The organism is Streptomyces sp., assembly GCF_035644915.1.
In the GTDB taxonomy this organism is placed as follows: domain Bacteria; phylum Actinomycetota; class Actinomycetes; order Streptomycetales; family Streptomycetaceae; genus Streptomyces.
The window spans coordinates 1-46,377 of sequence record NZ_DASQNP010000043.1 but is presented as its reverse complement, the minus strand read 5'-3'; the positions used below and the strand labels follow the sequence as shown (position 1 = coordinate 46,377).

Annotated in this window: 38 protein-coding genes and 1 pseudogene; 15 read left to right on the top strand and 24 right to left on the bottom strand. The window is 75.6% G+C overall.

Translation table 11 applies throughout. From position 1 onward, the window contains the following. The 5 genes from VE546_RS04815 to VE546_RS04795 form a co-directional block, all read right to left on the bottom strand. Positions 1 to 263 (bottom strand): helix-turn-helix transcriptional regulator (locus VE546_RS04815; protein WP_324918796.1); only part of this gene is annotated, 263 nt, incomplete at its 3' end. Between the two features lie 286 nt (positions 264 to 549). Next, positions 550 to 1,056, bottom strand: a complete 507-nt coding sequence (locus tag VE546_RS04810; RefSeq protein ID WP_324918793.1) for a DinB family protein — start codon at positions 1,054 to 1,056, stop codon at positions 550 to 552. Between the two features lie 380 nt (positions 1,057 to 1,436). Further along, entirely contained in the window at positions 1,437 to 2,327 is an 891-nt protein-coding gene (locus VE546_RS04805; protein ID WP_324918790.1) for a hypothetical protein, read from the bottom strand. A 117-nt stretch (positions 2,328 to 2,444) separates the two neighbouring features. Next, entirely contained in the window at positions 2,445 to 3,098 is a 654-nt protein-coding gene (locus tag VE546_RS04800) for a helix-turn-helix domain-containing protein (RefSeq protein ID WP_414720403.1), read from the bottom strand. A gap of 304 nt (positions 3,099 to 3,402) precedes the next feature. Continuing rightward, positions 3,403 to 4,560, bottom strand: coding sequence for an alkaline phosphatase PhoX (locus VE546_RS04795; protein ID WP_324918784.1), 1,158 nt, complete (start codon positions 4,558 to 4,560; stop codon positions 3,403 to 3,405). A 205-nt stretch (positions 4,561 to 4,765) separates the two neighbouring features. On the opposite strand from VE546_RS04795, the gene VE546_RS04790 reads away from it, so the two are divergent. Both VE546_RS04790 and VE546_RS04785 read left to right on the top strand, forming a co-directional pair. Then, entirely contained in the window at positions 4,766 to 5,401 is a 636-nt protein-coding gene (locus VE546_RS04790) for a disulfide bond formation protein DsbA (protein WP_324918781.1), read from the top strand. A 95-nt stretch (positions 5,402 to 5,496) separates the two neighbouring features. Next, positions 5,497 to 6,600: a MerR family transcriptional regulator gene (locus tag VE546_RS04785; protein WP_324918778.1), complete on the top strand. Its 1,104-nt coding sequence runs from the start codon at positions 5,497 to 5,499 to the stop codon at positions 6,598 to 6,600. Between the two features lie 220 nt (positions 6,601 to 6,820). On the opposite strand, the gene VE546_RS04780 is transcribed toward VE546_RS04785, so the two are convergent. From VE546_RS04780 to VE546_RS04760, 5 genes are all read right to left on the bottom strand, one after another. After that, positions 6,821 to 9,079, bottom strand: a complete 2,259-nt coding sequence (locus VE546_RS04780; protein ID WP_324918775.1) for a beta-glucosidase family protein — start codon at positions 9,077 to 9,079, stop codon at positions 6,821 to 6,823. A gap of 47 nt (positions 9,080 to 9,126) precedes the next feature. Next, positions 9,127 to 10,047 carry a carbohydrate ABC transporter permease gene (locus VE546_RS04775; protein WP_414720402.1) on the bottom strand — a complete coding sequence of 307 codons (921 nt, stop codon included), beginning with the start codon at positions 10,045 to 10,047 and terminating at the stop codon, positions 9,127 to 9,129. Continuing rightward, entirely contained in the window at positions 10,044 to 10,949 is a 906-nt protein-coding gene (locus tag VE546_RS04770; RefSeq protein WP_324918771.1) for a sugar ABC transporter permease, read from the bottom strand. The genes VE546_RS04775 and VE546_RS04770 overlap by 4 nt, the downstream gene beginning before the upstream one ends. Beyond that, positions 10,946 to 12,280, bottom strand: coding sequence for an ABC transporter substrate-binding protein (locus VE546_RS04765; protein WP_324918768.1), 1,335 nt, complete (start codon positions 12,278 to 12,280; stop codon positions 10,946 to 10,948). The genes VE546_RS04770 and VE546_RS04765 overlap by 4 nt, the downstream gene beginning before the upstream one ends. 157 nt (positions 12,281 to 12,437) lie before the next feature. Continuing rightward, complete coding sequence (locus VE546_RS04760) at positions 12,438 to 13,505, bottom strand: LacI family DNA-binding transcriptional regulator (RefSeq protein WP_324918765.1); 1,068 nt, start codon at positions 13,503 to 13,505, stop codon at positions 12,438 to 12,440. Positions 13,506 to 13,644: 139 nt separating this feature from the next. Between VE546_RS04760 and VE546_RS04755 the strand changes: the two genes are divergently transcribed. After that, the gene (locus VE546_RS04755) at positions 13,645 to 15,063 is read left to right on the top strand and encodes an endo-1,4-beta-xylanase (protein ID WP_324918761.1); all 1,419 of its coding nucleotides are present in this window, start codon (positions 13,645 to 13,647) and stop codon (positions 15,061 to 15,063) included. A gap of 156 nt (positions 15,064 to 15,219) precedes the next feature. Here VE546_RS04755 and nirD read toward each other — a convergent pair whose 3' ends face one another. The 5 genes from nirD to VE546_RS04730 form a co-directional block, all read right to left on the bottom strand. After that, positions 15,220 to 15,651 (bottom strand): nitrite reductase small subunit NirD, encoded by a 432-nt coding sequence (nirD, locus tag VE546_RS04750; protein WP_324918758.1) that lies wholly within the window; start codon positions 15,649 to 15,651, stop codon positions 15,220 to 15,222. Continuing rightward, positions 15,648 to 18,263 (bottom strand): nitrite reductase large subunit NirB, encoded by a 2,616-nt coding sequence (gene nirB, locus VE546_RS04745; protein WP_324918755.1) that lies wholly within the window; start codon positions 18,261 to 18,263, stop codon positions 15,648 to 15,650. Before nirB ends, nirD begins: the two co-directional genes overlap by 4 nt. A 2-nt stretch (positions 18,264 to 18,265) precedes the next feature. After that, complete coding sequence (locus tag VE546_RS04740; RefSeq protein WP_324918752.1) at positions 18,266 to 19,585, bottom strand: NAD(P)/FAD-dependent oxidoreductase; 1,320 nt, start codon at positions 19,583 to 19,585, stop codon at positions 18,266 to 18,268. A gap of 120 nt (positions 19,586 to 19,705) precedes the next feature. Further along, positions 19,706 to 21,040 carry a cytochrome P450 gene (locus tag VE546_RS04735; protein ID WP_324918749.1) on the bottom strand — a complete coding sequence of 445 codons (1,335 nt, stop codon included), beginning with the start codon at positions 21,038 to 21,040 and terminating at the stop codon, positions 19,706 to 19,708. A gap of 134 nt (positions 21,041 to 21,174) precedes the next feature. After that, complete coding sequence (locus VE546_RS04730) at positions 21,175 to 21,852, bottom strand: SanA/YdcF family protein (protein ID WP_324918746.1); 678 nt, start codon at positions 21,850 to 21,852, stop codon at positions 21,175 to 21,177. A 91-nt stretch (positions 21,853 to 21,943) separates the two neighbouring features. Here VE546_RS04730 and cutA point away from each other — a divergent pair. Beyond that, positions 21,944 to 22,264, top strand: a pseudogene (gene cutA, locus VE546_RS04725) (divalent-cation tolerance protein CutA); the annotation flags it as partial. A 24-nt stretch (positions 22,265 to 22,288) separates the two neighbouring features. Here cutA and VE546_RS04720 read toward each other — a convergent pair. From VE546_RS04720 to VE546_RS04710, 3 genes are read right to left on the bottom strand one after another with little or no spacing between them, the layout of a single operon-like run. Continuing rightward, positions 22,289 to 22,636, bottom strand: coding sequence for a type II toxin-antitoxin system PemK/MazF family toxin (locus VE546_RS04720; RefSeq protein WP_324918743.1), 348 nt, complete (start codon positions 22,634 to 22,636; stop codon positions 22,289 to 22,291). Beyond that, positions 22,623 to 22,853: a ribbon-helix-helix domain-containing protein gene (locus tag VE546_RS04715; RefSeq protein WP_324918740.1), complete on the bottom strand. Its 231-nt coding sequence runs from the start codon at positions 22,851 to 22,853 to the stop codon at positions 22,623 to 22,625. The genes VE546_RS04720 and VE546_RS04715 overlap by 14 nt, the downstream gene beginning before the upstream one ends. Positions 22,854 to 22,863: 10 nt before the next feature. Further along, positions 22,864 to 25,083 carry a molybdopterin oxidoreductase family protein gene (locus tag VE546_RS04710; RefSeq protein WP_324918737.1) on the bottom strand — a complete coding sequence of 740 codons (2,220 nt, stop codon included), beginning with the start codon at positions 25,081 to 25,083 and terminating at the stop codon, positions 22,864 to 22,866. A 159-nt stretch (positions 25,084 to 25,242) separates the two neighbouring features. Between VE546_RS04710 and VE546_RS04705 the strand changes: the two genes are divergently transcribed. The 3 genes from VE546_RS04705 (at position 25,243) to VE546_RS04695 (ending at position 28,125) form a co-directional block, all read left to right on the top strand. Next, complete coding sequence (locus tag VE546_RS04705; protein WP_324918735.1) at positions 25,243 to 26,040, top strand: sirohydrochlorin chelatase; 798 nt, start codon at positions 25,243 to 25,245, stop codon at positions 26,038 to 26,040. Positions 26,041 to 26,141: 101 nt separating this feature from the next. Further along, positions 26,142 to 27,467, top strand: coding sequence for a deoxyguanosinetriphosphate triphosphohydrolase (locus tag VE546_RS04700; protein ID WP_414720404.1), 1,326 nt, complete (start codon positions 26,142 to 26,144; stop codon positions 27,465 to 27,467). A 175-nt stretch (positions 27,468 to 27,642) separates the two neighbouring features. After that, the gene (locus VE546_RS04695) at positions 27,643 to 28,125 is read left to right on the top strand and encodes a hypothetical protein (protein WP_324918732.1); all 483 of its coding nucleotides are present in this window, start codon (positions 27,643 to 27,645) and stop codon (positions 28,123 to 28,125) included. A gap of 78 nt (positions 28,126 to 28,203) precedes the next feature. Here the strand turns inward: VE546_RS04695 and VE546_RS04690 are convergent, their stop codons facing one another. Beyond that, on the bottom strand, positions 28,204 to 28,611 hold the full coding sequence (locus tag VE546_RS04690) for a cupin domain-containing protein (protein WP_324918729.1): 408 nt from the start codon (positions 28,609 to 28,611) through the stop codon (positions 28,204 to 28,206). Between the two features lie 50 nt (positions 28,612 to 28,661). On the opposite strand from VE546_RS04690, the gene VE546_RS04685 reads away from it, so the two are divergent. Beyond that, positions 28,662 to 29,492 carry an AraC family transcriptional regulator gene (locus VE546_RS04685; protein ID WP_324918726.1) on the top strand — a complete coding sequence of 277 codons (831 nt, stop codon included), beginning with the start codon at positions 28,662 to 28,664 and terminating at the stop codon, positions 29,490 to 29,492. Here VE546_RS04685 and VE546_RS04680 read toward each other — a convergent pair. Beyond that, entirely contained in the window at positions 29,489 to 30,313 is an 825-nt protein-coding gene (locus tag VE546_RS04680; RefSeq protein ID WP_324918723.1) for an endonuclease/exonuclease/phosphatase family protein, read from the bottom strand. The genes VE546_RS04685 and VE546_RS04680 overlap by 4 nt on opposite strands. Before the next feature lie 319 nt (positions 30,314 to 30,632). On the opposite strand from VE546_RS04680, the gene VE546_RS04675 reads away from it, so the two are divergent. The 4 genes from VE546_RS04675 to VE546_RS04660 all read left to right on the top strand — a co-directional run bounded on the left by VE546_RS04675 (position 30,633) and on the right by VE546_RS04660 (position 36,960). Continuing rightward, positions 30,633 to 33,497, top strand: a complete 2,865-nt coding sequence (locus VE546_RS04675) for a helix-turn-helix transcriptional regulator (RefSeq protein WP_324918720.1) — start codon at positions 30,633 to 30,635, stop codon at positions 33,495 to 33,497. A gap of 199 nt (positions 33,498 to 33,696) precedes the next feature. Further along, entirely contained in the window at positions 33,697 to 34,995 is a 1,299-nt protein-coding gene (locus VE546_RS04670) for a helix-turn-helix domain-containing protein (protein ID WP_324918717.1), read from the top strand. Between the two features lie 147 nt (positions 34,996 to 35,142). Next, entirely contained in the window at positions 35,143 to 36,405 is a 1,263-nt protein-coding gene (locus VE546_RS04665; protein WP_324918714.1) for an NAD(P)/FAD-dependent oxidoreductase, read from the top strand. A 57-nt stretch (positions 36,406 to 36,462) separates the two neighbouring features. Further along, positions 36,463 to 36,960 carry a GNAT family N-acetyltransferase gene (locus VE546_RS04660; protein WP_324918712.1) on the top strand — a complete coding sequence of 166 codons (498 nt, stop codon included), beginning with the start codon at positions 36,463 to 36,465 and terminating at the stop codon, positions 36,958 to 36,960. Positions 36,961 to 37,020: 60 nt separating this feature from the next. Here the strand turns inward: VE546_RS04660 and VE546_RS04655 are convergent, their stop codons facing one another. The 4 genes from VE546_RS04655 to VE546_RS04640 form a co-directional block, all read right to left on the bottom strand. Then, positions 37,021 to 38,196: a CU044_5270 family protein gene (locus tag VE546_RS04655; protein ID WP_324918709.1), complete on the bottom strand. Its 1,176-nt coding sequence runs from the start codon at positions 38,194 to 38,196 to the stop codon at positions 37,021 to 37,023. Continuing rightward, complete coding sequence (locus VE546_RS04650) at positions 38,196 to 38,738, bottom strand: sigma-70 family RNA polymerase sigma factor (protein WP_324918706.1); 543 nt, start codon at positions 38,736 to 38,738, stop codon at positions 38,196 to 38,198. The genes VE546_RS04655 and VE546_RS04650 overlap by 1 nt, the downstream gene beginning before the upstream one ends. A gap of 76 nt (positions 38,739 to 38,814) precedes the next feature. Beyond that, a complete protein-coding gene (locus tag VE546_RS04645) occupies positions 38,815 to 40,293 on the bottom strand; it encodes a tetratricopeptide repeat protein (protein WP_324918703.1) in 1,479 nt (492 codons plus the stop codon). A 113-nt stretch (positions 40,294 to 40,406) separates the two neighbouring features. Then, the gene (locus tag VE546_RS04640) at positions 40,407 to 43,271 is read right to left on the bottom strand and encodes a CHAT domain-containing protein (protein WP_324918700.1); all 2,865 of its coding nucleotides are present in this window, start codon (positions 43,269 to 43,271) and stop codon (positions 40,407 to 40,409) included. A gap of 105 nt (positions 43,272 to 43,376) precedes the next feature. Here VE546_RS04640 and VE546_RS04635 point away from each other — a divergent pair, with 105 nt between their 5' ends. The 3 genes from VE546_RS04635 to dnaG all read left to right on the top strand — a co-directional run. Beyond that, complete coding sequence (locus VE546_RS04635; RefSeq protein WP_324918698.1) at positions 43,377 to 43,853, top strand: hypothetical protein; 477 nt, start codon at positions 43,377 to 43,379, stop codon at positions 43,851 to 43,853. Between the two features lie 3 nt (positions 43,854 to 43,856). Then, positions 43,857 to 44,912: a hypothetical protein gene (locus tag VE546_RS04630; RefSeq protein WP_324918695.1), complete on the top strand. Its 1,056-nt coding sequence runs from the start codon at positions 43,857 to 43,859 to the stop codon at positions 44,910 to 44,912. 92 nt (positions 44,913 to 45,004) lie between these two features. Then, the coding region (dnaG, locus tag VE546_RS04625) for a DNA primase (protein WP_324918692.1) at positions 45,005 to 46,377 on the top strand (1,373 nt) is incomplete at its 3' end.

The following is a 46,377-nucleotide window of genomic DNA, read 5'->3' as shown; positions in this document are numbered from 1 at the left end:
TGCGGCAGGCGCTTGGTCCGCTCCACCGCCGAGACCATGCCCAGGCTGTAGCCGATGGCTTTGCCCAGCTCCAGTTGGGTCAGGCCCGCCGCGGTGCGCCACAGCTTGATCTGGCGGGCGGCGGCCTTGACCACCGGCCCGTACTCGTCGTCCCACTCCTCCTCCCAGCACGATTCGTCCGCGCCGTCGGTGGCATGGTCCGTGCGTTCCGTGCCGTCGGTGGCGTGGCCCGTGTGGTCCGTGCCGTCGTTGTTCAGCGTCATGTGTGCACCTGCCCCTTCGTCGTGCCCGTGTCCAACGGCGCTTGCTCCGGGCCTGTCACGCCGCACCGGCCGCACAGGACCGGTCGGCGGCCGTACAACCGCCGGCTGCCCGAACGCCACCACCGGTCACGCTACGTAAGGGACGGGTGCGTTGAGTAGCGGAAAAGCAGGAAATCACCCGAAACGGAAACTCCACTTTTGTCGGGGAATTCACCACCCTCCGGACCGCCCTGCGGGAGGCCGGGCGGCTACGCGCCCGCCACGGCGTATCCCGGGCCGGGGGAGGTCACCGGCCGACGGAACCGTCGGCCTGTTCGCGGAGGATGTCGGCGTGGCCCGCGTGCCGGGCGGTCTCCTCGATCATGTGCACCAGCACCCAGCGCATCGACCGCACGACCTTGTTCCGGCCGGCCGGGCGGGCACATGGACGGGTCAGGTCGTCACAGCGTCCGACGATCTCGTTCGACCGCGCGACGGCATCGCGGTAGGCGGCGACGAGGCTCTCGGCGCTCTCGTCGTCGGTCAGCTCCATGCCGAACTCCGGGTGCGGGATGTCAGCGCCTTCGAAGGCCCAGGCGAACCAGTACAGTTCCGCCGCGGTCAGGTGCTTGACCAGGCCGAGGAGACTGGTGCCGGAGGGCACCCCGGGGATGCGCGCCTGCTCCTCCGGAAGGCCCAGCGCCTTCGAAATCACCGCCTCCCGCAGGTAGTCCAGGAACGCGAGCAGCGTCGACTTTTCGTCGGGGCCGGCGTCGGGGGGAGTCATATCGCCACGTATCCGGTTCTCGGTCATCCGCTCACCCTAGTCCTCAGGGCGGAAATCATTGCCTGGGCTGGTCGGACTCGTCATTCCGGACCTGGTGGGAACAGCGGACTTCGCGGACCGCCGACTGCGGCGACGGCTGAAGGCGCTCGATGGCGACCCGGTCGCCGTCGATGCCTCCGCCGCTGGTGATCACGCTCGGTCGGACACGCGAGGCGTCGGCGGAGTGCTGGAGGCCATATCGGTGCTGCCGCAGTGAATACCGGATTCACTGCGGCAGCATCTTCGGGAGCGTGGGCGTCACAGATTGCGGCGACCATTACCGGCAGTCACCTGTCGGGTGGCGGCAGCTAGCGGCAGCTATGGGAGAACAGGGCCGAATTGCGCTCCGCGGTCGGAGCGAGCCGGGATCAGCGTCCGTTCATGCGCAGCACAGTGACGGCGCGGACCGTCATGTAGCCACGCCACTCCAGTGATGCGGCGGCCGAATAGCTGGTGAAGTCGGTTGTCCATCCGCCGTCCTGCTGCTGCCCGAGTTCCAGGCGGTCGAGGTCGTCCGACACGGCTCGGGGGTCGAGCAGGTCGCGGACCGGCCGCCCGGGCTCGGGCGAGTAGTCGAGAAGGTGAAGCGTCTCGCCCTCGGCCCCGCCGACGACGGGGACCGCCCCGTTCTTCGGGATGAACCGTCCCAGGCGGTCGAGCAGATCACGCGCCTCCGGGTGGGTGTCGGCCGCGATGTCGAGGAACTGGAGCGCGAAGGAGAGCACGTACGCGAAGGGCGCTTCGTCGATCCGGCGGATCGCGTCGAAACAGTACTGCGTCGCCGTCGCCAGCCATGGGTGGTTCCGTACGGTCTCGTCCCAGCGTGCGGCGCGGTACGCCTGCGTCGCCACCGCGGCCGTGATCTGCAGCGACGACTCCGAGGGATCCGCTTGCACCCAGAACGGGGCGCACGCCACGGGGTTGTCGATCGGGAGCGCGAACGGCAGCCCGCCGTCGGGCAGGGTCACCGAGTCCAGCCAGTCGAGGAGGGCGGCAGTGTGCGGCGAGGTCGCAGGGCCGGCGTCGGCGATCGCCTCAAGCGCGTGCTGGGCGCCTCCCGGCTGGCTCTCCGGTGCACGAAGGTCCGGTTCGAGTCCCCATCCGTAGCCGCCATCGGGGTTTCGGTAGGCGTCGAGTCCTTGGACGACGGCCTGACGAGCCGCGTCGCTGTCGGTGGTGACGGCCTCGAAGCGCCGCTGGTCGAGGATTCGTGCGTGCGAGGCCATGAACGCTCTCGCGCGACCCAGGTTGATGCTCATGCGGGGACCCTGTCATCCGCCGGCTGCGTCAGGCTTGAACGAAACGGTCAGCCGGGGGAGACGGACCTGAAGCCGGAAGGGCCGGGCGTCGGGAGGGCGCCATCCTGCTGGGGGCGGCTAAGCGACGCGTGTGAGCGCGACGGGTGTCCGGCCGGTGAGCCGTTTGCTCTCACGGTTGAAGTGGGCCTGGTCGGCGTAGCCCGCTGTGGCCGCGGCATCACGCAACGGCAGGCCTGCTCGCGCCAGGTGGAGCGCGTGCTGGAAACGGTGGATCCGCATGAGCGTCTTGGGGCCGTAGCCGAAGAGCCGGTTGCTGAGCCGACGCAGTGACCGCTCCGACAGGCCGTGGAGCTCCGCCGTCTCCCGCACGCTCAGGCCTTCGCGAGCGGCACGGTCGAGGGAGGCCGCCACACGGAGGACGGAGTGCTCCGGGTCGGCCTGCTTCCACAGGGCGATGAAGACCCGTTCGAGGGCGTCGGCCGCGTTGTCCTCGAAATCCTCGAACGACCAGCCGTCGTTCCCGGGGAGCGCGACGAGTTCCGACAACTCGACGCGCCGGTCCGTCAGTTCGTGCGCGGGCACGCCGAAAAGGGCATGGGCCACGCCCGGAGCGAGCCGGATGCCCCAGGTCACCTCGCGGGCATGCGTCCGCATGGTGACCGTCCGGGTGTCGGGGCCTGCCACGACCAGACGGCCCTGGAACCACATCAGGTCCATCACACCGTCGGGGACGATGCGCTTCTCGGGGCCGTCCGAGAGCACCCGCCACATCGTCGCGCCGGTTCGGACACCTCGTCGTGTCGTGTAGCTCCCCACGGGCCGTCCACCTCCGCCCGCGCATACTAAAGCGTGTCGCGAAGGCTGTGAGCGGGCAGGCCGAGCCGCAGTCCGGTCTCCTGCCGATCATGCTGCGGGGGCGGGGTCGTGCAGGCGGGCGACGGTACGGAAGGGCGCGGACGGAGGTGGGAGAGGGCGCAGGGAAGCGCCCTGTTGCGTGCGGTGAATTCCGCCGTTCTTCCGTGCCCCCGTGGCCGGGCGCCGCTCCCGGCGCCCGGCCGTGCCGGGACGTCGGGCCTCAGGACCGGAACGGGCCGGTCACCTCGTAGGTGATGCCGCCCGAGCTGCTGCCGCTGGTGCCGCGCTGGCTGGAGAAGTACAGCCGCCTGCCGTCGGGGGAGAAGGCCGGGCCGGTGATCTCCGAGGCGGACTGGCCGGTGACCCGCAGGAAGGGGGCGACCACGCCGTCCGGGGTGATCACGCAGATCTCCATGGTGCCGCCGTCCTCGGCGACGAAGAGGTCCCCGGAGGCGGAGCCGGTGACGTTGTCCACGCCCGTCAGCGGGGCGCTGCCGGAGACCAGGGAGTCGTCGTAGGCGAGGTCGACGGTGTCGTTCGCCGCGTCGAGCCGCCACACCCGGCCGTCGCCCTTGGTGGTGAACCAGCAGGTGCCGTCCGCGTAGTGGCAGCCCTCGCCGCCGTTGAAGTGCTTGGCGGCCAAGACCTGGTGGCGGGTGGCGGTGGAGGCGCCGGACGGGTCCGGGACGCGCGCCCAGCCGATGGAGCCGGAGGTGCCCGAGCCGCCCGTCATCACCTCCAGGGTCCCCGAGGAGAGGTTGCCCCAGACAGCGGGACGGAACCGGTAGAGGCAGCCGTCGGAGACGTCCTCGGTCAGGTAGATCACCTTGCGGACCGGGTCGGCGGCCGTGGCCTCGTGCTTGAAGCGGCCCATGGCGTCACGGCGGACGGCGGCCTTCACGCCCCACGGATCGGTCTCGTAGACGTAGCCGCGGTCCACCTCCTCGCAGGACAGCCAGGTGTTCCACGGGGTCGCGCCGCCCGCGCAGTTCTGCCGGGTGCCCGACAGGACGCGGTGGGCGCCGGTGATCGTGCCGGAGGAGTCGAAGCGGACCGCGCCCGCGCCGCCGCCGGGGTCGATCTCGGAGTTGGAGACGTAGATCCAGCCGCTGCCGTCGGCGTAGCAGGCGCCGCCGTCGGGGGCGTTGTGCCAGGTGTAGGAGGTGCCGGCGACCCGCTGTCCGGAGCGGGCGATCACCCGGCTGGTGAACCCCTGGGGCAACTGGATGCCGTTGGCGTCGGCCGGGCGCAGGGCGCCGTAGGGGCCCGGACCGGGCTGGGCGGGCGCGGCGTGTGCGACCCCGCGCCACAGGGAGCCGCCGAAGGCGGCCACCGATCCGGTGAGTACGGCTCCGCGCAGGAAGGTACGACGTTCCACGGTCACTCCACCGAAGTCGTCTGGCTCCACGGCCACCCCGGCCGTGGAGTCGGGCGATCAGGAAGGTAGGGGCGCCGTGTTGACGGAGCGTGAACGACCGGCCGCCCGCAGGGGCCGGCCGGCCCAACAGCGGCCGCTTTGCACCCGGCGGCCGTAGGGTCGTCCCCGGAGGTTCCCGGACGCGACGCGACGAGGAGGCGGGGCCGTGGGGGAACGGGACGGGCGGGACGAGGTGGCCGTGGACTTCTGGTTCGACCCGGTGTGCCCCTACACCTGGCTCACCTTCCGGTGGATGCGCGAGGTGGAGAAGGTCCGCCCGGTCCGGGTGCGCTGGCGCCTGATGAGCCTGGAGGTCCTCAACGAGGGCCGGGAGGTCAACCCGGAGGACCCGGACGGCGAGTGGGGCGAGTACCTGTGGTACCCGGTGCGGCTGTGCGCCGCCGTCGAGCGGGAGTACGGCCCCGGCGTCCTCGGCCGGTTCTACACCGCGCTGGGCACCCGCCTCCACGTCCGCGGCGAGTGGGACGCGTACGCCGGTGCCCTCGCCGACACCGGGCTGCCCGCGGAACTGGCGGAGGCGGTGGGGTCCACGGCGTACGACGGGGCGATCCGCGCCTCCCACGCCGAGGCCATGGCCCTGGTCGGCGAGGACGTGGGCACCCCGGTCATCGCCGTCCCCGGCCCGGGCGGCGGGCGCACGGGCCTCTTCGGCCCGGTGGTCTCCCCGGCGCCGCGCGGCGAGGAGGCCGGGCGGCTGTGGGACGGCGTCCTGCGACTGGCCTCCGTCCCGGGCTTCTTCGAACTCAGGCGCGCCCGCACCGGCGGGCCGGACTTCGGCTGACCGGAGCCCGGCCGCGCCGGACAACGGGCGGACCCGGGCGGCCGGTTGACCCTCGACCTGGTCGAGGCCCCAGGGTGCCGGGTGTGGAGAGCGAGATGCGCAGCATCGGTGAGATGGCCCGGGACAGCGGGCTGAGCGTGAGCGCCCTGCGGTTCTACGACCGCGCGGGCGTGCTGGTCCCGGACTGGGTGGACCCGGTGAGCGGGTACCGCTGGTACGGGCCCGGGCAGCTTCCGGAGGCCCGGCTGCTGGCCCGGCTGCGCCGGGTCGGGATGCCGCTGGCGGACGTCCGGCTGGTGCTGGCCGGCTGGTCCGGGGCGGACGCCGATCTGGTGCGGAAGCTGCTGGACGCCCATCTGCGCCGTCTCGAACGGGGGCTGACCGACGCCCGCCGTGAACTCTCCGCGGTCCGAGCCCTCCTCGAACGCAGGGAGAACCCCATGACCCCGGTTTCCACCGCCACCGCCCGGCTGACCGTTCCCGCCGACGGGCTGGCCGCCGCGCTGGACGCGGTCCGCTTCGCCGTCGGCACCGATCCCGACCTGCCCATGCTGGGCGGTGTCCTGTTCGACGCCGGGGGCGGGACGCTCCGGCTCGTCGCGACCGACCGGTACCGGATGGCGGTCGCCGGGGTGGAGGTCGCGGACCACGAGGGGGACGACGCGCGGGCCACCGTGCCCGCCCCGCTCGCCGACGCGATGCGCGCGCTCCTGGACGGCGCGGGGCCCGCCCGGCTCACGGTGGACGGCGACCGCGTGTCCCTGGAGACGAGCGGACGCCAGGCGGCCGGCCCGTGCCCCGGGCAGGAGTTCCCCGACTACCGCCGCCTCGTCCGCCTGCCCGCGGGACGGCGCGTCACCGTCGACGTGCCCGCCCTGCGCGAGGCGGTGCGGACCGGGCCCGTCCGCGCCCGGACGCCCGGGGAGGACGGCGCGGTCTTCGACGTCACCGTCCTGGCGGTGACGGCGGACGGTGCGGTGACCGTCGCCGGGGAGGACGCCGGGGAGGACGGGGAGGGCCGGGACGCCCCGGTCCTGGAGACCGGCGTCAACCGGGAGTTCCTGCTGGACGCCCTGGCCGCCGGCGCCCGGGACCGGCTGGTCATGGAGTTCGGCGACCCCACCGCGCCCGTGGCGGTCCGCCGCCCGGACGACGAGGGGACCTTCTCGCTCCTGATGCCGGTCCGCCTGGAGGGGTAGCCGGTGGCCGCCGCTGCCCCGGCACGGGGAAGCCGCGGCGCGCGGACGCCGGGGCCCGGCCCGCGGCCCCGGCGTGCTCCCCGCCCCGGCGCCGCCCGCCCGGCCCGCCGTGACGGCGCGATCGGTCACCTTCGCGCGGCACAGCACGGGCCGGGGAGGGGCACCGGGGCGGGGAACGGAACCCGGCGCCCGCGCGGAGGCGGGCGCCGGGGCGCGGGGGTCAGGACGCCAGGAGGCGCACCCGTGCCCCGCACGTCATCCGGCGGTCGTGGCCGACCGTGCGCTCCGGCCCGGTGAGGGTCAGCGGCACGGTGTGGCGGACGTCGGCGCTGGAGGCGGCCAGGCGCAGCTCCACGGCGCCCGGCTCGACGATCCGCTGCCCGGGCCGCAGGGTGTACGAGGCCAGGTCGGCGTGGAAGTCGAAGACGACCTCGGCCGCCTGGCCGGGCTCCAGCGCCACCCGGGCGTAGCCGACCAGCCGGCTGTCCGGCTGGACGGTGCGGGCCACCGGGTCGTGCAGGTAGAGCTGGACGACCTCGGTGCCGGCCCGTTCGCCGGTGTTGCGCACGGTGAGGCGGACGCCGGTGCCGCCGTCCGTCGGCACGGCGTCGGTGTCGGCCCCGGCCGCCTCCCAGGCGAAGGTGGTGTACGACAGGCCGTGCCCGAAGGGGTACAGCGGGGTCGGGTCGATGTTGCTGGCCGCGCCCTTGAGGCCCAGCGGCGGCGCGAGGTAGGTCCAGGGCTGGCCGCCGGGCGAGCGCGGGACGCTGACCGGGAGCCGCCCGGAGGGGTTGACCCGCCCGGTGAGGACTCCGGCGACCGCCGGCCCGCCCTCCTCGCCGGGGAAGAACGCCTGCACCACGGCGGCGAGCCGGCCCTCCCACCGGCCGAGCGCGTACGGGCGGCCGGTGAGCAGCACCAGCACGACCGGGAGGTCGGTGTCCTCCAGCAGCTCGTCCAGGAACGCCGCCTGGCCGTCGGGGAGCGTGAGGTCCTCGGCGTCGCAGCCCTCGCCGGAGGTGCCGCGCCCGAAGAGGCCGGAGCGGTCGCCGAGCACGGCGACGACGACGTCGGCGTCACCGGGGTCGTCGGTGAGGGCGGCCCCGGGCAGCTCGGCGCCCAGGGCGTCCAGCAGCGTGGGGATCTCCACGCCGAGGGGCAGCCCGGGGTGCTCCACGCCCACGTGCCGGGGGAAGGTGTAGCAGCCGAGCATGGCGGCCTGGTCGTCGGCGCAGGGGCCGAGCACGGCGATGCGGGCCGTGGGGTGCAGGGGCAGTACGCCCCGGTGGTTGTCCAGCAGGACGACCGACTCCTCGGCCACGCGCCGGGCCAGCGCCCGCGTCGCGGGCGGGTCCAGGTCCACCGGGCCCTCGGGCGCGGCGGGCGACCAGTCGGGGTCCAGCAGGCCCAGTTCGCACTTCTGCCGCAGGACCCGCAGCACGGCCCGGTCCACCAGCGACTCGGGCACCTCCCCGGACTGCACGGCCTTCAGCAGCGGCTCGCCGTAGCAGCGCACGCTCGGCAGCTCCACGTCGACGCCCGCCTTCAGGGCCAGGGCGCCGGCGCGGGCGGGGGAGTCGGCGACGCGGTGGTTGCGCTCCAGGAAGGAGATGCCGAAGTAGTCGGCCACGACCGTGCCGTCGAACCCCCACTGCTCGCGCAGCACTCCGGTGAGGAGCTCGGTGTTCGCCGCCGCCGGGACGCCGTCGAGGTCGTTGTAGGCGTGCATCACCGAGCGCGCGCCGCCCTCGCGCAGGGCCATCTCGAAGGGCGGCAGGATCACGTCCGCCAGCTCGCGCGGACCGATCGAGACGGGGGCGTGGTTGCGGGCGCCGCGCGAGGCGGAGTAGCCCGCGAAGTGCTTGAGCGTGGCCACGATCCCGGCCGACTCCAGGCCCGCCACGTAGGCGGTGCCCACGGTCGCCACCAGGTACGGGTCCTCGCCGATCGACTCCTCGGTGCGGCCCCAGCGCGGGTCGCGCACCACGTCCAGGACCGGGGAGAGGCCCTGGTGGATGCCGACCGAGCGCATGGCGGTGCCGATGGCCGAGGCCATCTCGCGCACCAGCGCCGGGTCGAAGGTGGCGCCCCAGGCCAGTGGGGTGGGGAAGATGGTGGCCTGCCAGGCGGTGAAGCCGGTCAGGCACTCCTCGTGGGCGAGGGCCGGGATGCCGAAGCGGTTCGCCGCGGCGACCTTCGCCTGGAAGGCGGCCAGGGCCCGCGCGCCCTCGGCCGGCTCCACGGGAGCCGTGCCGAAGGGACGGGTGAGCTGGCCCAGGCCGTGGGGCAGCAGGCCGTCCAGGTCGACGGCCTCGGAGACCTCGTGCTGGAACGGAGCGACGTCCTCGCCCTCGGCCTCGGAACCCGGCCAGATGCTGGAGAGCTGGGCCAGCTTCTCCTCCAGCGTCATCCGGGACAGCAGATCGGCAGCGCGCTCCTCGACGGGCCGGGAAGTGTCCTGCCAGGGGTGGTGATGCATGAGGCTCCTTGTTCAGCGTCGGCGTGACTCGGCGCGTCCCGCGCGGCTCAGCGTCCGCCGACGCCCATGAGGCCGTTGATGAGCTGACGGCGGGCGAAGAGGTACACGACGAAGATCGGCACGATCGACAGCACGACCGCGGCGAGCAGTGCGGGGATGTCCACCCGGAACTGGCCCACGTAGTCGTAGAGGCCGAGGGTGAGCACCCGGCTCTCCCGCGACTGGGTGAGGATCAGCGGGAAGAGGAAGTTGTTCCAGGCCTGCAGCGCCGCGTAGACCGCGACGGTGGAGATGCCGCCGCGGGAGAGCGGGACCACGAGCTGCAGCAGGACGCGGGCCTGGCCCGCGCCCTCCAGCGCCATCGACTCGTACATCTCCTCCTCGATGTCCCGCATGGTGCCGGCCAGGATCAGCACGCAGACCGGCAGGCAGAACGCGGAGGTCGGCAGGATGATCGCGAGCAGGCTGTCGTAGAGGTTGAGCTGGGTGATCAGCAGGTAGATGGGGATGATCACCGCTTGGGCGGGGATGGCCAGGCCCAGCAGGAAGAACTGGAAGATCCGCTGGGAGGTCCGGCTCATGGTGCGCACCACGGTGTAGCCGACGCACACCGAGAGCACCACGACGACGGCGGCGGTGGCGACGGTGACGATCGCGGTGTTGAGCAGGTAGGTGAAGAAGTCGCTCTCCAGCACCGTCCGGTAGTTGTCGAGCGTGAGGCCGGTGGGCGCGCTCAGCGAGCCCTCGTCGTAGTAGGCGTCGCGGTCCCGGAGGGTGGCGAGGACCAGGACGTACAGCGGCAGGCCGACGATGACCAGCCAGACGAGGGAGGCGATGCCCGCCGGAACGTTCCACTTGCGGACGCGGCGGAGTCTGCCGCGCAGGCCCTGGTCGTGCCGGACCGGCGGTGCCGCCGGCGGCACGGGACGCCGGGACCGCGGGGCCTCGGGACGGGTGGCGGTCTTCACAGCCCCTCCCGGGTGCTGCGCATGGCGCTGAAGCCGGTGAGCCGGACCATCAGCAGGGAGATGGCGGTGGCCACCACGACCAGGGTCGTGGCGATGGCGCTGGCGTAGCCCATGTCGTACGCCTTGAAGCCGGTTTCGTACATCAGGTAGGGCACGATCTTGGTGTCCGTTCCCGGGCCGCCCTCGGTGAGGATGAGGACGGTGTCGAAGAAGGTCAGCGCGCCGACCACCATCAGCACCGAGGAGGTGACGATGGTGTTGCGGAGCTGCGGCAGGGTGATGGAGAAGAACTGCCGGACGGTGCCCGCTCCGTCGATCGACGCCGCGTCGTAGAACGACCGGGGGATCTGCCGGGCGCCGCCCTGGTAGAGCAGGGTGTGGAACGGGATGAACTGCCAGGCGGCCACGAAGGCGATGGCGGCGAAGGCGCCGCGTCCGGTGCCGAGCAGGTTGCCGTCCTCCAGGCCGAACCACGGCCCGATCTCGGAGATCAGGCCGAAGTTGGGGTCCAGCAGCGACTTCCACAGCAGGGCCAGGGCCACCGAGGAGGCCAGCAGCGGCAGGAAGAAGATCGCGCTGAGGACGGCCCGGTTCTTCTGGCGGCCGGCCGCCCACACCCCCAGCAGCAGGGCGATGGGGGTCTGGACCAGCCAACTGAGGGCGGTGAGCAGGACGCTCAGCCACACGGCCTGCCGCATGGTGGGGTCGTTCCACAGCCGTTCCCAGTTGCCGGTGCCGCTGACGCCGGGGAAGTCGCCGAGGCCGTCCCAGTCGGTGAAGGACAGGTAGCCGACCAGCACCATGGGGCCGACGGCGAACAGGACGAAGAACAACACGCCGGGGACCGCCCAGGCAATGCCCGGGCGGCCCACGCGCGGCGACGGGGTCGCTGCTTGCTTCACTTCAGGGCCTTCATGGCGTCGACGAACTTCTCCGGGCTGAGCTGTCCGTTGAACAGCTTCTGGATGTTGGTCAGCATCGGCGTGGCCTGCTTCACCGGCAGGGCCTGGTCCCAGGAGAGGGTGAAGGACGGGGCGTCGCGCACCATGTCGTACTGGTAGAGGGCGTAGTCGGGCGCGGAGTGCTCGACGAGCAGGTTCTCGGAGTCGGAGGTGGTGGGGACGTCGCCGTTGTCCACCAGCTCCTTGGCGTACCAGTCCTCGGCGGCGGTCTTGACGAACTCGACGGCCGCCTCGCGCTGCTCGCCCTTCAGCCTGGAGTTCACCGACCAGAAGTTGGTGGGGTTGCCGACCACGCTCTTGGTGTCGCCCTTGCCGCCGGGAACCGCGGGGAAGGTGGTCCAGCCCAGGCCCTTCTCGGCGAACTTCGGCTGGTTGGCCTTCTGGTTGGCGTACTCCCAGCTCCCCATCAGGTGCATGGCGGCCTTGCCCTTGGCGAAGAGGGTGGAGGCGCCGTCGGCGGTGTAGTTGACCGACTTGTAGTTCTTGCCGAACGCCCCGCGGTCCACCAGGTCCTTCACCGTCCGGGCGGCCTTGAGGACGGCCGGGTCGCCCCAGGCCTCGGAGTCGCCGTTCTGGATGCGCTGGAAGACCTCGGGGCCGCCCGCGCGGTCCAGCAGGTACTCCACCCACATCAGTTCGGTCCAGGCGTCGGTGCCGGCGAGCGCGAAGGGGGTGACGCCCTTCTTCTTGAAGGTGTCGACCAGGCCCAGCAGGTCCTCCCAGGACTCCGGGGGCTCGGCGCCGGCCTGCTCGAAGACGTCCTTGTTGTAGAAGAGGATCACCGGCTGCATGCCGCGCATCGGGACGCCGTAGTAACGGCCGTCGACCTTGCCCGCGTCGAGGATGGAGGGGATGAAGGACTCCTTGAACTCGGCGTCCTTCTCGAACTCGGGGGTGAGGTCGACCAGCATGTCCTTCTCGACGAAGTCGCTGATGCTGCCGCCGCCCCAGTTGAAGAAGACGTCCGGGGCGTTGGGCGTGCCCATGGCGCTGCGCATCTTGTCCTGGTAGCCCTCGCCGGGCACCTCGACGAGCTCGGCCTTGACGTCGGACTTCTCGTTGAAGCGCTTGACCGCCTCGCGCTGCACCTTGGTGGAGGCGTCCTGGTAGACCCAGACCTCCAGGGTGTCCGCGTCCTTCTCGCCGGGACCGCCGCTGCCGCAGGCGGCGAGCGTGGAGGCGGCCAGGACGGCCGCCGTCAGTGTGGCGACATGACGCCGCCGGGATCCCTTACGGCCCGCCTTGGCAGAGCCCAGCACTGCTGTTCGCATCGCATACCTTCCGGAAGGACTCCGAAAATTATCGGTAGTGGTGTGGGGGAACGTACGGATGCGGTTGTGCTATGTCAACGGATCTGACAAAAAACGGGGGAGCGGGCCGACGGTGTAACAAGCCCGTGATCTGGAGTTGTCCCGTCCGCTGCCTTCCTCAGGCGCGCGGCGGCGCGGTGCTGGCCCTGACGACCAGTTCGGTGGCCAGTTCCACGCGCGGCGAGTCGAGTTCCTCGCCACGGGCCTGGCGCAGCACGGTACGGGCCGCCACCTTGCCCATCTCCACCAGCGGCTGGCGCACCGTGGTCAGCGGCGGCGCGGACCAGCGGACCTCCGGAAGGTCGTCGAAGCCCACGACGCTGATGTCCTCCGGCACCCGCATCCCGCGCCGCCGCAGCGCCTCGATGGCGCCCAGCGCCATCTGGTCGCTGGAGGCGAACAGGGCGGTGGGCGGCTCCTCCAGGTCCATCAGCTTGTTGCAGCCGGTGAACCCGGACTCGTGGTAGAAGTCCCCCGGCACCATGAGCCGGTCGTCCACGGGGACGCCCGCGGCCTCCAGCGCGGCGCGGTAGCCGTCCATCCGGGCCCGGCTGCACAGCAGCCGGGACGGGCCGGCGATGAACCCGATCCGGCGGTGGCCCAACCGGAGCAGGTGTTCGGTGGCCGCCATGCCGCCGGCCCAGTTGGTGGCCCCGACGGTGGGGGCGTCCAGGGCGGGCGACCCGGCCGGGTCCACCACGACCAGCGGCACGCCCAGCCGGTGCAGCTCCTCGTGGAGGACCGGCTCCAGGACGGAGGTCACCAGGATCACCCCGCCCGAGGCGCGGGCCCGCAGGTTGCGCATCCACTGCCGGGCCGAGCCCGCGCGGTCGTGGATCGCCGAGACCACCGTGCCGAAGCCGACCTCGTGCGTGGTCTCCTCCACCCCGCGGATGATCTCCACCGCCCACGGGCTGTCCAGGTCGTTGAAGACCAGGTCGATCAGGGCGGGCCGGTCGCCGGAGGAGGAGGTGCGGCGGCGGTAGCCGTACTGCCGCAGCAACTCCTCGACCCTGGCCCGGGTCGCGGGGGCGACGTCCGACCGCCCGTTGACCACCCGCGAGACGGTGGGCACCGAGACCCCCGCCTCCTGGGCGATCGCCGTGATCGTGACCTTCTGCTCCACCTTGGGCGCGACCCTCTGCTCCGTGACCCCACCGGCCGCGGCGGCCGTGCCGTCTGCCATGCCCTCTCCCATGCCCTCATCCTCCACGCACACCGTTGACGGGCGTTCCCATCGGCTCTACCGTTCCCGGCGCACCCTCGAAACCTTCCAACAGTCTTCCGGAAAGCGTTCCGGGGCGTCGAGAGAGGGACACCCCAGCATGAGGCCACACCGTGTACGCACCGTACGTCGTTTAGCCAGGGCGGTCGTAGCCGCCTCCGCCGCCGTGGCCACGCTGGCCTTCGGACTCACCACCACGAGCCAGGCCGCGAACCCCACGCTCCGCGAGGCGGCGGAGCCGACCGGCCGCTTCATCGGCACGGCGGTCAACGACGGCCTGCTGAGCAACAGCACGTACAGGAACATCGCCAGTACCGAGTTCAGCAGCGTCACCGCCGAGAACGCCATGAAGTGGGAGTCGGTCGAGCCGCAGCGCGGCCAGTTCAACTGGGCCGGCGCCGACCGCCTGGTGCAGTTCGCCCAGCAGAACGACCAGCTCGTCTACGGCCACACCCTGGTCTGGCACAGCCAGATGCCCGACTGGCTGGAGAACGGCTCGTTCTCCAACAGCGAGCTGCGCACCATCATGACCGACCACGTCACCACCCAGGTCAGCCGCTACCGCGGCCAGATCCCGCGCTGGGACGTGGTCAACGAGGCGTTCAACGAGGACGGCACCTTCCGCCAGAGCAAGTTCTACCAGCAGCTCGGCGAGTCCTACATCGCCGACTCCTTCCGGGCCGCCCACGCCGCCGACCCCAGTGCCAAGCTCTTCATCAACGACTACAACGTCGAGGGCGTCAACGCCAAGAGCGACGGCCTGTACCGCCTCGTCCAGCGGCTCCTCGACCAGGGGGTGCCCATCCACGGCGTCGGCCTCCAGAGCCACCTCATCGTCGGCCAGGTGCCCGGCACCCTCCAGCAGAACATCCAGCGGTTCGCGAACCTCGGCCTGGAGGTCGTGATCACCGAGCTGGACATCCGGATGCAGATGCCCGCCGACAGCTCCAAGCTCCAGCGGCAGGCCCAGGACTACCGCGCCGTGGCCAACGCGTGCCTGGCGGTCGACGGCTGCACCGGCATCACCGTCTGGGGCATCAGCGACCGCGACTCCTGGGTCCCGGACGTCTTCGAGGGCCAGGGCGCGGCCTGCCCGTACGACGAGAACTACCAGCCCAAGCCGGCCTACGAGGCGCTGCGCGCCGCCTTCGTCGAGGCGGGCGGCGGCGACCCGGGCGACCCCGGTGACCCGGGCGACCCCGGCACCGGGAGCTGCACCGCCGTCTTCACCGTCTCCAACCGCTGGTCCACCGGCTCGGTCGTCTCCGTCAGCGTGCGCACGACCCAGGCCCTGAACACCTGGCGGGTGGAGTTCGACCTGCCGTCGGGCGTCACCGTCGCGAGCGGCTGGAACGGCGGCTTCTCCCAGAGCGGCAGCCGCGTCACCGTCACCAACGCCCCGTACAACGGCACGGTCTCGGCCGGCGGGACGCTCTCCTTCGGCTTCCAGACCAGCGGCGGCGCCGCCCAGGACGGCACCGCCGTCAGCCTCGGCGGCCAGAGGTGCGCCGCGGGCTGACCGGAACCCCCGTCCGGCGCGCCGGCCGTCAGGGCAGGGCGACGGTGCGCCGGACGGGTCCGACGCCGGCCGCGGCCCGCCCCACACGGGCCGCGGCCGGCCCCGCGGACACACCGGCGCCCCCGCCGGGGAAGGACGCCCCCGAGGGCCGGGGGTTCAGCGGACCCGGACGGCGTACGCCGGGACCGACACCCCGTCGTCGTCCAGGCACCGGCCCGTCTCCAGGTCGAAGCGCTGCTTGAGCAGCGGCGACGCCACGAACGCCCGCCCTCCCGCCGAGCCCAGCAGACCGCGGGAGAGGACGTAGGCGCCGGTGAACGGATCGCGGTTGTCGACGGCGTACGTCCGGCCCGCCCGGTCGCGGAACAGGGCGACCTGCCGGCCGTCGGGCAGCAGCGCCGCCACCCCCCGCCCCGGCAGCAGGTCGGACAGGCCGCACACCGCGGCCCAGCCGTCGGCGGCGCGCACCTCCACCCGTACGGCGGTCGCGGCGGAGGCTCCTGCGGCCGGGGCGGGCCGGACGGCCCCGGCAGCGGTGGCGGTGGCAGTGGCAGTGGCAGTGGCGGTAACGGTGGCGGTGGCGGTCATCGTGAAACGGTCCCTTCGAGAGTGCGGACGGGGATGTCCGGGCCGGACAGGAGCGCCAGGTCGGGCTTGATCTGCTCGCGTTCGGGGACGAACCGCACCGACGGGTCGGGCGCGCCCGGTGCGTTGACGAAGGACACGAAGCGCCGCAGCCGCTCGGGGTCGTTCAGGGTCTCGGCCCACTCGTCGCGGTAGTTCGCCACGTGCTCGGCCATCATGGCCTCCAGCTCGTCGCACAGCCCCAGCGAGTCGTGGACGACCACGTCCCGCACGTGGTCCAGCCCGCCCTCGATCCGCTCCAGCCAGGCGGCGGTGCGCTCCAGCCGGTCGGCGGTGCGGATGTAGAACATCAGGAAGCGGTCGATCAGCCGGACCAGCTCGGCGTCGCCGAGGTCCTGGGCCAGCAGGTCGGCGTGGCGCGGGGTCGCGCCGCCGTTGCCGCACACGTACAGGTTCCAGCCGCTCGCCGTGGCGATCACACCGAAGTCCTTGCCCCGCGCCTCCGCGCACTCGCGCTGGCACCCGGAGACCGCCGCCTTCAGCTTGTGCGGCGCGCGCAGCCCCCGGTAACGCAGCTCCAGGTCGATCGCCATGCGCACCGAGTCCTGCACCCCGTAGCGGCACCAGGTGGAGCCCACGCACGACTTCACCGTGCGCAGCGCCTTGCCGTAGGCGTGCCCCGACTCGAAGCCGGCGTCCACCAGCCGCGCCCAGATCGCGGGGAGCTGGTCCACGCGGGCGCCGAACAGGTCGATCCGCTGACCGCCGGTGATCTTGGTGTAGAGGCCGAAGTCCCGGGCCACCTCGCCGATCACGATCAGCTTCTCGGGGGTGATCTCCCCGCCGGGGATGCGCGGCACGATCGAGTACGAGCCGTTGCGCTGCAAGTTGGCCAGGAAGTGGTCGTTGGTGTCCTGGAGGGTGGCCTGCTCGCCGTCCAGGACGTAGCCGCTGGCGCCCAGGACCGGCGCGAGCGAGGCGATGATCGAGGCGACGGCGGGCTTGCAGACCTCGCAGCCGTCGCCGCCGCGGGCCTCCTCGCGGCCGTGGCCGTCCAGCAGCTCGGCGAAGGACGTCAGGCGCAGGGTGCGGACGATCTCGTACAGCTCGCTGCGGGTGTGGGCGAAGCAGCCGCACAGGCCCTTGTCGACGGTGACGCCGCTCGCCTCCAGCTCGTCGTTGACCAGCGTGGTGAGCACCTTCACACAGCTTCCGCAGCCGGTGCCCGCCCGGGTGCACTTCTTCACCTCGGGCACGGTGGTGCAGCGGTGGTCGGTGACGGCCGCGCGGATGGTGCCCTTGGTGACGTTGTGGCAACTGCAGATCACCGCCTCGTCGGGCAGCGCGGACGGCCCCAGCGCCACCGGCGCCCCGGCGCCCGCGGGCAGCACGAGCTGCTCGGGGGGCACCGGCGGGACGCTGCCGGTCAGCGGGCGCAGCGTCCCGTACGCCTCGGCGTCGCCGACCAGCACCCCGCCCAGCAGGGTGCCGTCGGGGGCGATCACCAGCTTCTTGTAGACCCCGGCGCGCGAGTCGGAGTAGACGACGTCCAGGCAGCCCTCGGCCTTTCCGTGGGCGTCGCCGAAGGAGGCCACGTCCACGCCCAGCAGCTTGAGCTTGGTGGAGGTGTCGGCCCCGGTGAAGGAGCGCGTCGCCCGCCCCTGCCCGGCGACCGCCTCGGCGACGGCCTCGGCGCCCACCTGCGCCATCTCGTAGCCGGGCGCGACCAGCCCGTACACCATGCCGTCCACGGCCTTCGCGCACTCGCCGATGGCGTAGACGGCCGGATCGGAGGTGCGGCAGCGCTCGTCGACGACGATGCCGCCGCGCTCGCCGACCTCCAGGCCGCAGTCGCGGGCGAGCTGGTCGCGGGGGCGCACGCCCGCCGAGAAGACCACCATGTCGGTCTCGACCACCGAGCCGTCCGAGAGCGTCATCGAGGTGACGGCCCCGTCCTCGCCGGCGGTGATCTCCTGGCCGCCCACCCCGGTGTGGACGATCAGCCCCATCCCCTCGACGGTGCGGCGCAGCGCGGCGCCGCCGCCCTCGTCGACCTGGAGGGCCATCAGGCGCGGGTTGAACTCCACGACGTGGGTCTCCAGCCCCAGTCCGCGCAGCGCCCCGGCCGCCTCCAGACCGAGCAGCCCGCCGCCGACGACGGTGCCGACCCGGCTGCCCCGGGCGTACTCCTCGATGGCGAGCAGGTCCTCCACCGTGCGGTAGACGAAGCAGCCGGTGCTGTCCCGGCCCGGCACGGGCGGTACGAAGGGGTACGAGCCGGTGGCCAGCACCAGCGCGTCGTAGCCGACCTCCAGCCCGGACCGGGAGGCGACCGTGCGCGCCGCGCGGTCGACGGAGACCGCCGGGTCGCCCAGGTGCAGCTCGATGCCGTGCCGCTCCATGAAGCCCTCGTCCACCAGGGACAGCTCCTCGGGCGAGGTGCCGGAGAAGTACGAGGTCAGGTGCACGCGGTCGTACGCCGGCCGCGGCTCCTCGCACAGCACGACCACCCGGGCCCGCTCGGTGACCTTCCGGTGCGCGAGTTCCTCCAGGAACCGCTGGCCGACCATGCCGTGTCCGACGAGCACGATCGTGGGGCGTGGCGTCCGGGGCATCTCTACAGGCCTCCATCGTTGGTGATCAGGTGGAGCAGCGGGGCGGGGGGCAGCGGCTCGTCGCCCTCCCAGGTGCGGGCGAGCGCGCCGACGGTGCCGAGATCGCCGAGGAGGATGCCGCCCACCAGCCGGTCGCCGCGGACGACGACCTTGCGGTAGACGCTGCGCGTGGCGTCGGTGAGGTGGACGACGTCGTCCCTGGGCCCGGGGACGGTCTCGCCGAACGCGGCCAGGTCCAGCGGGCGCCCGGAGCCGGTGGCGGACGGGGCGAGGGTGAGCCGGGTCAGCGCCCGGGTGCCGGTGTACGCCGCCGGTCCGTCGCTCCCCGCCAGCAGCACGCGCGCCAGCGCGTCCGCCTGGTCCTGGGCGGCGCCCGCCAGCCCGTAGACCGTGCCGCCGTGTTCGGCGCAGTCGCCGATGGCGTGGATCCGGGGATCGGAGGTGCGCAGCTCGTCGTCGACGACGATCCCCTCCCGGACCGTGAGGCCGGCCGCCCTGGCGAGCCCGGTCCGCGGCCGTACGCCGCAGGCCAGCACGGTCAGTTCGGCCTCCAGCCGGTAGCCGTCGGCGAGCCGCACGGCGGTGACGGCGCGCGGCCCGTGCCCCGCGCCCGGCGGGGGCGCGGTCTCCAGGGCGCGGACGCGGCACTCGGTGTGGACCTCCACGCCCAGGCCCTCCAGGTGCTCGCGCAGCAGCGCCGAGGCACCGGCGTCCAGGTGCCGCTCCATCAGGTGCTCGCCCTGGTGGGCGAGGACGGTGCGGACGCCGCGCTCGGTCAGCGCGCGGGCGGCGGACACCCCCAGCAGACCGCCGCCGACGACGACCGCCCGCACCCCGGGCCGTGCCTCCTCCGCCAGGGCCCGGCAGTCGGACAGGGTGCGGAAGGGGTGCACGCCCCGGGGCAGTCCGCGGTCGCCGCGCGCGGCGTCCGGGCCCCCGCCGAGGCCCCCGCCCGGACCCCCGCCGGGGTGGGGGAACAGGCCGCGCAGCGGCGGCAGCACCGGGTTGGAGCCGGTGGCCAGCACCAGCGTGTCGTACGGCACCGAGGAGCCGTCGTCGCACAGCACCCGCCGTTCGGCCCGGTCCAGGCGGACCGCCCGCACCCCGCGCAGCCAGCGGGCGGCGGACGGCTCCGGGAGGGCCGCCACCTCCGGCGCGTACCGCCCGGCCAGCACCTCGGCCAGCAGCACCCGGTTGTACGGGGCGCACGGCTCCTCACCGATGACCGTCAGGTCCACGGCGGACCCGGCGGCGGAGAGCTGCCCGGCGAGCCGTGCGGCGGCCATTCCGCCGCCGACCACCACCACACGCGTCATCGTCATGCAGGCAGCGTGCGGCGCCGCTGTTTCCCGCCCGCATCCCCGCTGTTTCCCGCGGGCAACGCTGCCCTCAGCGCGCCCGGCCCCCGGCTGTGAGCCCCGGGGCGGCGCCCGCGCCGCGGATCAGGGGCCCGGCGGGGGCGGTACGGGCGCCTCGGACGCGGCGGGGGCGGGGATGGTGGGCGGGGCGGCGGGCACGGCCGCCGGACGCGGGCCGGCGAACCGCACGGGCAGCGCCGCCAGGCTCCTGGTCCAGGGCGACGCCGTCCAGACCAGCTCCTCCTCCGGCACGGCGAGCCTGAGGCCCGGCAGCCGGTGCCGGAGGACGTCCACGGCCGTCCGCGCGATCAGCCGGGCCTGCTCCTGGGCCGGACAGGTGTGCGGTCCCGCGCCGAACGCCAGGTGCGAGCGGTTCCCGGCCACCGGCCGCCCGCACCGGGGCAGCACCCGGGGGTCGGCGTTGGCCGCGGCCAGGCCCAGGACGAGCATGTCCCCGGCCCGGACGTCCTGCCCGCCGAACCGCAGGTCGCGGGTGGCGTAGCGGGCGGGCAGGTGCTGGGTGGGCGGGAACCGCCACAGCACCAGTTCGAGCACGTCGTCCACGGTGAGGTGGCCGCCGTCCAGCGAGGACCGCAGGGCGGGGTCGGTCAGCATCGCCCGCAGCGTGGCGGCGATCCAGTTCTTCGTCGTCTGGTTGCCCGCCACCACCGTCACCGCCAGGTTGTGCAGCACCTCCTCGTCGCTCAGCGCGGCGGGGTGCGCCAGCAGCCGGGAAACGATGTCGGGCCCCGGCCGGCGGCGCTTCTCCTCGATCAGGGCGAACAGGAGGCGTTCCATGCGGCGGCCGGCGTTGGCGGAGTCGGCGTTGGCCGCGGCCGTGCCGGCGGCGGCCTCGGCCAGCTTCCGGCCGGTCCGCTCGTCCGCGCCCAGCAGTCGGGTGAGGACCCGCGCCGGCAGCCGGTGCGCGTAGTGCGGCACGAGGTCGGCCTCGCGCCGCCCGGCGAAGGCGTCGATCAGCCGGTCGGCCGCGGTCCGCACCAGGCGGCCCAGCTCGTGCGCGTCGGTCCGGGCCAGCGCGTCGGCGACCGCCGCCCGCATCCGCCGGTGCTGCCGGCCGTCGGTGAACATCAGCGCCGGACGCCAGCCGACGAACGCCAGCACCGGGGAGTCGGCCGGGACGCGGCCCTCGCGCGGCAGGGTCCAGCGCCGCGGGTCGTGGCTGAAGTCCCGCTCGTCCCGGGCCACCCGCAGCAGCTCCCGGTAGCCCAGCACCAGCCAGGCGTGCACGCCCGGGGCCAGGGCGACGGGCGCGACCGGGCCGTGCCGGGTGCGCAGCAGTTCGTACAGCGCGGGCAGGTCGTCCCCGGTCAGGTGCGGTCCGTACAGGGGGGCGGGGCGGCGGCGTGCCGGGCAGCCGCCGGGCTGCCCGGCCGACGGGCGGCGGGGGAGGGCGGTCATGGGGTGGCTCCGGAAGGGGTGCGGGAAGGGGGCGGGAACGGGGAGTGGTCAGCGGGAGGCCGTACCTCCGGAGACAACGCCCTTCCGGCGCGCAAGGTCAATCTTCCTGTCTGAAAAGGGTCTTGAAATACCACTCAGGGGTGATCGGAGCGACCCGGGGACGGGGCTCGGCCGGCGAGCGCGCGCTCCAGGCCCCGCTCGCGCGGCCCCAGGAAGTGCGGGTCGGGGGTGAAGGTGGCGTCCAGTCCGGCCTTGACCGCGCCGGGCAGCTCGCGCAGGGCCCCGTAGAGCCAGGCGCCGTCGCGCGGCTCCCCGACGCCGACGCCGTACGCGTCGATCCCGGCGGCCCGGCACAGGGCCAGCGCGCGGTGGATGTGGAAGTCCTGACTCACCAGCAGGGCGCGTTCGACGCCGAAGATCCGGCGGGCGCGGGAGCAGGAGTCCCAGGTGTCGAAGCCCGCGTGGTCGCCGACCACGTCCCCGGCGGGGACGCCGCGCCGCACCAGGTACTCCCGCATCGCGCCCGGCTCGTCGTAGTCGCGGCGGCTGTTGTCGCCGGTGACCAGCACCGCGCGCACCGCGCCCCGGGCGTACAGCTCGACGGCGGCGTCCAGCCGGTGCGCCAGGTACGGGGACGGTTCGCCGTCCCACAGCCCGGCGCCGAAGACCACCGCGACCGGCGCCGAGGGGGCGTCGGCGGCCGTGCGGACCCGGTCGCCGGCCGTCACCCGGAGCCAGGTGGCGGGCAGCAGGCCCAGCACGCACAGCAGCACCGCGACCTGGACCGCCCGTCGCCTCGTTTCGACCGTCACACCGGGAAGGACGGCCCGCACCGCGCGGAGGTTGCCCCGGTTACGGTGGCACCGGACACAGCGGCACGCAGCGGTGAAGGAGTGACGAGCAGTGGCGAGCACGGCGGAGGTCCTGACCGTACTGACCACCACCGACAGCGCCGAGAAGGCCGAGGCGCTGGCGCGCGGCGCGGTGGAGGCCCGCCTCGCGGCGTGCGCGCAGGTGGCCGGCCCGGTGACGTCGGTGTACCGGTGGGAGGGCGCCGTACGGACCGACCGCGAGTGGCAGGTGCTGCTGAAGACGACGGCGGCCCGCTACGACGCCCTGGAGGCGCATCTGCGCGCGGCGCACGACTACGACACCCCCGAGATCATCGCGACCCCCGTCACCCGCGGCGGCGCGGACTACCTGGCGTGGGTAGCGGCGGAGACGGACGGGACGGACGGCGCCCGGGGGTCACAGGGCGAGGTGACGGCGCAGGGCGGCGTCGATGTCGGCCAGGACGTGTGACGGCAGCGAGCCGACCCGGTGCAGCAGCCTTTCCACGGCCACGGACCGGACCTGTTCGCACTGGGCCTTGGAATCCCGACGCAAGCCGCAGTCAGCGGCCTTGAGGAGCACCTGGAACGGGTAGACGCGTGCGGTGTTGGACGTCACGGGGACGACGGTCAGCACACCCCGCCCGGCACGGTCCGCCGAACGGTTGGCGGCATCGTTGGACACGATGACGGCGGGCCGCGCCTTGTTGGCCTCGCTGCCGCGCGCCGGATCCAGATCGACCAGATAGACGTCACCGCGCCGCATCGCCGAGCCCGTCAGCGGTGGTCGTGTCCCACAGCTCGGCGTCCTCGCCCTCGTCCCACTCCTGCCAGGCGGCCGTGTAGTCCCGTTCGAGTTCCGACGCACGCAGCAGTTCGATCGCGGCGTGTATCACGGCCGACCGTGACTCGGCCTCCGTCCTGGCGGCGTACGCGTCGACGAAAGCGATGTCCTCCTGGGGCAGGCTCACACTCACCTTCATACCAGTGATGCTACCCGGGTGGCTCCTCCCCTGCCACCCCGCTTACCACCGTCCCGTCCCCCACGGCCTCCACCCGGACCGCGCAGACCTTGAACTCCGGCATCCGCGAGACCGGGTCCAGGGCCGGGTTGGTCAGGGTGTTGGCGCGGCCGGGGCCCGGCCAGTGGAACGGCATGAACACCGTGTCCGGGCGGATGCCCGGGGTGATCCGGGCCGGGGCCACCGCCCGGCCCCGCCGCGAGACCACCGCGACCGGATCGCCCTCGGCCACCCCCAGCCGCCGCGCGAGCCGCGGGTGCAGTTCGACGAACGGGCCGGGCGCGGCGTCGTTCAGCTCCGCCACCCGGCGGGTCTGGGCGCCCGACTGGTACTGGGCCAGCACCCGGCCGGTGGTCAGCAGCAGCGGGTGGTCCGCGTCCGGCTCCTCCGCCGCGGGCCGGTGGGTGACGGGCACGAAGCGGGCCCGGCCGTCGTCGGTGGCGAAGCGGTCCAGGAACAGGCGCGGGGTGCCGGGGTGCGGGGCGGGGGAGTAGTCGCCCGCCGGGTCGTCGGCCTCGTCCACCGCCGGGACCTCCGGGCAGGGCCAGAAGACGCCGTCCTCCTCGGCGATGCGCCGGTAGGTGATCCCCGAGTAGTCCGCCGGGCCCCCGGCCGAGGCCCGCCGCAGCTCCGCGAAGACCTCCTCCGGATCGGTGGGGAAGCCCTTCTCCCAGCCCAGCCGGGCGGCGAGCGCGTGCAGCACCTCCAGGTCGGTGCGCACCCCGGGCGGGGCGTCCACGGCCTTGCGGCGCAGCAGCACCCGCCCCTCCAGGTTGGTGGTCGTGCCCGTCTCCTCCGCCCACTGCGCCACCGGCAGCACCACGTCGGCCAGCGCCGCCGTCTCCGACAGCACCACGTCGCACACGGCCAGGAAGTCCAGCGACCGCAGCCGCTCCTCCACATGGGCGGCGCGGGGCGCGGAGACCACCGGGTTGGAGCCCGTCAGCAGCAGGGCGCGCACATCGCCCCCGAGCGCGTCCAGCAGCTCGTACGCGCTGCGCCCCGGCCCCGGCAGCACCTCGGGGTCCACGCCCCACACCCGCGCGACGTGGGCGCGGGCCGCCGGATCGTCCAGCCTGCGGTAGCCGGGGAGCTGGTCGGCCTTCTGGCCGTGCTCGCGCCCGCCCTGGCCGTTGCCCTGCCCGGTCAGGCAGCCGTAGCCGGACAGCGGGCGGCCCGCCCGGCCGGTGGCCAGGCACAGGTTGATCCAGGCGCCGACGGTGTCGGTGCCCTTCGACTGCTGCTCGGGTCCGCGCGCGGTGAGCACCATCGAGGACTGTGCGTCGCAGAACATCGCCACCGCCTCGCGCAGCGCGGGCACCGGCACCCCGGTGATCCGCTCCACCAGCTCCGGCCAGTGCGCCATCGCCGCGGCGCGCGCCTCGGGCCAGCCGGTGGTGCGGGCGGCCACGAACCCGGTGTCCACCCGGCCCTCGGCGACCACCAGGTGCAGCAGCCCCAGCGCCAGCGCCAGGTCCGTGCCCGGGCGCGGGGCCAGGTGCAGGTCGGCGTGCTCGGCGGTGCGGGTGCGCCGGGGGTCCACCACGATCAGCCTGCCGCCCCGCTCGCGCAGTTCGGTGAGGTAGCGCAGGGCGGGCGGCATGGTCTCGGCGAGGTTGGAGCCGACGAGGATCACACAGCCGGTGCGGGCCACGTCCGCCAGCGGGAACGGCAGGCCGCGGTCCAGGCCGAACGCCCTGCCCTGCGCGGCGGCGGCCGAGGACATGCAGAACCGGCCGTTGTAGTCGATCTGCGAGGTGCCCAGCACCAGACGGGCGAACTTGCCCAGCGCGTACGCCTTCTCGTTCGTCAGCCCGCCGCCGCCGAACACCCCCACCGCGTCCGGCCCGTGCGCGGCCCGCACCGCGGACAGGCCCGCGGCGACACGGTCCAGCGCCTCGTCCCAGCCGGCCGGCTCCAGCGGCCCGCCGGGGCGGCGGCGGACCAGGGGCCCGGTCAGGCGCACCCGGGAGGAGAGCAGGGCGGGCGCGGTGCGGCCCTTGCCGCACAGGGCGCCCCGGTTGACGTCGAACGCGGTGCGCTCGACCACCTCGACGCCGCCGGCCGCCCCGTCCGCGCCCGGCCTCAGTCCCATGCCGCACTGGAGGGCGCAGTACGGGCAGTGGGTGTCCACGGTCGCCGCGGGGGCGCCGGGCGCCGCTCCGGCGGGCGGGGCAGTCGTCACGCTCATGCGCCCAGCGTGCCGCGCGCGTGTTACGCCCCGTGCCTCCGCGGGTTACGGGCCGGGCACGCCGGCCTCAGCCCGGCCCGGGGCGCGCCGTGAGCCGCCCGCAACCGGACGACACGGCGCCGCAACGGCGGGGCAACCGCGGCCCGCCACACTCGCCCCATGGCTCCCCGACCCCCGCGGCCCTCCCGCTCCCCCCGCCCCCGCCGCCCCGCGCCCGTCCTGGTCGCGGTCGCCCACGGCTCCCGCGACCCCGAGGCGCTGCGCACCGTCACCGCGCTGCTGGCGCTCGTCCGGTCGCTGCGCCCCGGACTGCGGGTGGAACTGGGGCACATCGAGCTGAACGAGCCCCTGCTGACGGACGCCCTGGCCGCGCTGCCGGGCGGCCCCCGGAGCTCCGCGGTCCTCGTCCCGCTGCTCTTCGGCCGCGGCCACCACGTCAAGCACGACCTGCCCCGGGCCGCGGCCGCCGCCCGCCACCTGGACGTGCGGATCGCCGCCCCGCTGGGACCGCACCCCCTGCTCGCCGACGCCCTCGCCGCACGGCTGGCCGGGACCGGTCGGCGCGTCCCCCGCGACCCGGACGGCGGCGTGGTGCTGGCCGCGGCCGGCTCCCGCGATCCGGAGTCGGCCGCGGACACCGGGCGGACGGCCGCCCTGCTCTCCGCCCGCCTCGGCGGCGTCCCGGTCGTCCCCGCCTACGCCTCGGCCGCCGCGCCGACCATCCCCGAGGCGGTGGCCGCCCTGCGCGCCGCCGGCCGCCGCGACATCGCCCTCGCCTCCTGCTTCACCGCCCCCGGCCTCTTCGCCGCCCGGTGCGCGCGGGCCGTGCCCGGCCTGCCCTCCGCCCGTCCGCTGGGCGCGCACCCGGCCCTGGCCCGCCTGGTCCTGCACCGCTACGACGAGGCCCGCACGGCGGCGCTCCGCACCGCCGGGGACGGCCTGGCCCGCGCCTCCTGACCGGTCCCGCCCGGCCGTCTGTCGCCCGTGGCGGCTACCGTCGGTGTGTGGACGGCGGATACGGCGATGCGTACGCCATGGACGAGGCCATGCACCACCCCATGCACGACCCCCTGCACGATGCGGCGCACTACGACCGGGCCGCGCTCGAACGCTGGGTGCCCGAGCCCGACAAACGGCCCGGCCGCACCGCCTTCCAGCGGGACCGGGCCCGGGTGCTGCACTCCGCGGCGCTGCGGCGGCTCGCGGGCAAGACCCAGGTCGTCACCCCCGACGGCGCCTCCCAGGAGTGGGACGCCAGTCCCCGCACCCGGCTGACGCACTCCCTGGAGTGCGCCCAGGTCGGCCGGGAGCTGGGCGCCGCGCTCGGCTGCGACCCGGACCTGGTGGAGACCGCCTGCCTCGCCCACGACCTGGGGCACCCGCCCTTCGGCCACAACGGCGAGCGGGCGCTGGACGAGATCGCCGCGCCCTGCGGCGGGTTCGAGGGCAACGCCCAGTCGCTGCGGCTGCTGTCCCGGCTGGAGCCCAAGCGGTTCGCCGTGGAGCGGGCGGACGACGGCGACCGGCTGGTCAGCGTCGGCCTCAACCTCACCCGCGCCGCGCTGGACGCCGCCACCAAGTACCCCTGGCCGCGCGGCGGCCACCCCACCGACCCCGCCTCGCGGAAGTTCGGCGTCTACGAGGACGACCTGCCGGTCTTCGAATGGTTCCGGCGCGGCGCCCCCGAGCACCGGCGGTGCTTCGAGGCGCAGGTCATGGACTGGTCCGACGACGTCGCCTACTCCGTCCACGACTTCGAGGACGGCCTGCACGCCGGGCACCTCGACCCCAACCTGCTGCTGGCCGAACCCGAGCGCCGCGAGGTCCTCGCCGTCGCCGCCCGGCGGTACGCCCCGCCCGGCACGGAGGAGGCCGAACTCGCCGAGGCCCTGGACCGGTTGCTGGAGCAGGAGTGGTGGCCGCACGGCTACGACGGCTCGGCCGTCGCCCAGGCCCGGCTGAAGGACGCCACCAGCCAGCTCATCGGCCGGTTCTGCCTGGCCGCCGAGGGCGCCACCCGGGCGGCGTACGGCTCGGGCCGCCTGACCCGCTACGCCGCCCGCCTGGTGGTGCCGCGCGGGACGCGGCTGGAGTGCGACGTGCTCAAGGCGGTCGCCGACCGGTACGTCATGCAGCGCCCCGACCAGGACCGCCTGCGCCGCGAGCAGCGCGCCGTCCTCGCCGAACTGGCCGACGCGCTGACCGCCCGCGCCCCGGACGGCCTGGACCCCCAGTTCCGCGCGCTGTTCGCGGCGGCCGGCACCGACACGGCCCGGCTGCGCGTGGTCGTCGACCAGATCGCCTCCCTCACCGACGCCTCGGCCCGCCGCCTCCACGCCCGCCTCACCGGGGCCCGCGGCACCACCGTCATCGGCCTGCGGTGAACCGGTGGCCGCGCCGGCCGGCGCAGGCGCGCGGGCGGCGTACGCCCAACGGCGGTCGGCGATCACCCCAATGCCCCTCCGCGGTGGCGGAGCGGACGGGAGGCGGATTGCATCGACGGGGGAGCCCCCCGCCGGGCTCCCGTTCCCGACTTCCTTTCGGAAAGGCGGACCGTCCATGCGACGCATCACCACAGCGCTGGGCTCCCTTGCCACAGCCACCCTGATGGCCCTCGCCGTGCCCCACTCCGCGACCGCCGCCCAGGGCCTCCTCATCATCGGCAACACGTCCTTCCAGAACCCGAGCGGCTGCTACGGGCTCCAGGGGGACCGGGGCCACCGCCAGGGGGACCACCGTGGGGTCGTCCTCGGAGACCTCCGCGAAGGCGCCCTCGAGGACGCCGGCACCTCCGAGAACACCGAGATCCCCGAGAGCGCCGACCTCCCCGGGAGCACCGAGAACCTCGACGACGGCGGCCGCGGCGGCGACGGCGGCCGTGACCGCGACCGCGGCCGTGACCGCGGCTGGACGCTGGTCGGCAACTTCACCAACCGCACGGCCCTCGTCTTCAGCGACGACTACTGCACGGGCTACCTGATCGACGAGGTCCGGCCGCGCGAGCAGACCGAGATCAGGGGCGAGAGCCTCTTCATCCGGTGACGCGCTGACCCCCGTCCCGCGCCCCACCCCCCGCACCCGCCCGGCGCCGCGCCGGGCGGGTGCGCGGTGTGACGGACGTCAGGGGAGCGCGCGGCCGGTGGTGCTGTCCACGTGGGAGGGGATCTCCCCCTCGTGGCGGTCCCCGGTCGTGGCCGTCCCCGTGGGCTCGAACATCAGGATCGACCCGCCCGGCGAGGACGGCTTGTGCTCGGTGCCCCGGGGCACCACGAAGACGTCGCCCTCGGTCAGCACCACGGTGGTCTCGTTGCCGTCGGCGTCGCGCAGGGCGATGTCGAAGCGGCCGTCGAGGACGAGGAAGAACTCGTCGGTGTCCTCGTGGACGTGCCAGACGTGCTCGCCCCGGGTGTGGGCGATCCGCACGTCGTAGTCGTTGACGCGGGTCACGATCCGGGGGCTGTAGACGTCGTCGAAGGAGGCCAGCGCCTCGGTCAGGTTCACGGGCTGCCGTATGGAGTCGGTGGTCATGCGGACGATCCTCGGCCGGGGCGGCCCCCGGCGTCTTGTACGTTGTTGACGTGGCGGACACGGGGGCGGAGGAGATGCCGGAGGGGTGCCGGGTCACGGCGTGGCGGCCGCCGGTCGCCGGGATCTCCGAGGTGTTCCACGCCCGCATCGCCGGCTACCGCTATCCGGTGCACTGCCACGACACCTGGACCGTCCTCATCGTCGACGACGGCGCCATCCGCTACGACCTGGACGCCCGCAGCCACGGCACCGTCCCCGGCGCCGTCTCCGTGCTGCCGCCCGGCGTCGCCCACGACGGGCGGCCGGCGGAGCGCCACGGATGGTTCCGCAAGCGGAACCTCTACCTGGACGCCGATTTCCTGCCCGTCCGTCTCACCGGCCCCGCGGTGGACACGTCCGTCGTCCACGACCGCGCGCTGCGGGCCGCCGTCAGCGAACTCCACCACCGTCTCGTCGCACCCGAGGGGATGGACGTCGAGGCCCGGCTGGCGATGATCGCCGACCGCCTCCGGCTGCACCTCGAACCGCGCACCCCCGCCGTCCCCGAGCCCGAACCGGCCCTCGCCCGGCGGCTGCGCGCCTTCCTGGACGACCGTCTCACCACCGGGGTGACGCTCGCGGAGGCGGCCGAGGCGCTCGACCGGACCGTCCCCCACCTCATCCGCAGCTTCAGGCGGCGGTACGGGATCACCCCGCACGCCTACGTCGTCGGGGCCCGCATCGAGCGGGCCCGCGGGCGCCTGCTGCGCGGCGAGCCGCCGGCCCGGGTCGCCGTCGAGGTCGGCTTCCACGACCAGGCCCACTTCACCCGCCACTTCAAGCGCCACGTCTCCGTCCCGCCCGCCCGCTACGCGGCCGGGGGCCCCGCCCGGCCCTCCTAGGCCGGCTCCGCCGCCAGGTCGGCCAGGACCGCCGCGTGGTCGGAGGGCCAGACGCCGCCGACGGGGCCGTCGCCCGCGCGCCGTACGGAGACGACGCGGCCGAGCCCGCCGGGGCCGGGCGGGCCGACGTGGACGTAGTCGATCCGGGCGCTGGGGGCGAAGGCCGCCGCGACGTGGGGGTTCGCCGTGTCCCGGGTGGCCGACGGCGCCCGCGGGTCGGCGTACTCCCAGGCGTCGAGGAGGACCTGGCCGGGCACGGCGGGGGCCGTCCTGTAGCCGCCCAGCAGCCGGATCTCGTCGGAGTCCGGCCAGGCGTTGAAGTCGCCGGTGACCACCGGCGGGAAGTCGGTCCCGCCGCGGCGGGACGCGACGAACTCGGCCAGGACGGCGACCTGTTCGCGGCGGACGGCCGAGGCGTCGGTGGCGGAGGTCAGGTGGGCGGTGAAGAACGGCACCCGGTGGCCGGGCGCGTCCACCAGCGCGTACAGGGCCAGGCGGCCGTCGTCCAGGCTCGCCGGGGCGGGCAGCCGCACCGCCTCGCGGGCCACGACGGGCCACCGGCTGAGCACGGCGTTGCCGATGTCGGCCGCCGGATCGTCCAGGCGCTCGCGCCACCTCTCCGGCGCCGGTGAGGCGGCCCAGGTCCAGTGCAGGCCGAGTTCCTCCGCGAGCCACTCCGCGAGGTTCTCCCCGTCGCGGGCCCACACCTCCTGCAACCCGACGATGTCCGGGCGCAGCTCGCGCAGCACGGTGAGGATCGCCTTCCGCCGCTCCTGCCACGGTCCGAACCGCCACCACACGTTCCACGTCAGCACGCGCATCCGCCGCACTGCCCCTCTCCGGTTCCCTCGGGTGCATCCCGCTGCCGCCCCGGTACCCCCTCGGATGACGCGCAACGGTCCGGACGCGGAACGGCCCGGGAACGGGAGAGGGCTTCTGCGCGCCCTTTTTGTCATGCGCATGCTGTACTTGTGCCGGGGCGGTGTGCGCGGGCCGGTTGTGCGGGCGCACACGCCGTCCCGCGGACCGCTGGGCCCCGGCCGCGACCTGATGTCCTTGACATGGACACCGCGTAACTGCGGTGCTGTCGTGAGGAGCACCCGGGCGGCCTGAGGGTCCCTTCCGAGGAGGGATGCGCGGATGCACGGCGCGAACGCGGCACGGACGGCGGTGGAGGAACTGATCGGCGGCGCCCGCGCGGGACGGGGCGGCGCACTGCTGGTGCGGGCCGAACCGGGCCTCGGCACCACCACCCTGCTGGACCACGCCGCCGCCTCCTTCGGGAGCGGGACCGCCGGCACCGTGCTGCGCGCCCGGGGCGTGGCCGCCGAGACCGCCGTGGCGTACAGCGGACTGCACGCCCTGCTGCGGCCGGTGGCCGGCCGGCTGGACCGGGACGACCCGCGCACCGCCGCCCTCGCCGACGCCCTGACGCTCGGCGCGGCCCCCGCGGACCGCGGACCGGTGCTGGCCGCCTTCCAGACGCTGCTGCACGACCTGACCGCCGGGGGACGGCCGCTGCTGGTCTGCGTCGACGACGCCCACCTCCTGGACGAACCCTCCCGCCGCGCCCTGGGCTTCGCCGCCCGGCGGCTGGGCGCGCCCCTGCCCGCGGCGATGCTCCTCGGGACGCACCACGACGGCACCGAGGACCCGCTGCTGGCGGGCCTGCCCCAGCTCACCCTGGAACCCCTGGACGCCCCGGCCGCCGCCGCGCTCCTGGACGGACTGCTGCCCGCCGAGACGGACCCGGCCGTACGGGAGGCGCTGCTGCACGAGGGCGACGGCAACCCCGGGCTGCTCACCGATCTGGCCGCCTCCCTCACCCGCGGGCAGCTCGCCGGCGCCGAACCGCTGCCCCACCCCCTGCCGGCCACCGGGCCCCGGCTGCGCGCGTGCGCCGCCGACCTGGCGGAGCTGCCCGGTGACACCCGCACCCTGCTCCTGCTGGCCGCCGCCGCGCACGAACTCGGCGGCACCGCCGACTGCGCCGTCCTGCTGCGCGCCGCCCGCGCGGCCGGGCTCGACCCCGCCGCGGCCGGCCCGGCCGAACGGCGCGGCCTCCTGCGGCGCGAGGGGGACGCCCTCCGCTTCGCCCACCCCCTGCTGCGCCGCGCCGCCTACTGGAGCGAGCCGCCCGAACGGCGCCGCGCCGCGCACCGCCTCCTGGCCCGGGCCCTGGACGGCAACGGGGACGGCCCCGGGGCCGGTACCGGCGCCCGGCCGGGGGAGGCGGAGGACGGGGCGGGAGCACCGCACCGGCTGCTCGCCCTCCGCCACCGCGCGGCGGCGGCCACCGGCCCCGACCCGCGGCTCGCCGACGCCCTCGCCGTCGCCGCCCGCGGCACCGCGGCCACCGACGAGCGCACCCACGCCGAACTGGCCGACGCCCTGTGGCGCGCCGCCACCCTCACCGGCGGCGGGACCGGCGGCGAGCCGGGCGGCGGGACGGACGCCGACGTACGCGCCGCCCGGCTGACCGCCGCGGCCGAGCACGCCTGGTCCGCCGGGCGCCCGCACCGCGCCCTGGCCCTGCTGGACCAGGCCCGCACACCGCCCGTCCACGACGCCGTCCGCGGCCGGGCCGAACTCGTCCGCGGCACCCTGGAGTTGCGCAACGGCGTCGTCACCGACGCCCACGAGGTGCTGACGTACGCCGCCCGGCTGCTCGGCCCGTACGACCCGCACACCGCCCGTGAGGCGCTGCTGCTGGCGACCGACGCGTCCTGGGCGGTCGGCGACATCGCCGGCTTCCGGGCCGACCTCGCCCGCATCGCCGAACTGGACGCCGCGGCCGGGGACCCGCTGGTGGAGGAGTACCGCGCCGGGCTGGACGCCGTGATGTGCGGCGACTTCGCCCGCGGCACCCCGCCGCTGCGCCGCGCCGTCGCCCGCGCCGCCGACGAGCGGCGGCCCTGGCGGCTGATCCGGGCCGGGATCGCCGCCCTGGTCGTCGGGGACGTCCGGGCCGCCGTCGACCTCAACACCCGTGCCCTGGCCGCCGCCCGGGCGCGCGGCCCGGCCGCCCTCGTCCCCCGGGCCCTGGAGCACCTGGCCTACAGCGAGCTGCGGGCCGGACGGCACAGCCGGGCCCGCGCCCACGCCGAGGCCGGACTGCGCCGCGCCCGGCGGACCGGGCAGCGCAACTGCGCCGCCCACCACCACGCCGTGCTGGCGATGGCCGCGGCGGTGGCCGGGGACGCCGCGGCCTGCGCCGGACACGCCCGCGCGGCGGGCGAGGACGCGGGCCCGCACGGCCTGGGCGTCGCCGCCACCCTCGCCCAGTGGGCCCTGGCCCGCTGCGACCTGGGCCGGGGACGGCCGCACGAGGCGGCGGCCCGGCTGGAACCGCTGGTGGGCTCCGCGCCCGGCGCCGGACGGGGGCACTTCGCGCTGCGGGCCCTGGCCGCGCCGTGCCTGGTCGAGGCCGCCGCCCTGGCGGGCGAACCGGAGACGGCCCGCCGCGCCCTGGCGGACTTCGCCGCGTGGACGGCCGTCACCGCCGACCCGCTGGCCCCCGTCCAGCTCGCCCGCTGCCGCGCCCTGCTCGCCGGTCCGCAGGAGGCTCCCGCGCTGTTCGCCCGCGTCCTGGAGCAACACGCCCGGGCCGACAGCGACTTCGAGCGCGGCCGCACCCAACTGCTGCACGGCAAGGCGCTGCGCCGGGGGCGGCGGCCGGGCGCGGCCCGCGGCGTGCTGCGCGACGCGCTCCTGGCGTTCGAGCGCTGCGGCGCCCACGGCTGGGCCGAGCAGGCCCGCGCCGAACTGCGGGCCACCGGCGAGGCGGCGGGCGCGGCCGGGCCGCGGGTGCTGGGCAGGCTGACCCCGCAGCAACTGCGCATCGCCCGGTGCGTGGCCGAGGGGGCCACCAACCGCGAGGTCGCGCTGCGGCTGTCGGTCAGCCCCCGCACCGTCGACCACCACCTGCGCAACGTCTTCGCGGCACTGGGCATCCGCTCCCGGGTGGAGCTGACCCGCGTCCTGGCGGCGGCGGGCGACGGCTGACGGCCGCCTTCCGGCCCGGGCCTCCCCGGCGGGAACGGCCATCGACGCACGGGGTGCAGCGGCCGGTGCACCTGGGAAACTGAGCGGTCGCTAAGTGATGCCCGCACGCCTCTGGATATCCCGGACCCCGCCCGCCCACAATGCTGCACCGAGCCGTCCCGACCCCTGACCCCTGACGCCCGCCAGGTGGAGGTCCGTGATGCACCCCGTCGTACGTTCCCCCGTGGACGCGGAGGCCGTGGCCGTGCTGCACCGGGCCGCCCGCCCCCTGCTGGACGAACTGCCCCAGCTCACCGACCGCATGGTCGCGCTGCTGCGCGAGGAGGAGCCCGCCTACCGCGCCGCCTCCGTGGACCAGGGCGAGCTGTGGCACGAGGTGCACCGCTCCCTGCGGCACAACGTGGGCTCCCTGCTGCGCCCCAAGGAGCTGCGCGAGCCCGCCCGGCGGTGCTCCTGGCGGATCGGCGCCGAGCGCGCCGAACAGGGCCTGCCGCTGGACGCCCTGCTGCGCGCCTTCCGGCTCGGCGGGGCCGTGGTCTGGCAGGCCCTGGTGGACCGGGTCACCCGGTGCGACCCCGACGGCGTACGGCTGCTGGTCCCGGTGGCGGCCGAGGTGTGGGACTTCGTCGACGAGCACTGCGCGGTGGTGGCCGAGGCGTACCGGCAGACCGAGAGGCGCCTCACCTGGCGCCGCGAGAACCGCCGGCTGCTGATGGCCGAGGCCCTGCTGGAGGGCACCGTGCGCGTCGCCGACCTGCCGGAGGCCGCCGAGGCGCTGGGGCTGCCCGAGCGCGGCCGGTACGCGGTGGTGGTCGTCGCCGGCCCCGGCCGGGAGACCCACCGGGCCGCGGTCCGCTCCGGCGTCCCGGCCGGGGCGCGCGTCCTGTGGCACTCCCGGCCCGACGCCGACCTGGGCATCGTCCTGCTCGGCGCCCCGTCCGGCGACGGCCCGTCCGGCGACGACGGGGACGGCCGGGGCGGCGGTACGGGCGGCGGTGAGGTCTCCCTGGCGGAACTGGCCGCCGCCCTGCCCGCGCTGCCCGGGACCCGGACCGGCATCAGCTCCGCGGTGGACGGCCTGGCCGCGGTCGGCGACGCCCGCCGGCTCGCCGAGACCGCGCTGCGCTCCGCCGCCCCGGGCGGCGACCCGGTCCTGCTGGACGAGCACCTCCCGGCCGCCCTGCTGGTCTCCTCGCCCGACCTGGCCACGGCGCTGGCCGAACGGGTGCTGGGCCCCGTGCTGCGGCTGGACGGCGCCGACCGGGACCTGCTGCTGGACACCCTGACGGCCTGGCTGGAGTGCGACGGATCGGCGCGGCGGGCCGGGAGCAGGCTGTTCTGCCACCGCAACACCGTCCTCAACCGGCTGCGCCGCTTCGAACAGCTCACCGGCCGGTCGCTCGGCCGCCCGCACGAGGTGGCCGAGCTGTCCCTCGCCCTCACCGCCCGCCGGCTGCTGCGCGGCCCGGCCCGCGCCGCCGCCCGCACCGCGGTGTGAGGGCGTGAGAACGGTGTGGACGCTCCGCGGGACGGCCGTGGAATACACCCGAATCGCCCACCGCCACCCCTTCCGGCGGCGCGGCTGATGCGGCACGCTCGCGGGAACGCTTACCGGTAGGGGGGACAGCGCAGCGAGGAGGAACACGTGGTCGACGCACATCGCACGTTCGTCATCGTCGGTGGTGGGCTGGCCGGCGCGAAGGCGGCCGAGACCCTGCGCGCCGAGGGGTTCACCGGCCGCGTCATCCTGATCGGCGACGAACGCGACCACCCCTACGAACGGCCTCCGCTCTCCAAGGGCTACCTCTCCGGCGCCGCCGAGCGCGGCAGCGTCTTCGTCCACGAGCCGGCCTGGTACGCCGGGGCCGACATCGAACTCCACCTCGGCCAGCCCGCCGTCCGCCTCGACCGCGCCGCGCGGACGGTGGAGCTGGGCGACGGCACCCGCGTCCACTACGACGCGCTGCTGCTGGCCACCGGCGCCGAACCGCGCCGCCTGGAGATCCCGGGCACCGACCTGGCCGGCGTGCACCACCTGCGCCGCCTGGCGCACGCCGACCGGCTCCGCGGCGTGCTGGCCGGCCTCGGCCGCGACAACGGGCACCTGGTCATCGCGGGCGCGGGCTGGATCGGTCTGGAGGTGGCGGCCGCCGCGCGCTCCTACGGCGCCGAGGTCACCGTCATCGAGCACCACCCCACGCCCCTGCACTCCGTCCTCGGCCCCGAACTGGGCACCGTCTTCGCCGACCTGCACCGCGAACACGGCGTCCGCCTGCGCTTCGGCACCCGGCTCACCGAGATCGTCGGCCAGGACAGCCAGGTGCTCGCCGTCCGCACCGAGGACGGCGAGGAGCACCCGGCGCACGCCGTGCTCGCCGCCATCGGCGCCGCCCCCCGCGTCTCGCTGGCCCGGGCCGCCGGCCTGGAACTGGCCGACGAGCCCGTCGGCGGCATCGCCGTGGACGCCTCGCTGCGCACCTCCGACCCCGGCGTCTACGCGGCGGGCGACGTCGCCGCCCTCCACCACCCGCTGTTCGGCACCCGGCTGCGCGTGGAGCACTGGGCCAACGCCCTCAACGGCGGCCCGGCCGCCGCCCGCGCCATGCTCGGCCAGGAGGTGGTCTACGACCGCGTGCCGTACTTCTTCTCCGACCAGTACGACATGGGCATGGAGTACTCCGGCTGGGCGCCCCCCGGCTCCTACGACCAGGTGGTGGTCCGCGGCGACGTCGGCAAGCGGGAGTTCATCGCGTTCTGGCTGCGCGAGGAGAGGGTGCTGGCCGGGCTGAACATGAACGTCTGGGACGTCACCGCCCCGGTCCAGCGGCTCATCCGCTCCGGCCGCCGGGCGGACCCGGAGAAGCTGGCCGACCCCTCGGTGCCCCTGGAGGTCCTGGCCGGCGACTGACCCGGCGCACGGGACCCGGCGACCGCCGCGCCCGGCCCGCGCCGTAGCGTGACGGGCATGAGCGACGTCCCGATCCGTACCGCCGTGGTGCCCGTCTCCGAGGTCCTCGACCTGCGCTGGGAGGTGCTGCGCCCCGGGCTGCCGCGCGAGTCGGCGGTCTTCCCCGAGGACGACCACCCGGCCACCTTCCACATCGCCGCCTACGGCGACGGTGACGGCACCGGTGAGGCCGACGCCGTCCTGGGCTGCGCCACCTTCTTCCCCGACCCGCTGCCGGGCGCCACCGAGCCCGCGTACCGCTTCCGCGGCATGGCCAGCGCCCCGGCCGTCCGCGGCCGGGGCTTCGGAGCGGCCGTGCTGCGCGCGGGCACCGCCGAGGCCGCCGCCCGCGGCGCCCGGCTGCTGTGGTGCAACGGCCGCACCGTGGCCCGCGGCTTCTACGAGCACCACGGCTTCGCGGTGCGCGGCGAGGAGTTCGAGATCGAGGGCGTCGGGCCGCACTACGTCTTCGTCAAAAACGTCGGCTCCGCCAAGGACACCGGCGGCGCGCGGTGACACGCCGTCCGCCCCGCCGGCGCACGGGCGCCGACGGGGCGGGAGGGAACGGAGGGGGCCTCAGTTCCCGTCGGCCGGGAAGTCCTCGTCGAACGGCGGCTTCCGGTCCGTCCAGGTCATCTCCGCGATGGTGGTGTAGCCGATGACCTCTCCCGGCTCATGGCCGTCGTGCGCCCTGAGCGCCACGTCCTCCGTGGCCAGGGGCGCTCCGGTCCTCCGGTCGAAGACCAGGCGCCGCTCCCAGTCGCCGTTCATGTGCTCGTTCCTGACGGCGACCGCGTTGCCGGCCCGGCCGTCGCGGGTCCTGACCTCGCCGAGGTCCCGCACACCGGGCAGGGTCGCCAGCAGCCGGTAGGCGGCGGCGCGCTGCCCGGACGTGGCGGGCATGTGGAAGGCGAGGTGGACGGTGGTGTCGAACAGCGTCCTGTCCAGGACCCGCTGCGGGCCGTTGTAGTGCCGGTCGACCAGCGCCTCCAGTTGGGTGCGGAGCTTCCCGGGATCGGTGGACAGGTCGGCCAGCTCGTCCAGGCCGAACTCCCCCACGCGGCCGCTGTCCGCGGTGCCGCCCGGGGCGTCGGCGTCGATCTCGCCCCGGCCCTCGTAGGTGACGACGTCCCGCTCGTCGCCGGGTGCGGCGCCGGGGGAGGTGAGGTCCCACCTCCTCGGCGAACCGTCGGCGCGCCAGGCCTCCTCGTCGGCCGGGCCCGCGGGCCGGGCGCCCAGGTCGACGTTCTGGGACCACTGCTTGCCGGTGCCGGAGGCGACCCACCTCTTCGACAGGCGCCGGACGTCGAGCGTGTAGTCCTTGCCGGGGACGTCCCGCAGCCAGCCCCGGCGCTCCTCCCGGTACCAGTACGCGCCCGGCGCGTCCGGTGTCCGCTCCACGTCGGAGGCCGCCGCCAGCAGCACCTGGGAGGGGCCGAGCGTCTGCCGCGCGACGTCCGTGCCGCCGGGCCGCACCACGCCGTCCCCGGGGACGCCGGAGGCGAGCACCGCTGCGGCCACCGCGGCCGCCGCGGCGGTCAGGGCCGCGCCCCATACCGGGCGGGACCCCCACACGGGCCGGCGCACCGGCTCCGGAGCCCGCGCCGGGGCGCCCGACGGCTCCCGCGCCGCGGCGGCCGGGCGCATCGCCCGGTCGATCTCCCGGGCCCGCACCCCCGGGTCGGCCGGCCGGCCGGGGTCGAGGTGTTCCGGGCGGGCGGCGGCCAGCCGCCGCATGACGTCGTTCCCCATCACGCTTCCTCTCCTGCGGTCCGCACCCGGAGGGGTGCGGGGGTGGTCCGTACGGGGGCGCCGTTCTCGGCCGCCCTGGTCAGCCGCTTGCGGGCCCGGTGCAGCCGCACCCGCATCGCGGCGGCGGAGCAGCCGACGACCCGCGCGGCCTCCCGCGGACTCAGCCCCTGCCACGCGGCGAGGACGAGCACCTCTCGGTCGTCCTCGTCCAGCGAGGCCAGGGCGCGGCGCAGCGCCAGCCGGTCGGCCACCTCCTCGGCTATGTCGCCCTCCGCCGACTCGGTCCACTCCCGCAGCTCCGCGGCGAGCGACGCGCGGCGGACCTCGGCGCGGACGGTGTCGCGCAGGACGTTGCGCGCCACGGCGAGCAGCCACGGCAGGGGCGGCTGCGGTACGTCGGCGAACCGGCGCCATGCCACGGTGAAGGTCTCGCTCACCACCTCCTCCGCCACCTGCCGTCCCGCGCGGCTGACGACGTACGCCCATACGCGTTGCCGGCAGGCGTCGTACATGGCGGTGAAGCGTGCCGCGTCCTCGGACACCGGCCGCACCTCCGTTCCTCCGGGTGTGTTGTCACCGGGAAATGGCGTGGGGCGGCCGATCGTTACCGGCGGACGGTCATCCGGTCCGGGACGGGGGCGCGCCGTCGCTGTCGCCGTCTCCGTCGCCGCTGTCTCCTCCGGTGTTGCGGCACAGCAGGTCCAGGGCGGCCCGGGCGTCCGCGTCGCCCCGCGCGGCGGGGCCGGCGAGCCAGTCGGCGACCTGGGCGAGGTCGTCCGCCGGTCCGGGGCCGGCCGACGGCCTCACCGGCTCCGGGGCCCCGGACGGGCGTGGGGCCAGGGCCGCGCGCAGCCACCGCTCGGCCTCGAGCCCGTGCCCGCGGCGGGACAGGGCCTGGGCCAGGTTGAGCATCCCGGCCGTGCACCCCGCCTCCGCCGACCGGCGGAACCACTCCTCGGCCCGCACCCAGTCGCCCCGCTCGGCGTGGAGGGCCCCGTAGCTGGCCTGGGCGTCGGCGTTGCCGCCCTCGGCCGCGCGCCGGTACCACTCCTCGGCGCCCACGGGGTCGCCGCGGTCCTCGCGCAGCAGGTTGCCGAGGTTGTTCATCGCGGTGACGTCGCCCCGGTCGATGGCCCGCCGGTAGCAGCTCTCGGCGCCCGCCAGATCGCCGCGCTGCCGCAGCAGCACCCCCAGGTTGACCAGCGAGTCGTGGTGCCCGCCCGCGACGGCCAGGCGGTAGTAGCGCTCCGCCTCCGCCGTCTCGCCGCGCGCCGCGAGGGCGAAGCCCATGACGTGCTGGGCCTCCGCGCTCCCGGCGTCGGCGGCGCGGCGGTAGTGGGGCTCCGCCCGCTCGGCGCCGTGGCGCAGGGCGTGGACGCGGGCGCGGTGCAGCAGCGCCTCCGGGTCGCCGCTCCCGCCCGCGCGGGCGAAGCAGTCCTCCGCCTCCGCCAGGTCGCCGCGGTGCGCGCGCAGCAGGCCCAGGCCGAGCAGGGCGCCCGGCGTGCCGCGGGCGGCGGCGCGGCGCAGCAGCGCCTCGGCCCTGTCCAGGGCCTCCGGCCCCTCCGGCGGGGGTGTGCCCGGGGCCATACCGGCCGCGACGAGGTCGAGCAGCTCCGCCGCGTTCCGGTCCCCCGCGTCCGCGGCGGCGGACAGGTGGGCGCGGGCGCGCTCGACGTCGCCCCGCTCCAGGAGGAGCAGACCGAGCGGCCCGAGGACGTCGGTGCTGCCCGCACCGGCCGCCTTGCGCAGGTACGGCTCCGCCTCCTCGGGCCGGTGGAGGGAGAACAGCAGCAGCCCCAGGGCGGCGGTGGCGTCCGGCTGCCCGGCCGCCGCCGCCCGGCGCAGCCAGCGTTCCGCGCCCGGCCGGTCGCCGCGGCGGGCCAGCGCCATGCCGTGGAACGCCATGGCCTGCGGGTCCCCGGCCTCGGCCGCGCGCCGGACCAGCTCGTCGAGGACCTCCTCGGCCTCCTCGCCACCGGGCGTCCCGGCGCTTCCGGGGCGCCCGGCCTCTCCGGTGTTCCCGGCGTCCCCGGTGCCGTGCTCCCGGTGGACGCGCCGCCACCATCCCCGGCGGCCTCCCCGCTCCTGCTCGCCCATCCTCCGCCCCTTCCTCCCCGGCTTCCTCTTCGACCTCTCCCGGCTTCCCGTCCCGGCTTCCCGCGCTTCCCCCGCCCGGCGTCCCGGCCCGCCCGGTGCGGCGACCGCGGTCCTCAGACGCCCACATGGACATGCCCCGCCCACAGCGACGGCGTGGCCGGGTAGCGCTCGCGGGCCGCGCGCACGGCCGCGTGCACCGCCGCCGCGGCCCGGTCGGCGTCCGGTTCCGCGGCGGCGCCCAACCCGTCGTACACCTGCCGGACGATGCGCGCCGCGACCGTGTCCTCCACCCACCACAGCGTGCCCACCACGTGCCGGAAACCGGCCAGTTGGAGGCCGCCGGCCAGGTGCAGCGCCTCGTCGGCGAGCGCGAAGCCGGTACGTGCCGTGGTGCAGGCGGACAGGCAGGCCAGCTCGGCGTCCCGCAGCTCCAGTTGGGCCAGCCGCGCCACGGTCAGCGGGTGCTCGGCGTGGTCGTGGACCAGCAGGGCGCTGCGGGACGGGCTGACCGGGTCCGCGGCGCCGTGCCCGGCGAAGTGCAGCCAGGTGTGGCGGGGGAGTTCGGCGACGACGCGTTCGCAGGTCGCCCCGGGCCCGGTCAGCACCCGGGCGCCGGGCAGCAGCCGGGCGAGCAGGGCGGCCTCCTCGGCGGCGCCGGGCAGGTCGGCGGCCCCCGGTGTACGGGGCAGGGCGACCACCAGCGGACGCGCCGGCCGCCGGGCCGGCCCGCGCCGGGCGCGGGCCAGGGCGCGCACGGTGGGGGCGTAGGAGGAGACGACCCGGTCCAGCACCGCACGGCCTCCGGCGCCGCCGCGGTGGTGCCCGGCGGCGTGCAGGGGCAGGAAGGCCAGGGGGCCGGTGGGCACCCACCACACCCGCGGCCAGGGCGCGCCGGGCGCGGGCGGCTCCCGCAGGCCCAGCGCGTCGAGCACCGGCCCCGCCACGTCGTCCCACAGCCACTCCAAGCACTCCGCCACCGCGTCCTCGTACCGGGCCGGGGCGGTCAGGTCGTCCTCGTCGCCGGAGATCAGCTCCAGGGCGGTGTGGAGGCCCGCCGCGCCCGCCACGGCGCGCCCCAGGGTCAGCGCGGGCAGCGGCACCACCCGGACCCCGCCGGGGGTCAGCACGAGCGCGTCGCAGCGGTGGCGGCTGACGTTGACCACGACGACGGGCCCTGGGTGCGCCTGTGCCAGCAACTCCCGTACGGGCGGGGGCCGCAGGAGGTGCTCCAGGCCCGGCAGCGCGCGGGCCCGGGCCAGCAGCCGCTCCCACTCGGCCGCCAGCACGTGCCGCCGGTCCGCCGCCGTCATCCCCACCGCCCCCGCCCCCGCTGCTCCCGTCGCTTCCGCCGCCTCCTCCGGCCGCCCGGTGTCCCCCGTGTCGAGCGCGGCCCGCAACTCCCCGAGCCGCGCGGCCAGTTCCGGGTCCCGCTCCCGCAGTGCGGCCAGGTCGTCGCGGCCCTCGATCAGCCGGCCCAGCAGCACGCCCCGGCCCAGTTCGAGGAGTTCCACCGCGCGTCCGGGCCGGCCCGCGGCCACCGCGCAGGCGGCGGCGTCGCAGGCCAGTCCGGGGAAGCGGGCGAGGACGTGCTCGGCGTCCTCGCCCGCCACCTGCCGGGGCGCGAGGGCCGGCAGCAGCCCGACGGCCAGCTCGTACGCCTGCGACGCCTGCCGCACGTCCCCCGCCTCCATCGCCCGGCGGCCCCAGGCAGCCGCCGCCCACAGGCGCTGCCGCGGGGGCGCGGCCGGATGCCGGGCGGCCCTGCGCGACCACTCCAGCGCCTCGGCGCGGACCGCGGACCCGCCGGTCCGCCGCCAGCGGTCCCACAGCGCGATGGCCAACTGGTAGGCGACGCCCGCCTGGTGGACGTCCTCCGCGCCCGCGTCCCCGGCGGCCCGGCGCAGCAGCTCCTCGGCCCGCTCCGCGTCCGCCGTCCGGCCGCGCGCCTCGTAGCGCGTCTGGAGCGCGGAGGCGAGGTTGACCAGCATCCCGGGGCGCAGCGCACCGATCCGGTCGGCCGCCGCGGCGGCCCGCTCGTGCGCCGCCACGCAGTCGTCCAGGTCCGCCGGGTCGCCGCCCGTCTCGAAACGCCTCCGGAGGACGTTGCCCAGACCGGTGTGGAACATGGCGTGGCCGGGATGCCCGGGCGGGGCGGTGGCCACGGCCGCCCGGTGTGCGCGCACCGCCCCGTCCAGGTCCGCCGGGTCGCCGGTGCGCTCGTGGCGCAGCCGGAGCGCGATCCCCAGATTGGCCAGGTCGCCGCTCCGGTTGACGCCGTCCGCCGGGCGCCGTGCCACGACCTCGCGGGACAGCCGCACGGCCTCGTCCAGGTCCGGGAGGGAGCCGGTGCGCTCGTGGCGCTCGCGGAGCACCAGCGCCAGGGTGGCCAGCACGCCCAGCCGGTGGGGGTGGGACTCGCCCGCCGCCGCCTGCGCCGCGCGCAGCGCCTCCACGGCGCGGTGCAGGTCCTCCAGCGCGCCGCCGCGGCCGTGGCGCAGCCGCAGCGCCTGGCCCAGGAGGGTCAGCGCGGGCACCCGGAGGGCGAGGAGCCGGTGCGGCGTGGCCTCGACCGCCTCCCGCGCCGCCTCGACCGCCCGGTCCGGCAACCCGGGGTCGGAGCCGGTGAGCGCAGCGTCGAGCAGCACGGCCGCGCGGCGGTGCGCCGCGTCGAGACCGGCCCCGGAGGACTCCTGCGGCTCCCGCGACGGCTCCCGGGCGGGCAGGACGCGCTCCAGCGCGTCGGCGATCGCGCCGTCCCGGCCGCCGAGGTCCTCCAGGGCCAGCGACCGGGCGCGGTACAGCTCGGCCACCGCCCGTACGGCGTCCGGGTCCCGGACCGGGTTCGGCACGCGCGCCATCAGCGCGCGCGCCTCCTCCAGCGCCCCGGGGGCCAGCACCGCCTCCCGGTCGAAGGACCCCGTGAACAGCAGCACCCGGGCCGTCAGCGAGCGCACCAACTCGTCGCGTGAGGAAGCCACCTGAGGACCGTACGCCCGGCGGGGACCGGCCGGGGAGGCTACTGTGAGCCGGACGGAGCCTGACCGGCAGGACGCGACCGACAGACGTGACCGGCGGGGGGACTGGTGGACCTGGACGGCGAGGACGGCACTGGCACCGGAGCCGTGGAGGAGACGGAGGCGCTGGCCCGGCTGTGCGGCGGCCTGGCGACGGTCCGGGCGCTGGCCGAGGCCCGCGGCGAGGGCCCGGCGCTCGACCGGGTGCTCGCCGGGCTGCGCGAGGGCGGCGGGACGGCCGCGCTGCTGGCCGAGGCCGACGAGCTGCTGCGCCGCTGCGGCGTCGCCCGCGGGCTGGGGCTGGGGCGGGCGCGGGTGCGGACCCTGCCGGTCCCCCCGGGCACCCAGCCACCGGCCGGAGGCACCGGCCTGCCGCCCGCCGTGCCCGGTCTCGGCGGCGGCCACGCGGTGGAGGAGGCGTACGTCTGCCCGGCCGGCCGCTGCGCGCGCGTGGTGCTCGCGGACGACGTGCACGGCGGCGCACGGGACGGGGGCGGGCCCGAGTGCGCGGTCCTGGCCCGGCCGCTGCGCCTGGTGAGGCTGTGAGCGGTGACCGGATTCCTGACCGCCCTGGGGAACAGGCTCGCGGAGACCTGGCTGTCGCTGCTGGTCCTGCCCGGCCTCCTCTTCGTGACCACGGCCGCCGCCGGGGGCGTCCTCGGCCACCGGCACCCGTTCGACCCCGGCCGGCTCGCCCGCCGGATCGACGCGCTGGCCGCCGAACCGGCCACCCACGCCACCGGCACCGTCGTACTGGTCGCGGCCGGCGTCCTGGCCTGCTCGGCCGGGGCGGGCCTGCTCGCCTCCGCCCTGGGCGGCGCGGTCGAACGGCTCTGGCTCGGCGACTGGCCCCGGCCGCTGGCCCGCCCGGCCCGCGCCCTGACCGAACGCCGCGCGCGCCGCTGGGAGGCCGCCCACCGGCGCTACCGGCGGGCACTGGCCGACAAGGCGCGGCTGCGCGCCCGCGCCGACTCGGACGCCCCGGGCGCCCCGGACGCCCTGGACGTCTCAAATCTTTCGGACGCTCCGGACACCCCAGACCTCTCGGGTGCCCCGGACACCCCGGACGCCACGGACCTCCCGAGCGCCCCGGACGCCCCGGGCGTCCGGCCCCCGGCCGGCCCCGCCCTCCCCGACACCGCCGCCCTGAACGAGGCCCGCAACCGCATCGCCCTCGCCCCGCCCACCCGTCCCACCTGGATGGGCGACCGGATCGCCGCCGTGGACCGGCGCGTCCTGCGGGCGTACGACCTCGACCTCGCCTCCGCCTGGCCCCGGCTGTGGCTGCTGCTGCCGGAGGTCCAGCGCGCCGACGTGCAGAACTCCCGCGCCGCCTGCACCGCCGCGGCCCGCCGCGCGGGCTGGGGCGCGCTGTACGCGGTGCTGGCCCTGTGGTGGTGGCCCGCCGCGCCGATCGCCGCGACGGTCTGGACGGCCGCCTGGTACCAGGGCCGCCAGGCCGTCGCCGCCTTCGCCGAACTCGTCGAGGCGACCGTCGACCTCTACGGCCGCGAACTGGCCGCCGCGCTGGGCCTGGACGGCGAGGGCCGCCTCACCCCCGAGACCGGCCTGGCGATCACCCGCGCCCTCCGCAAGGGCACCTGACCCGCACCCGCCCCCTCCCCCGAGACTCCGCGCCCCCCGGGGCCCCGGTGCCGCCGGGGCCTGAAGTGACGGGTGCGCCGTAGACTTCTGCCGTGGCGGGACGGATCAACGACGACGACGTGAAGGCGGTGCGGGACGCGGTCCCGATCGACGCCGTCGTCTCGGAGTACCTCCAGCTCCGCCCGGCGGGCGGGGGCAACCTCAAGGGCCTGTGCCCCTTCCACGACGAGAAGTCCCCCTCCTTCCACGTCAGCCCGAGCAAGGGTCTCTACCACTGCTTCGGCTGCCAGGCCGGCGGCGACACCCTCGACTTCGTGATGAAGGTGGACCACCTCTCCTTCACCGAGGCCGTCGAGCGGCTCGCCTCCCAGGCCGGGATCACCCTGCGCTACGAGGAGGGCGGCTACGCGCCCGGCCGCCAGCAGGGCGAGCGCATCCGCCTGGTCCAGGCGCACAAGGCCGCCGCCACGTTCTACGCCGAGCAGTTGGAGGGGCCCGAGGCCGAGATCGGCCGCCGCTTCCTGGCCGAGCGCGGCTTCGACCAGGACGCCGCGGCGCACTTCGGCGTCGGCTACGCCCCGGCCGGCTGGGACCACCTCACCCGCTTCCTGCGCGGCCAGGGGTTCAGCGACAAGGAGCTGCTCCTGGCCGGGCTCGCCCAGGAGAGCCGCAACGGCAAACCCATCGACCGCTTCCGCGGCCGTCTGATGTGGCCCATCCGCGACATCACCGGCGAGGTCGTCGGCTTCGGCGCCCGCAAGCTGCGCGAGGACGACACCGGGCCGAAGTACCTCAACACCCCCGAGACGGCCATCTACCGCAAGTCCCAGGTCCTGTACGGCATCGACCTCGCCAAGCGGGAGATCGCCAGGACGGGCCGGGCCGTGGTCGTCGAGGGCTACACGGACGTGATGGCCTGCCACCTGGCCGGCATCACGGGCGCCATCGCCACCTGCGGCACCGCCTTCGGCGGCGATCACATCAAGATCCTGCGGCGGCTGCTGATGGACAACTCCCGCTCGGAGGTCGTCTTCACCTTCGACGGCGACGCCGCCGGGCAGAAGGCCGCGCTGCGCGCCTTCGAGGACGACCAGAAGTTCGCCGCCCGCACCTCCATCGCCATCACCCCCGGCGGCATGGACCCGTGCGAACTGCGGCTGGCCGAGGGCGACGAGGCGGTGCGCGCCCTGGTGGAGGGGCGCTCCCCGCTGTTCGAGTTCGCCATCCGCTCGGTCACCGGGCAGCACAACCTGGACACCGCAGAGGGCCGCGCCGCCGCCCTGGAGGAGGCCGCGCCGATCGTGGCGCGGATCAAGGACGGCGCGATCCAGCACCAGTACGCCGTGCGCCTGGCCGGGCTGCTGGGCATCCTCGACACCGAGTTCGTCGTCCGGCGGGTGGGACAGCTCGCCCGCTGGGAGCGCGAGCGCCGCGCGGCCGCGCCGAGCGGCGCGCCCCGCGGTCC

Bases quoted from the DNA above. Each gene is read 5' to 3' on its own strand.
- VE546_RS04715 (WP_324918740.1), bottom strand. From the start codon at position 22,853: ATGAAGGTGAGTGTGAGCCTGCCCCAGGAGGACATCGCTTTCGTCGAC.
- VE546_RS04765 (WP_324918768.1), bottom strand. From the start codon at position 12,280: ATGCGAACAGCAGTGCTGGGCTCTGCCAAGGCGGGCCGTAAGGGATCC.
- VE546_RS04680 (WP_324918723.1), bottom strand. From the start codon at position 30,313: ATGCGCGTGCTGACGTGGAACGTGTGGTGGCGGTTCGGACCGTGGCAG.
- VE546_RS04655 (WP_324918709.1), bottom strand. From the start codon at position 38,196: ATGGGGAACGACGTCATGCGGCGGCTGGCCGCCGCCCGCCCGGAACAC.
- VE546_RS04755 (WP_324918761.1), top strand. From the start codon at position 13,645: ATGAGGCCACACCGTGTACGCACCGTACGTCGTTTAGCCAGGGCGGTC.
- VE546_RS04785 (WP_324918778.1), top strand. From the start codon at position 5,497: ATGCGCAGCATCGGTGAGATGGCCCGGGACAGCGGGCTGAGCGTGAGC.
- VE546_RS04705 (WP_324918735.1), top strand. From the start codon at position 25,243: ATGGCTCCCCGACCCCCGCGGCCCTCCCGCTCCCCCCGCCCCCGCCGC.
- VE546_RS04800 (WP_414720403.1), bottom strand. From the start codon at position 3,098: ATGTGGCGGGTGCTCTCGGACGGCCCCGAGAAGCGCATCGTCCCCGAC.
- VE546_RS04670 (WP_324918717.1), top strand. From the start codon at position 33,697: ATGCACCCCGTCGTACGTTCCCCCGTGGACGCGGAGGCCGTGGCCGTG.
- VE546_RS04660 (WP_324918712.1), top strand. From the start codon at position 36,463: ATGAGCGACGTCCCGATCCGTACCGCCGTGGTGCCCGTCTCCGAGGTC.
- VE546_RS04720 (WP_324918743.1), bottom strand. From the start codon at position 22,636: ATGCGGCGCGGTGACGTCTATCTGGTCGATCTGGATCCGGCGCGCGGC.
- VE546_RS04760 (WP_324918765.1), bottom strand. From the start codon at position 13,505: ATGGCAGACGGCACGGCCGCCGCGGCCGGTGGGGTCACGGAGCAGAGG.
- VE546_RS04675 (WP_324918720.1), top strand. From the start codon at position 30,633: ATGCACGGCGCGAACGCGGCACGGACGGCGGTGGAGGAACTGATCGGC.
- VE546_RS04805 (WP_324918790.1), bottom strand. From the start codon at position 2,327: ATGAGCATCAACCTGGGTCGCGCGAGAGCGTTCATGGCCTCGCACGCA.
- VE546_RS04695 (WP_324918732.1), top strand. From the start codon at position 27,643: ATGCGACGCATCACCACAGCGCTGGGCTCCCTTGCCACAGCCACCCTG.
- VE546_RS04780 (WP_324918775.1), bottom strand. From the start codon at position 9,079: ATGCATCACCACCCCTGGCAGGACACTTCCCGGCCCGTCGAGGAGCGC.
- VE546_RS04700 (WP_414720404.1), top strand. From the start codon at position 26,142: ATGCACGACCCCCTGCACGATGCGGCGCACTACGACCGGGCCGCGCTC.
- VE546_RS04690 (WP_324918729.1), bottom strand. From the start codon at position 28,611: ATGACCACCGACTCCATACGGCAGCCCGTGAACCTGACCGAGGCGCTG.
- VE546_RS04710 (WP_324918737.1), bottom strand. From the start codon at position 25,083: ATGAGCGTGACGACTGCCCCGCCCGCCGGAGCGGCGCCCGGCGCCCCC.
- VE546_RS04810 (WP_324918793.1), bottom strand. From the start codon at position 1,056: ATGACCGAGAACCGGATACGTGGCGATATGACTCCCCCCGACGCCGGC.
- nirB (WP_324918755.1), bottom strand. From the start codon at position 18,263: ATGCCCCGGACGCCACGCCCCACGATCGTGCTCGTCGGACACGGCATG.
- VE546_RS04740 (WP_324918752.1), bottom strand. From the start codon at position 19,585: ATGACGATGACGCGTGTGGTGGTGGTCGGCGGCGGAATGGCCGCCGCA.
- nirD (WP_324918758.1), bottom strand. From the start codon at position 15,651: ATGACCGCCACCGCCACCGTTACCGCCACTGCCACTGCCACTGCCACC.
- VE546_RS04735 (WP_324918749.1), bottom strand. From the start codon at position 21,040: ATGACCGCCCTCCCCCGCCGCCCGTCGGCCGGGCAGCCCGGCGGCTGC.
- VE546_RS04645 (WP_324918703.1), bottom strand. From the start codon at position 40,293: ATGGGCGAGCAGGAGCGGGGAGGCCGCCGGGGATGGTGGCGGCGCGTC.